This window comes from Paraburkholderia sp. GV068 (assembly GCF_003058125.1).
GTDB lineage: Bacteria > Pseudomonadota > Gammaproteobacteria > Burkholderiales > Burkholderiaceae > Paraburkholderia > Paraburkholderia graminis.
Map to the genome: position 1 here is coordinate 57672 of NZ_QBUB01000020.1, position 43244 is coordinate 100915.

At 63.8% G+C, this 43244-nt stretch carries 36 protein-coding genes (1 of these 36 only partly in view); 25 read left to right on the top strand and 11 right to left on the bottom strand.

Features of this window, described 5'->3' with window-relative positions:
- The 8 genes from C8K18_RS29215 to C8K18_RS29250 all read left to right on the top strand — a co-directional run.
- Positions 1-667, top strand: partial view of a sugar ABC transporter ATP-binding protein gene (locus C8K18_RS29215; RefSeq protein WP_107710691.1) — the end only. 875 nt of this gene lie to the left of the window's left edge; the window shows 667 of its 1542 coding nt (coding positions 876-1542); its start codon lies off the left edge, out of view; its stop codon occupies positions 665-667.
- A complete protein-coding gene (locus C8K18_RS29220; protein ID WP_107710674.1) occupies positions 657-1724 on the top strand; it encodes an ABC transporter permease in 1068 nt (355 codons plus the stop codon). Before C8K18_RS29215 ends, C8K18_RS29220 begins: the two co-directional genes overlap by 11 nt.
- Before the next feature lie 36 nt (positions 1725-1760).
- The gene (locus C8K18_RS29225; RefSeq protein ID WP_006047520.1) at positions 1761-2087 is read left to right on the top strand and encodes a UxaA family hydrolase; all 327 of its coding nucleotides are present in this window, start codon (positions 1761-1763) and stop codon (positions 2085-2087) included.
- 42 nt (positions 2088-2129) lie between these two features.
- Entirely contained in the window at positions 2130-3443 is a 1314-nt protein-coding gene (locus tag C8K18_RS29230) for a UxaA family hydrolase (RefSeq protein WP_107710675.1), read from the top strand.
- A gap of 112 nt (positions 3444-3555) precedes the next feature.
- Complete coding sequence (locus C8K18_RS29235; RefSeq protein WP_053859733.1) at positions 3556-4596, top strand: aldo/keto reductase; 1041 nt, start codon at positions 3556-3558, stop codon at positions 4594-4596.
- Between the two features lie 7 nt (positions 4597-4603).
- Positions 4604-5434: an amidohydrolase gene (locus C8K18_RS29240; protein ID WP_107710676.1), complete on the top strand. Its 831-nt coding sequence runs from the start codon at positions 4604-4606 to the stop codon at positions 5432-5434.
- 55 nt (positions 5435-5489) lie between these two features.
- Complete coding sequence (locus C8K18_RS29245; RefSeq protein ID WP_006047524.1) at positions 5490-6233, top strand: SDR family oxidoreductase; 744 nt, start codon at positions 5490-5492, stop codon at positions 6231-6233.
- A gap of 77 nt (positions 6234-6310) precedes the next feature.
- Positions 6311-7159: an ureidoglycolate lyase gene (locus C8K18_RS29250; protein ID WP_029967367.1), complete on the top strand. Its 849-nt coding sequence runs from the start codon at positions 6311-6313 to the stop codon at positions 7157-7159.
- A gap of 60 nt (positions 7160-7219) precedes the next feature.
- Here C8K18_RS29250 and C8K18_RS29255 read toward each other — a convergent pair whose 3' ends face one another.
- Positions 7220-7654, bottom strand: a complete 435-nt coding sequence (locus tag C8K18_RS29255) for a PaaI family thioesterase (RefSeq protein WP_107710677.1) — start codon at positions 7652-7654, stop codon at positions 7220-7222.
- Positions 7655-7923: 269 nt separating this feature from the next.
- Here C8K18_RS29255 and C8K18_RS29260 point away from each other — a divergent pair, with 269 nt between their 5' ends.
- Positions 7924-9546, top strand: a complete 1623-nt coding sequence (locus C8K18_RS29260) for a methyl-accepting chemotaxis protein (protein ID WP_107710692.1) — start codon at positions 7924-7926, stop codon at positions 9544-9546.
- 111 nt (positions 9547-9657) lie between these two features.
- On the opposite strand, the gene C8K18_RS29265 is transcribed toward C8K18_RS29260, so the two are convergent.
- Both C8K18_RS29265 and C8K18_RS29270 read right to left on the bottom strand, forming a co-directional pair.
- Positions 9658-9861 (bottom strand): cold-shock protein, encoded by a 204-nt coding sequence (locus C8K18_RS29265; RefSeq protein WP_006047528.1) that lies wholly within the window; start codon positions 9859-9861, stop codon positions 9658-9660.
- 241 nt (positions 9862-10102) lie between these two features.
- A complete protein-coding gene (locus C8K18_RS29270; protein WP_107710678.1) occupies positions 10103-11212 on the bottom strand; it encodes an AGE family epimerase/isomerase in 1110 nt (369 codons plus the stop codon).
- 227 nt (positions 11213-11439) lie between these two features.
- Here C8K18_RS29270 and C8K18_RS29275 point away from each other — a divergent pair, with 227 nt between their 5' ends.
- The 7 genes from C8K18_RS29275 to C8K18_RS29300 all read left to right on the top strand — a co-directional run bounded on the left by C8K18_RS29275 (position 11440) and on the right by C8K18_RS29300 (position 17303).
- Positions 11440-12126 (top strand): MgtC/SapB family protein, encoded by a 687-nt coding sequence (locus C8K18_RS29275; protein WP_006047530.1) that lies wholly within the window; start codon positions 11440-11442, stop codon positions 12124-12126.
- 128 nt (positions 12127-12254) lie between these two features.
- Positions 12255-13871, top strand: a complete 1617-nt coding sequence (locus C8K18_RS29280) for a hypothetical protein (RefSeq protein ID WP_258196215.1) — start codon at positions 12255-12257, stop codon at positions 13869-13871.
- A gap of 188 nt (positions 13872-14059) precedes the next feature.
- On the top strand, positions 14060-14368 hold the full coding sequence (locus C8K18_RS29285; protein WP_107710680.1) for a hypothetical protein: 309 nt from the start codon (positions 14060-14062) through the stop codon (positions 14366-14368).
- 195 nt (positions 14369-14563) lie between these two features.
- A complete protein-coding gene (locus tag C8K18_RS33425) occupies positions 14564-14722 on the top strand; it encodes a hypothetical protein (protein WP_006047533.1) in 159 nt (52 codons plus the stop codon).
- Positions 14723-15149: 427 nt separating this feature from the next.
- Positions 15150-15455 carry a hypothetical protein gene (locus C8K18_RS29290; RefSeq protein ID WP_006047534.1) on the top strand — a complete coding sequence of 102 codons (306 nt, stop codon included), beginning with the start codon at positions 15150-15152 and terminating at the stop codon, positions 15453-15455.
- A 113-nt stretch (positions 15456-15568) separates the two neighbouring features.
- On the top strand, positions 15569-16531 hold the full coding sequence (locus tag C8K18_RS29295) for a 3-hydroxyacyl-CoA dehydrogenase family protein (protein ID WP_375135822.1): 963 nt from the start codon (positions 15569-15571) through the stop codon (positions 16529-16531).
- A gap of 160 nt (positions 16532-16691) precedes the next feature.
- On the top strand, positions 16692-17303 hold the full coding sequence (locus C8K18_RS29300) for a flavin reductase family protein (protein WP_006047536.1): 612 nt from the start codon (positions 16692-16694) through the stop codon (positions 17301-17303).
- A 142-nt stretch (positions 17304-17445) separates the two neighbouring features.
- On the opposite strand, the gene C8K18_RS29305 is transcribed toward C8K18_RS29300, so the two are convergent.
- Together C8K18_RS29305 and C8K18_RS29310 are read right to left on the bottom strand one after the other, a co-directional pair.
- The gene (locus C8K18_RS29305; protein WP_107710681.1) at positions 17446-19419 is read right to left on the bottom strand and encodes a methyl-accepting chemotaxis protein; all 1974 of its coding nucleotides are present in this window, start codon (positions 19417-19419) and stop codon (positions 17446-17448) included.
- Between the two features lie 197 nt (positions 19420-19616).
- On the bottom strand, positions 19617-21938 hold the full coding sequence (locus tag C8K18_RS29310) for a cation-translocating P-type ATPase (RefSeq protein WP_258196216.1): 2322 nt from the start codon (positions 21936-21938) through the stop codon (positions 19617-19619).
- A 276-nt stretch (positions 21939-22214) separates the two neighbouring features.
- Here C8K18_RS29310 and C8K18_RS29315 point away from each other — a divergent pair, with 276 nt between their 5' ends.
- Positions 22215-23648 (top strand): DUF1254 domain-containing protein, encoded by a 1434-nt coding sequence (locus tag C8K18_RS29315; RefSeq protein ID WP_107710682.1) that lies wholly within the window; start codon positions 22215-22217, stop codon positions 23646-23648.
- Positions 23649-23859: 211 nt separating this feature from the next.
- A complete protein-coding gene (locus tag C8K18_RS29320) occupies positions 23860-27735 on the top strand; it encodes a DUF748 domain-containing protein (protein ID WP_107710683.1) in 3876 nt (1291 codons plus the stop codon).
- 35 nt (positions 27736-27770) lie between these two features.
- Here C8K18_RS29320 and C8K18_RS29325 read toward each other — a convergent pair whose 3' ends face one another.
- On the bottom strand, positions 27771-29321 hold the full coding sequence (locus C8K18_RS29325; protein ID WP_107710684.1) for a PLP-dependent aminotransferase family protein: 1551 nt from the start codon (positions 29319-29321) through the stop codon (positions 27771-27773).
- Between the two features lie 130 nt (positions 29322-29451).
- Here C8K18_RS29325 and C8K18_RS29330 point away from each other — a divergent pair, with 130 nt between their 5' ends.
- The 6 genes from C8K18_RS29330 to C8K18_RS29355 all read left to right on the top strand — a co-directional run bounded on the left by C8K18_RS29330 (position 29452) and on the right by C8K18_RS29355 (position 35964).
- Positions 29452-30570, top strand: coding sequence for an ABC transporter ATP-binding protein (locus C8K18_RS29330; RefSeq protein WP_107710685.1), 1119 nt, complete (start codon positions 29452-29454; stop codon positions 30568-30570).
- A gap of 105 nt (positions 30571-30675) precedes the next feature.
- Positions 30676-31725, top strand: coding sequence for an ABC transporter substrate-binding protein (locus C8K18_RS29335; protein ID WP_006047543.1), 1050 nt, complete (start codon positions 30676-30678; stop codon positions 31723-31725).
- 116 nt (positions 31726-31841) lie between these two features.
- Positions 31842-33119, top strand: a complete 1278-nt coding sequence (locus C8K18_RS29340; RefSeq protein WP_044020317.1) for an ABC transporter permease — start codon at positions 31842-31844, stop codon at positions 33117-33119.
- A gap of 15 nt (positions 33120-33134) precedes the next feature.
- Positions 33135-33974 carry an ABC transporter permease gene (locus C8K18_RS29345; protein WP_006047545.1) on the top strand — a complete coding sequence of 280 codons (840 nt, stop codon included), beginning with the start codon at positions 33135-33137 and terminating at the stop codon, positions 33972-33974.
- A 154-nt stretch (positions 33975-34128) separates the two neighbouring features.
- Positions 34129-35190, top strand: coding sequence for an OmpA family protein (locus C8K18_RS29350; RefSeq protein WP_107710686.1), 1062 nt, complete (start codon positions 34129-34131; stop codon positions 35188-35190).
- A 138-nt stretch (positions 35191-35328) separates the two neighbouring features.
- On the top strand, positions 35329-35964 hold the full coding sequence (locus C8K18_RS29355) for a response regulator transcription factor (protein WP_006047547.1): 636 nt from the start codon (positions 35329-35331) through the stop codon (positions 35962-35964).
- Here C8K18_RS29355 and C8K18_RS33895 read toward each other — a convergent pair.
- Positions 35961-36302 carry a hypothetical protein gene (locus C8K18_RS33895; protein ID WP_258196217.1) on the bottom strand — a complete coding sequence of 114 codons (342 nt, stop codon included), beginning with the start codon at positions 36300-36302 and terminating at the stop codon, positions 35961-35963. The genes C8K18_RS29355 and C8K18_RS33895 overlap by 4 nt on opposite strands.
- Between C8K18_RS33895 and C8K18_RS34195 the strand changes: the two genes are divergently transcribed.
- Positions 36267-36521 carry an Hpt domain-containing protein gene (locus C8K18_RS34195; protein ID WP_375135823.1) on the top strand — a complete coding sequence of 85 codons (255 nt, stop codon included), beginning with the start codon at positions 36267-36269 and terminating at the stop codon, positions 36519-36521. The two genes, C8K18_RS33895 and C8K18_RS34195, sit on opposite strands and share 36 nt — an antisense overlap.
- A 1151-nt stretch (positions 36522-37672) precedes the next feature.
- Here C8K18_RS34195 and acnA read toward each other — a convergent pair.
- The 4 genes from acnA to C8K18_RS29385 form a co-directional block, all read right to left on the bottom strand.
- Positions 37673-40390 (bottom strand): aconitate hydratase AcnA, encoded by a 2718-nt coding sequence (acnA, locus tag C8K18_RS29370; RefSeq protein WP_029967393.1) that lies wholly within the window; start codon positions 40388-40390, stop codon positions 37673-37675.
- Between the two features lie 45 nt (positions 40391-40435).
- The gene (locus tag C8K18_RS29375; RefSeq protein WP_006047551.1) at positions 40436-41887 is read right to left on the bottom strand and encodes a bifunctional 2-methylcitrate dehydratase/aconitate hydratase; all 1452 of its coding nucleotides are present in this window, start codon (positions 41885-41887) and stop codon (positions 40436-40438) included.
- 25 nt (positions 41888-41912) lie between these two features.
- A complete protein-coding gene (locus C8K18_RS29380) occupies positions 41913-42416 on the bottom strand; it encodes a hypothetical protein (protein ID WP_006047552.1) in 504 nt (167 codons plus the stop codon).
- A 99-nt stretch (positions 42417-42515) separates the two neighbouring features.
- Positions 42516-43244, bottom strand: a 729-nt coding sequence (locus tag C8K18_RS29385) for a citrate/2-methylcitrate synthase (RefSeq protein ID WP_308810924.1), incomplete at its 5' end; no start/stop codon positions are given.

A 43244-nucleotide genomic window follows, 5' to 3' on the forward strand; every position in this document is an offset into this window, starting at 1 on the left:
CAAGCGCGGCGAAGTCGTCGGCTTGACCGGCGCGACGAGTAGCGGCCGCACGAGCGTGGCGGAAGCGATTGCCGGCCTGCGCGCGGCGAAGCGCGGCACGATCAGCGTGGACGGCGTGAGCCTGCCGCCCGGCGATGTGCCCGCGGCGCTCGCGCACGGCATCGGCTGCGTGCCGAAAGACCGCCATCACGAAGGGCTCGTGTTGACGCAATCGATCGCGGAAAACGCGTCGATGACGATCGCGCGGCTCTTCGGCAAGTTCGGCATCGCGACGCCCGCAAAGAAAAACGCGTTCGGCCAGAAGATGATCGACGCGCTCGGCATCGTCGCTCAGGGACCGGAGCACGTCGTATCCGGCCTCTCGGGCGGCAATCAGCAGAAGGTCGTGATGGCGCGCGCACTCGCCACCAATCCCAACGTGCTGGTGCTGATCGACCCCACGGCGGGCGTCGACGTGAAATCGAAAGAAGCGCTGCTCTCCGTCGTGGATCGCGTGCGCGAAGAAGGCAAGGCCGTGCTGGTCGTGTCCGGCGAACTCGACGATCTGCGCACCTGTGACCGTGTTCTCGTCATGTTCCGTGGCCGTATCGCCGCGGAATTTCCCGCGGGCTGGCAGGACCAGGATCTGATTGCATCCGTTGAAGGAGTAAGTCTCCATGAAGAATAGTGTGCCCAGTCCCGCGTTCGGCGCGGCGCAGGCCCAGGTCCACGCGCAAGCGTCCGCATCCGCATCTGCATCGGCTTTGCGCGGCAAACGCGGACGCTCGCAATTTGCCCGCTTGCGTGAACTCGCGCTGTTGCCGGCGCTCGTGCTGCTGATTGTGATCGGCGCGTTCGTGAGCCCGAGCTTTCTCACGCGTGCGAATCTGATCAGCGTGCTCGGCGCGTCGGCGGCGCTCGCGCTTGTCGTGCTCGCCGAATCGCTGATCGTGCTGACGGGCAAATTCGATTTGTCGCTGGAATCGACGGTCGGCATTGCGCCGGCCGTGGGCGCGATGCTCGTGATGCCGGTCGCCTCCGCCGGATTCGGCACGCAATGGCCCGCCGCGGCCGGCTTGCTGGCGATTCTCGCGGTCGGCGCAGTAGTCGGCGCGATCAACGGTTTTCTGGTGGTGCGTTTGCGGCTGAACGCCTTCATCGTCACGCTGGCCATGCTGATCGTGCTGCGCGGCATGCTCGTCGGCGCGACCAAGGGCGGCACGCTGTTCGACATGCCGCCGTCGTTCTTCTCGCTCGCCACCACCATCGTATTGGGCTTGCCGTTGTCGGTGTGGCTCGCAGCGGTGGCCTTCGCGATCGCCGCCTTCATGCTGCGCTATCACCGGCTCGGCCGCGCGCTCTACGCGATCGGCGGCAATCCGGAAGCGGCGCGCGCGGCGGGCATTCGCGTCGAGCGCATCACGTGGGGCGTGTTCATTCTCGGCAGCATGCTGGCTTCGCTTGGCGGCCTGATCGTGACCGGCTATGTCGGCGCGATCAATGCGAACCAGGGCAACGGCATGATCTTTACGGTGTTCGCGGCAGCGGTGATCGGCGGCATTTCGCTCGACGGCGGCAAGGGCACGATGATCGGCGCGCTCTCCGGCGTGCTGCTGCTCGGCGTCGTGCAAAACCTGCTGACTCTGGCGCAAGTGCCGTCGTTCTGGATTCAGGCGATCTACGGCGCGATCATCCTCGGCTCGCTGATGGTGGCGCGCCTCGCGAGCGGCGAAGGCCAGAACTAACACAACGCTCATTCAACGGCCTGACGGAGAACTCATTTGACGAGCCGCCAACAAGAAACCGATCCGCGACTGATCCTGCTCAGTCCGGACGACAACTGCCTGATCGCGGCGGCGCGTCTCGACGCCGGCACGCAGGTGCAGATCGAAGGCGAAAGCGTCACGCTCTCGCGGACCATCGAACTCGGGCACAAGGTGGCGCGCCGCGATCTGGCGAAAGACGACAAGGTGCTGCGCTACGGCGCCGTGATCGGCCACGTCACCGAAGCGGTGCCGCGCGGCGAGCATCTGCATACGCACAACCTCGAAAGCGATTACCTGCCGACGTACACGCACGACGCGGGTCATCAATTCGTCCACCACTGATTTGCGCATCACGAGGCGGCCTCGCGCCGCGCTGGAACGAACATGACTGAGACATCCGTAGCAAGCGCCTCTGCGCAACAGCCGACGCTGCAAGGCTACCTGCGCAGCGACGGCCGCAAGGGCATCCGCAACGTGGTTGCCGTCGCGTATCTGGTCGAGTGCGCGCATCACGTGGCGCGCGAGATCGTCACGCAGTTTCGCGAGCCGCTCGACGCGTTCGGCGACGCGCATGCCGCGCATGAAGCGCCGGTTCATCTGATCGGCTTTCCCGGCTGCTATCCAAACGGCTACGCGGAGAAAATGCTCGAGCGGCTGACCACGCATCCGAACGTCGGCGCGGTGCTGTTCGTGTCGCTGGGATGCGAGAGCATGAACAAGCACTACCTCGTCGATGTCGTGCGCGCGAGCGGCCGTCCCGTCGAAGTGCTGACCATTCAGGAGAAAGGCGGCACGCGCAGCACGATTCAGTATGGCGTGGACTGGGTTCGCGGCGCGCGCGAGCAGCTCGCCGCGCAGCAGAAGGTGCCGATGGCGCTGAGCGAACTCGTGGTCGGCACGATTTGCGGCGGCTCCGACGGCACCAGCGGCATCACCGCGAATCCGGCCGTGGGCCGTGCGTTCGATCATTTGATCGATGCGGGCGCGACCTGCATCTTCGAGGAAACCGGCGAACTCGTGGGCTGCGAGTTTCATATGAAGACGCGCGCGGCGCGGCCCGAACTCGGCGATGCGATCGTCGAGTGTGTGGCCAAGGCGGCGCGCTATTACTCGATTCTCGGGCACGGCAGTTTCGCGGTCGGCAACGCTGACGGCGGCCTCACCACGCAGGAAGAAAAGTCGCTCGGCGCGTATGCGAAAAGCGGCGCGTCGCCGATCGCGGGCATCGTCAAGCCGGGCGATATTCCGCCGACCGGCGGCCTGTATCTGCTCGACGTGGTGCCGGACGGCGAGCCGCGTTTCGGCTTCCCGAACATCAGCGACAATGCGGAAATCGGCGAACTGATTGCGTGCGGCGCGCATGTGATTCTGTTCACGACCGGACGCGGTTCGGTGGTGGGCTCGGCGATCTCGCCGGTCATCAAGGTGTGCGCGAATCCCGCGACATATCGCAATCTGTCCGGCGACATGGACGTCGACGCAGGCCGCATTCTCGAAGGGCGCGGCACGCTCGACGAAGTGGGCCGCGAGGTGTTCGAGCAGACCGTGGCGGTGTCGCAAGGCGCGGCGTCGAAATCGGAAATGCTGGGCCACCAGGAATTCATTCTGACGTACAAGACATTCGAGCCGGTCGGGCCCGCGTGCCTGCCGTCGAGCGTGGCGGCGCCGCGTCGCGTGGTGGCGGTCGAGCCGCAGTAACGCAGCGCAGGAAGGCAGCGCAAGAACCGCAGTGAAGAACCGCACTGAGCGTCGGCTCGCGGTGTGATAAAAAGCTCATTCGACAGAGTGGGACCAGGATGGAGACGGGTACATGACCGCAACGATCGGTTCGAAGGTTCGGCAGCGCCGCCGCGTCGGGCGTAGCGCGCTGGAATTAACCGGCTTGAGCCTCGGCAGCGCGCCGCTTGGCGGCCTCTATCGCGACCTGTCGGATGAAGAAGCGCACGCGACCATCGCGGCCGCGTGGGACGCCGGCGTTCGCTATTTCGACACCGCGCCGCATTACGGGCACACCAAGGCGGAGCATCGTCTGGGCGACGCATTGCGCCGCTATCCGCGTGGCGAGTATGCGCTGTCGACCAAGGTAGGCCGCCGCTTCGTGCCGCGCACGACGCCCTACGACGGCAAGGAAGGCTGGCAAAATCCGCTGCCCTTCGAGGCGATTTACGACTACACGCACGACGGCATTCTGCGTTCGTTCGAAGACAGCCAGCAGCGGCTCGGCATCGTCGACATCGACATTTTGCTGGTGCACGACATTGGCCGCGTCACGCACGGCGACAACAATCCGCATTACTGGCGGCAACTGACCGAAGGCGGCGGCTTTCGGGCGCTCGACGAACTGCGCTCAGCCGGCGCGGTGAAAGCCGTGGGACTCGGCGTGAACGAAAGCGCCGTGATTCTCGACGCGATGGCCGAGTTCGATATCGATTGCGCGTTGCTCGCGGGCCGTTATACGCTCCTCGAACAGACGACGCTCGACGACCTCCTGCCGGCGTGCGAACAGCGCGGCGTCAGCATCCTGTTGGGCGGCGCTTTCAACTCGGGCATTCTGGCGCGCGGCGTCGAAGGCGATCTGAAATTCAACTACGGCGAGGCGCCGCGCGAAGTGATCGAGCGCGTTGCGCGGCTTGAAGCGGTGTGCCGCGCGCACGGCGTGCCGCTCGCCGCCGCGGCCTTGCAGTTTCCGTATGCGCATCCGGCGGTCGCCACCGTGCTGACCGGCGCGCGCAGTGCCGAAGAACTGCGCGAGAACGCGGCGTCGTTCGAGTTGCCCATCCCGGCGGCCTTGTGGTCCGCCTTGCGCGACGAGGGCCTGCTCGACGCCCGCGCGCCCGCGCCAGAGGACTGATCCGAACATGCGTATCGATGCCCACCAGCACTATTGGGACCCCGCCCGCGGCGATTACGAATGGCTCACGCCGGAGCTCGAGATTCTGTACAGGCCGTTCGGCCCGGCGGATCTTGCGCCGTTGCGGGAGCAAACCGGCATCGAGAAAACGGTGGTCGTGCAGGCGGCGCCGACCATCGACGAAACGCGTTATTTGCTGGACATCGCGCGCAACGAGCCGTCGATTGCCGGCGTGGTCGGCTGGGTGCCGCTGCTGCTGCCCACCGCGCCGGCTTTGATCGACGCGCTCGCGGACGAGCCCAAGTTCAAGGGCGTGCGCCCGATGCTGCAAGATCTGCCCGACGACACCTGGATCGCGAATCCCGATCTCGCGCCGGCCATCGACGCGCTGATCGCACACGACCTCGCGTTCGACGCGCTGATTTACGCGCGGCACGTCGAACACGTTGAAACCTTCGCGCGACGCTTTCCGGCGCTGCGCATCGTGGTCGACCACGGCGCGAAGCCGCCGATCCGCTACGGTCAGGCGGGCTGGCAGACCTGGGCCGAGGCAATTACGCGGCTCGCCGCGTTGCCCGGCGTGCACTGCAAGCTGTCCGGACTCGCGACCGAGGCGTCGCCAGGCTGGACCGAAGACACGCTGCGGCCCTACGTCGACCATCTGCTGACCACGTTCGGTCCCGCCCGGCTGATGTGGGGCAGCGACTGGCCGGTGCTCGAACTCAACGGCGATTATCTGCTGTGGCATTCGGTGGCGAACACGCTGCTTTCGTCGCTCGCCGACAGCGAGCGCGAAGCGATTTTCGGCGGCAACGCCGCAGCGTTTTATCGACTGTGATGTGACCCAAGCAAACAGACCAACACAGGTTAAGCCCATTCAACTGGAGTCGTAGATGACGCAAAGACTGGCCGGCAAGACAGCATTGATTACCGCAGCGGGACAAGGCATCGGGCTCGCGACCGCGGAAATGTTCGCACGCGAAGGCGCGCGTGTGATCGCCACGGACATTCGCATCGACGGCCTCGCCGGCAAGCCGGTCGAGGCGCGCAAGCTCGACGTGCTCGACGGCGAGGCGATCAAGGCATTGGCCGCCGAAATCGGTCCGATCGACGTGCTGTTCAACTGCGCGGGCTTCGTGCATGCGGGCTCGATCCTCGAATGCAGCGAGGAAGATTGGGACTTCGCGTTCGACCTGAACGCGAAGGCGATGTACCGGATGATCCGCGCATTCCTGCCAGGCATGCTGGAGCGTGGCGGCGGCTCGATCATCAATATGTCGTCGGCGGCGTCGAGCGTGAAGGGCGTGCCGAATCGCTTCGCGTACAGCGCGTCGAAGGCGGCGGTGGTCGGGCTGACCAAATCGGTCGCCGCGGACTTCATCACGCGTGGTGTACGCTGTAACGCGATTTGCCCGGGCACGGTGTCGTCGCCGTCGCTCGAACAGCGAATCGCGGCGCAGGCCGCGGCGCAAGGCGCGACGCTCGAAGCCGTGCAGGCCGCGTTTGTCGCGCGTCAGCCGATGGGCCGCATCGGCAAGCCGGAAGAGATCGCCGCGCTGGCGCTGTATCTCGCGTCGGACGAGTCGGCGTTCACGACTGGCCATGCGCATGTGATCGACGGCGGCTGGTCGAACTGATTCATGCGCGCCTGCCTGAGCCGGCGCGCGTTGACGTACCAACTGAACACCACTGAAACCCAGAGGAAAGTGCAACGATGAAACTGCTTCGTTACGGGCCGAAAGGCCAGGAAAAGCCGGGCTTGCTCGACGCGCAAGGCAAGATTCGCGATCTGTCCGGCGTGGTTGCCGACATCGACGGCGCGGCGTTGACCGACGCAAACCTCGCCAAACTGCGTGCAGTCGACGCGGCCTCGCTGCCCGTGGTCGAAGGCAATCCGCGCATTGGTCCGTGCGTCGGCAAGATCGGCAAGTTCATCTGCATCGGCTTGAATTACGCGGATCACGCGGCTGAATCGAATCTGCCCGTGCCCGCCGAACCGGTGATCTTCAACAAGTGGACGAGCGCGATTTCCGGTCCCAACGACGACGTGGAAATTCCGCGCGGCTCGAAGAAAACCGATTGGGAAGTGGAGCTCGGCGTGGTGATCGGCAAGCCCGCGAAGTACGTGGACGAAGCGAATGCGCTCGACTACGTCGCCGGCTATTGCGTGATCAACGACGTGTCGGAACGCGAATGGCAGATCGAACGCGGCGGCACGTGGGACAAGGGCAAGGGCTTCGACACGTTTGGCCCGATCGGCCCGTGGATGGTCACGCGCGACGAAGTCGCCGATCCGCAGAACCTGGGCCTGTGGCTCGAAGTGGACGGTCACCGCTATCAGAACGGCAACACGAAGACGATGGTGTTCGGCGTCGCCAAGCTGGTTTCATATGTGTCGCAGTGCATGAGCCTGCAACCCGGCGACGTCATTTCCACTGGCACGCCGCCGGGCGTCGGCATGGGCGTGAAGCCGAATCCGGTGTATCTGAAGCCGGGGCAGACGATTCGCCTCGGCATCGAAGGTCTCGGCGAGCAAACGCAGAAGACCTACGCGGCGGAGTAAAACGCTCGCGGCCGACGCGGGGCGCGGGGCGCGCGGCGCATGAGCTTCGCGCCTGCAACTTCAATTCGCCGGTTCGTGGTCGCCGTTCTCGCCGATCCGGTTGACCGTGCCTTGTGCAACCGCCACGAGTTTCTCGCGGTTGCCGTCCATCACGAAGATGTTGCACTGGCAGGTCGCCTGATGGCGGCCTGCATACACCACTTGCGCCCTCGCAATCAGCGTCCCGTTCACGGCCGGACGCAGATAGTTGATCTTATATTCCCCCGTCACGACCTTCGGCCCCAGGGAGAGCGCGCCGGCAAACGTGAGCGCGTTGTCGGCGAGATAGCTGATCACGCCGCCATGCACGAAGCCGTGCTGCTGCCGCAGCTCGTCGCGGATCGGCAGGCTCAGCGCGAGTTCGCCGGTGCCCGCGTACATCAGCTCGGCGCCTAACAGCATGCTGAACGGCTGGGCGTGCAATGCGCCGCGCGCCCGGTCGAGTAGGTCAGTCATTGTGTTTCCTTCGAGGAAGGCCCGCGGTGGCATCGCGCACGAGGGTGCGCTCGTCGGTCCCTACCCACTCTAGGAAGCGCCGACGCACGCCGTCAAGGTGAATCGGAAATATCTGCGCGGCATGCTTGTGTCGGTCGACAGAAATACAGACGATGGCCGACGTAAACGCACCGTAAGGCGAACTTTGACGAATTTGATCTTCAGCCAGCTTTGATGCTGCCGTTAACCCTGACGTAGCTCCCGTTATTCTTTGCCTTCAGGTGTTCACGATGTTCAGCAAGATCAAGGTCGCATCCGGCCTGTTGTGTGTCCTGGCCGCGTTCTGCGTTTTCCAGCTTGTCACGGTGGGGTTGGGTTTCTGGTCGTTGACGCGTACCCATCACGACGTTGGCGACCTCGCGAATATCGCGTTGAAGCAGGTCGATGCCGTCAACGAAACGACTCAGCATCTGATGGACGCGCGTATCAACCTGTCGCGCGCCGGTACGCGGATGGTGCGCGGCGGCGCGGAGCCGACGGACATCGTCCAGCATGCCCGCGAGCAGCTCACGGCCGCCGAGCGGTCGTTTAACGCGTTCTCGAGCGCGCCGAAAACCAGCGACGAAAACGGCGCACGCGCGGCGGCGCTCGCCGAGCGCTACAAGAAGCTGCATGGCGCGCTCAGCGAGCTCGCGCAGTTTCTCGACGCGAACAACATTCAGGCTTTTCTCGATCAGCCGACGCAGTCGTTCCAGGATGCCTATCTGACCGAGCTCCATAACTTCACGCAGTTCGGTAACGCCGCGAGCCGCGCGTCGCTGGATTCGATCGACGCGCGCATGGCGACTTTCCGCGTCGTCAGCATTGTGATTTTGCTGGCGCTGGTCGGCGGAACGTTCGCCGTGCATCTGGCGTTGCGCCGTGGCGTGGTCGCGCCGCTCGAGGAAGCCGGCCGTCACTTCGAGCGCATCGCTCAAGGGCGCCTCGATCAGCCGATCGCCGCGCGCGGCACGAATGAAATCGGCCGGCTGTTCTCGGGCCTGGCGAAGATGCAAGCAAGCGTCGCTCGCACTGTGCAGACCGTGCGCGAATCCGCCGATTCGATTCACCTTGGCGCCGATGAAATCGCGACCGGCAACGCCGATTTGTCTGCACGCACGGAGAACCAGGCGGCATCGCTGGAAGAAACGGCATCGAGCATGGAGGAACTGACCGCCACCGTGCGTCAGAATGCCGACCACGCGCGTCAGGCCAATGCGCTCGCCGAGACCGCTTTGGAGGCCACCTCGCGCGGCAGTGAAGTGGTCGACAAGGTCGTCGACAAGATGCGCGGCATCGCGCAAAGCTCGGACAAGATTGCCGAGATCATTTCGGTGATTGACGGCATTGCGTTCCAGACCAATATCCTCGCGCTGAATGCGGCCGTCGAGGCGGCGCGCGCGGGCGAGCAGGGCCGCGGCTTCGCGGTCGTGGCCGGCGAAGTGCGCGGGCTCGCGCAGCGCAGCGCGCAATCGGCGAAGGAGATCAAGACGCTGATCAGCGAGTCGGTTGCCGAAATCCAGGGCGGTTCCGCGCTGGTCGAGCACGCCGGCGAGGCGATGAGCAACGTGTCGGCGTCCATTTCCCGCGTCACGCAGATGATGGCGGAAATCAGCGCGTCGTCGCTCGAACAAAGCACGGGCATCGAGCAGGTGAATCAGGCCGTGGTTCAGATGGACGAGATGACGCAGCAGAACGCGGCGCTCGTGGAAGAGGCGGCGGCAGCGGCGGCTTCGCTGCATCAACAGACGCAGCAATTGAAGGAGGCGGTTTCCGTCTTCGAAATTTCTGAAGCTGTGTTGCGGACACAACAGTTCGACGCAATGCCGGTCCAATCTGCGCAATTTGCGTTGTCGCGAATGCGCGCGATTTAAATCGTCTGCGCATAAAAATCAGGCAGCCGCAAAAAGAAAATGGCCCGCAAAAGCGGGCCATTTTTTTGTCAGGCGCAAGCGCCTACGCAAAGCTCAAAGTACCGTGGGTACTTAGGCCGGCGTGATGTTCGCAGCTTGCTTGCCCTTCGGGCCTTGCTTCACTTCGAACGACACCTTTTGGTTTTCTTGCAGGGACTTAAAGCCGCTGCCTTGAACTTCCGAAAAGTGCGCGAACAGGTCTTCGCCGCCGTCGTCCGGCGTAATGAAACCAAAGCCCTTTGCATCGTTAAACCACTTCACAGTACCTGTTGCCATTTTTAATCCAGTAAATGTTGTGTATTGCATTCGCGACCGCTACTTCTCAACCCGAGATCGAGCGCGAAGTACGAGTTGTATCACGTCTTTATGACGGACGCCAATCAACCAGTATTCGGGTATTCCCAGGTTTGGGGGTTTTTCCGGTGTCAACGGCGCAAAAAACGCATTACTCGAACCAGGGTAAACCCTTGGTATTAAGGGTTGCCCCGGCCGTTCCCGCCCCGGAATTTTCGGCGCTTCAGGCCGGTAACGCGTCGAAAGCGGTGGCGAGGTGATAGGGGGTAGTCGACGGCATGTCGGCGCGCGCCACGTCACCGGCCGAGGTTTTGCATTCGAACCAGCCTTGCGGCCGCAGGAAGCGCTGCTGGAACAGTTCGATTTGCCGCGGCAGCGCCGCGCGTACGGCGGCATCGTCGTGGCTCGCGAGTGCGCGCAGATATTCCGTCTGCGCCCAGATGCGCTGGATCGGGTCTTTGACTTGTCCGTCTTCATTCAGCGACGCATACACGCCGCCGGTTTCCTGATCCACGCCATGACGTTGCGCGAAGGCGAACGCGCGCGGCAACGCTTCCGCAAGCCCGGAGCCGTCGAACAGCTCGCGTGCCTGCGTGACCAGCCAGAACCATTCGAACTGATGGCCTGGCTCCAGGCGATTGTCCGGCGCGCCGACCGGCAATTCGGCGATGCAGCCCGACGGCGCATGCACGAAGTGACGAGCGACGGCGCCGGCGAGGCGCCGCAGCGCGGCGTCGAAAGCGTTGTCGCGCGTGGCCTCGCGGGCGGCGAGCCACGCTTCGGTCAAATGCATCAACGGATTCTGGATCGGCGTGCCGGTCACGTTCGCGAAGTCGGCGGTGAGCGCGGCGTTGAAGAGATCGTCGTCGGCGGTAAAGCGCGATTGGATCAGCGCCGACGTTGAATGCACGATCTCGAGCGCGTCGCGATTGCCCGAGCGGCGGCCATATTCCGCGCACGCAAAGACGACGAACGCATGCGTGTACAGGTCTTTGACGGTGTCGAGCGGTGCGCCGTGCGCGTCCACGCTGTAGAACCAACCGCCGTGTTCCGTGTCCTGAAAAGTGCGCGTGAGCGAATCGAACAGGACTTGCGCGTGGGCCGCATCGCCGGCCCGCGAGAACACGAACAGTTGACGCGCGCACGCCATTGCCCGGTAACGCTCGACGGGCGCCGGACGGTGGTCTTCCGCCACGAGCGCCTCGTACGGCAACCTGAGCGCGGGGTTGAAACCGGGCCCGCGCCACATGGGCAGGATGACGCCGTTGAAGTGGTCGCGCAGGCCGGCGGCGAGCGCGATCGTCGAGGCGGCGTCAGAGTGGGTGCTGGGCATAATCAAATTCAAGCGCGGGTTTCAAGGCGCCCGTGAGAGCGGGCCGGGTTCGGCGGCAGCGCGGCTGCGGCGTGCGGCCTGCCTCGCGGGTACGACAGGAGCGGCAGGTGCAGCAGGAGCGGCGGAACCAGCAACGGCACGCGGCTTAGCATAATGCAAACGGATGCGAGCCGGCACCCAAAATCGGCAGCGAAAAGGCTTAATAACTTCAAGAAGGAGAGAAGACGATGCTCGGCAACTTTGATCTCATCTCCCGTCTGGTGCTGGCCGCGGCGCTCGGCAGCGTCATAGGCTTCGAGCGGGAGCGCTTGTCATGGGCCGCGGGCTTGCGCACGCACATGCTCGTGTGCGTGGGCTCGGCGCTGATCATGATCGTGTCGGCCTACGGTTTTGCCGAGGTGCTCACCGGCGAACACGTCGTGCTCGATCCTTCGCGGATGGCGGCCCAGGTCGTCTCCGGAATCGGCTTTCTCGGCGCGGGTTCGATTCTGCTGCGCGGCGAAATCGTGCGCGGGCTGACGACGGCGGCCAGCCTCTGGTCGGTCGCCGCGATCGGTCTTGCGGTCGGCGGCGGGCTCTATACGGCGTCGATTGCGGCGACCGTCATCATTCTGATCATCCTCGCGGGCATCAAGCCGCTTGAGCGGCGCTTCATCACCGTGAAGCAGCGGCGCCAGGTGACGATGCTCGTCGAGCGCGGCACTCTCACGTTTCACTCGCTGCACGACGAGCTGGGCGCGGCGAGCCCGCGCGTGAAGCAATTCGTGATGCAGCAGAGCGACGAAACACCCGAATGCGACGAGGTGATGATCACGCTGCATCGCGTGTCGAGTGTCGAATACGAGGCGATTTGCACGCGCTTGCGTCAGTTGCAGGGCGTGAGGGAGTTCCGTCAGGACGACGCGTCGGGTTAAGCGAAAATCGTCGGCGAATGGCTTCGGCGGCGGTGGGCGCCATGCGACAATGCGGTCTCGAAAAATTCCAATGGCATTTGACGAGCGGTGCCGGCGCCCGCTCCCCGGCGACGGCCGCTTTCTTCTCTATGGCAGATTCCGCAGTAACCAAGCAGTCCCGGCCTGAGCGCGCCGCTTCGAAGAAGCGTCGGCAGGCCACCGTCCCAACCGAAACCGAAAAGAAGCTGGCGCGCGCCGCGCGCTCGGCGCAACGCCTCGCGCAACTGAGCGACGTCGCGCGCGACGACAGCACGCTCGACCTGTTCCCCGACGACCCCACCCGCGCGACGCTGGAAGCGATGAATATCGACATCCGCCAGGGCACGCTGCATGGCTTCGAATTGCCCGATGTGGTGCTCGCGGCGGTGGGCGCTTTTGATGCGTCGGCTGAGGGTGTGTCGATGGATGGTGGTAAGGCGGCGCGGCGGACAGGTCGCGGCGGGAAGAGTGACGAACCCGGTGTGGTGAGCGCGCAATTGACTGGGCTGGAGATCGAGCCGTCGGCGGCCGTTGCGTCGGATGTGGCGCGCGAATCGTCGGCTGTGGATTCGGCTGACGGCGATAAGCTGGCCACTTCGGCGCTTACGCCGGCCATGGCGGCCGCGACGGTCGCGCGCAGCGTGACCGCGCTGCGTCAGGCCGTGGAGCCTGGCGGCGCGAGTGTGGACTCGGCGGCTGGTGACGGCGCAAGACAGGGGAACGCCAAATCCGGGCAGCGGTTGGCTTCGACCGAGCGAACGGAAGCGGCGCTGCCTGGCTTGGCGGATGCGACTGCAGCGAGCCCGCGCGGCGGAGCGCCTGTAGTGCTGGAGTCTGGGCTTGGGTTGGCCGCAGGCGTGGCGTCGTCCAGGGCGGCGGACGCGCAAGCGCGTCGGACGGCCGCGTCGACGGACAGATTTGCGAGCTCATTTGCGGACGAGACGAAGCCATCGGCGATTGGATCGGCGCGCGACGCAACGGAAACTGCAACCGCAGGCATAGAAGCGCCGGAAACCAAACGCATCGGCACCGCGGCCGCGTCGGCGCACGATAAAACGTCAACCGCAACTGCAGCGAAAGAAGCATTCGACACTAAACGCACAGTCACCGCGCCCACCTCGGCGCGCGATACGACACCGACTGCGACCGTGGCCACCGAAGCGCCAGAGACTAAACGCACCGCCACTGCACTGACGTCGGCGCGCGGCGCAACGTCAACCGCGACAGCAGCGACAGAAGCCCAACGCGCCGAACCCGCCGCCGCCGCACCCACCGCACCCGAACTCGACCGCGCGCGTGCAACCGCCTTCGCGGACACCGTCGATGCGTTGTACGGCGTGATCGCCGACCAGCGCCGCGCCGCGACCGACCACTCGCGCCGCATGAAATGGATGCTGTCGATCGTGGTCGGCGCGCTGCTGATGACGGTCGCGATCGGCATCACGCAAACGCTGCTTCTCATGCGCCTGACACGCGAGACGACGGCGCAGCAGCATCGCGTCGAAGAGATGATGCAAAACCAGCAGGCCGCGATGGCCAGTCTGCTCGACACCCAATTGGCGATGGCCAATGCCGCCGCCGCCAAGGCCGCTTCCCCGGCCGTGATGCCGACGGCGGGCGCTGCAGCGGGCGCAGCACCGCAGCAAGCCACCACGACGCCGACAGCGAACGGCAAGCGCGCCGTCCGTACTCAACACGCGCACAAGCCGAAGACCGCCACGCGCTGATCGTCCGCGAGTCCCCGCCGCGCCGGCGCAATGCCGGCCGCGCCGCGATTTCCACAGCCTCGCCCGGATAGACGCCGTAAGGCGGACGCCGCCCGCTGTCCGCCGCAAGCGCAATCGCGCGCTCTACACTCTGCATGCTGCCGCGAAGCCGAATCGGACACGCCAGCGCCTCATTCGACCCGAGCCACATGCCGACGAGCGAACACAAATATTCCATCGACGATCTGATCGCCGCGCTTCTGCGCGATCAGGGCATACACGACGGACACTGGGCCTTGAACATCGAGTTCTCGGCCACCGGCGCCGCCGTGAAGCCGCAAGACCAGCCGACGCGCACGCTGCCGGGGCTGATCGTGTCCGTCAACAGCGCGACGCTGGTGGCGGCTGACCCGTCGGCGGAAGGCTCCGTCGACGCCGCCGCCGTCAACCCGCGCAAAAGCGGGCCGGCGAAGCGGCGAGCGGCCAGCCTGAAAGGAGGGCCGACGACGCTGCAATAAGCGCTGACGCCGACAAACGGAACGCGGGCAAAAAACAGGGACGTTGTAATGTTGCAACGCAATATGTCCGCAGATGCGGCCAGGCGTCGCACCCCCGAATTATTGCTGCGCTGCACTAGCTTTCGCCTAGGGAAAACCCTATAATTCTTCTTAAGGGAAAACCCTAGCAAATGCAGCAATTAACCGGGAGTCGCCATGAGCTTCATCTTTGCACTGTTTCAAAAGGTCAGCGACCTCTTTACGTCGCCCCACCTGCCGCTGGACGCGGACTACTCGTACGCGGCACGCGCCCGCGAAGCCGAGCGTCAGCGCAAGGCGCAAGCCACGCTGTTCGGCATCAAGCTGACCGACTAATAGCAAGCTGTTCGGCCCGCGCGCGTTAAAGCGCCGGGTGCGCACCTCGAGTGCGCGCGCATCATTTCAAGCCACTGCCCGCGAAAGCGTGCCGTGGCTTTTGTTTATTCGGCGCCTGGCGCGCCGCTTCAGCGGGTTCTCTGCCGTCTTATATTTCCCCGCCGAAATGAATGTAACGGCGGCTGACGTGATTGCGCCGCGCAACGCGCGCGCTCGGCCCCGAGAGCCTTATTGCCCGCAGGTCTCAGCCGAGAAGGCGCTAACGCCATCCGTCCCTATCTTTGAAATGTGCGCTTACAAGTGCTCACGTCTTCATGCGGTTTGCGTCGTTAAAGTGGTTTTCAAGCGCACGGCGTCGTGTGCAGGCCCAAAACCCGGCCAAATGCAGCGCGGCGCCGGCTTGATCCGAACTTTACGGGAGAGAACCATGAAAGCCTTCAACAAGACATCGCGGACTATCGTCGCGGCATTGCTGGCCGGCGGCGCCATGCTGGCAGCCGGCGGCGCGTCCGCTCAGGAACGCGTCATCGTCGAACACGGCCCGGCGCCGGTCGTTTATGGTCAGCCGCATATGATGCCGGTCGGCGTGTCGATCGACATCGGCTGGCACGGCGATCGTTATTACGACGGCCATCGCTATTGGCAGCACGACGAGTGGATGCGTCATCACCCGCACGACTATGATCCGCGTCACCACGGCCGCGACGAGCACCGTCCGCCTGCGCGCTACTAATTCGCGCATGAACCTTCGTGCCGCCTGAAACGGCGCGAAGCTGACAAAGCCGGCTCTTCCGCGAGGAAGGCCGGCTTTGTCGCGTTCGGCATGACGCATGCTCGGGCTGCGCTATGCTTCAACGCTTTATGGATTGTCAGCGAGGTAGCGGCGTGAGCAAGGCAGCAAAGGCAGTGATAGGCGTAGTGGGTACCGGGTTGATGGGCGTCGGCATCGCGACGCAAAGCGCGTTGCACGGACACCGGACGGTCGTCCATGACGTCGACGCGGCTCGTCTCGCGAGCGTCGTGCCGAAAGCCGAAGCGGTGCTGGACGAACTGATCGACGCGGGCCGCATCGGGCCGGAGGCGAAGCAGGCGGCGCTCGCGCATATCGAGACGCATGCCGCGCTGGACGTAATGCGCTCCGCCGATTTCGTCATCGAAGCGATTCCAGAAGTGCTGGAACTGAAGCACCGCCTATACGAAAAGCTGTCGACGCTTCTCGCCGACGACGCCATTCTCGCCAGCAACACAAGCGGCTTCCCGCCGGATCAGTTGGTCACGCCGTTGCGCGCAAAAGAGCGCTTTGTCATCGCGCATTTCTGGAATCCGCCGCACATGATTCCGCTCGTCGAAGTGGTGCCGGGAAGCGCGACTGCGCCGGACGTCACCGCAAAGACCGCGGAATTGATGAGCGCGATCGGCATGGAGCCGGTGGTTCTGACGAAGGCGATTCCCGGATTCGTCGGCAACCGTCTGCAGTTCGCGGTATTGCGCGAGGCGCTGAACATCGTGCGCTCGGGCGCGGCAACGCCGGATGTGGTCGACCGCGTCATGAAGGCGTCGCTTGGGCGCCGCTGGGGAATCGTCGGGCCGCTGGAGGCGGCGGACATGGGCGGGCTCGACACTTTCCTCGATATATCCACGCATCTGATGCCCGAGCTCGCGAAAGACGAAGACGTGCTCGATCTGCTGCGTCAGCAGGTGGACGCGGGGCGCGTCGGCGTGCGCAGCGGTGCCGGGTTTTATGACTGGGACGAAGCGCATCTCGCGCAGGTGAAGGAAGGGCGCAAGCGGGTGATCGGGCGGGGGTAGGGTTACGGCGATACGGCTGACTTAAGGCATATAAATCGCAAATACAGGCTTAAGCCTGTATTCGAAAATTACAAGCTAAAACCTGTTAAACGCATGTTGCACCGCCCGCCACGGCTCTGCGCTATAACTACCCATCATCCTTCCAACACGCGCCACACCCATGTCCCACTACTTCTACGACCCTGCCGCCGGCCACAATCTCCCGCACGATCCGTTCAAGGCGATCGTCGCGCCGCGTCTGATTGGATGGATTTCTTCTCGCGACACCGACGGCACGCTGAATCTCGCGCCGTACAGCTTTTTCGGCGCGTTCGCGACTTTTCCGCCGATCATCGGCTTTTGCAGCGAGGGCCGCAAAGACAGCGTTTCCAACATCGAGGCCACCGGCGAATTCGTCTGGAATCTCGCGACGAAACCGCTCGCCGAGCAGATGAACCGTTCGTCCGCGCCGGTTGCGCCGCATGTCGATGAATTCGAGCTCGCGGGGCTCACGCCTGCGCCGGGGCGTAACGTGCAGGTGCCGCACGTCGCGGAATCGCCGGCCGCGCTCGAATGCAAGCTGCTGCAGGTCGTGCGGCTGCATACTCTCGACGGCAAGCCGATGGACAACTACCTGTCGCTCGGGCAGGTGGTCGGCGTGCACATCAACGAGGCTTATCTGAAGGATGGATTGTTCGATACGCACGCCGCGCAACCCATCATGCGCGCCGGTTATCGCGCGGATTACGCGGAGATTGGCAATATGTTCGAGATGTTCAGGCCGACCGCGTAACAGCAGGCCTCTGCAGATGTGGCGCGCTCGCAGCCCGAGCAACGTACAGCCCGAGCAATGCACAGCAGGAGCACGCTTGGACCGATCCTTGGAGCGCGGCTGAGTCCCGCCACGAGCACCTTCAACCGCGCCTCGAACCCACTCAATCCCGCCCACTCTCAAGCTTAAACACGCTAACCACTTGCGCCAAACGCGCCGCATGGTCGCGCAATTCCGCAGCCGCCTCTTCCGCTTCCGCGACAATGGTCGCGTTCTGCTGCGTCGCTTCGCCGATCTGCGTGACGGCGAGATTGACCTGCTCGATGCCGCCCGACTGCTCGCGCGACGCCACGCTGATCTCGCCCATGATCGCGCGCACCTGGCCGACCTGCTGAACGATGCCTTGCATCGTCGAGCTGGCCTGCTCGGCGATCTGGAAGCCGCTTTGCACGGTCGCCGTCGATTCGGCGATCAGACCTTCGATCTCCTTCACCGAAGCCGCGCTGCGCTGCGCGAGCGCCCGCACTTCCGAGGCGACGACCGCGAAGCCCTTGCCGTGCTCGCCAGCGCGCGCCGCCTCGACGGCCGCGTTAAGCGCAAGAATGTTGGTCTGGAAAGCGATGCCTTCGATCACGCTCGTGATCTCGGCGATCTTCTGCGACGAGCGGCTGATGTCGCCCATCGTCGACACCACGCGTTCGACCGCGCGGCCGCCTTCGAGCGCCGCGTCCGCCGCGCGCGTGACCAGCGTATTCGCTTGCGATGCGTGATCGGCGTTCTGCTGCACCGTCGACGTGATCTGCTCCATGCTCGCCGCGGTTTCTTCCAGGCTGCTGGCCTGCGTCGCGATGCGCGAGGCGATGTTGCCGCTGCCCGTGGCGATCTTCTCGGTGCCTTCCGACATATCCGTCGACGCACTGCGCACCTGCGAAACGATGCGCGCGAGACCTTCGCCGATGCCGTCGATCGAGCGCATCAGGCGGCCGATTTCGTCGGCGCGTCCGCTTGCGCCCTGGGCGACGCGCACGCTCAGATCGCCCGACGCGAAGCGCTCGGACGCCTTGACCGCTTCGTCGAGCGGCCGGCTGACGAGGCGGCGCACCGCGAACAGAAACACGACCGCGAACACGCCGACCAGCACGAAGCCAGCGATCAGGAAGTGATTGCGCGTCGCGTTGACTTCGGCCATCACTTCGTCGCGCGGCGCGACGCCGCCCACGAGCCATTGCCATTCCGGCACGGTGATGAACGAAACGAATTTGTCGCGCGCGCCTTGCTCGCCAAGCGTGGCGTCGGCGGAACTGTATTCCAGCCGGCCTTCCTTCATGTCGAGCATTTGCTGATACGGCGCGTTCGCGTTGTCCGCGTTCTGGCCGGCGGCGGCCGGATGCACGACCAGCTTGCCGCGGTCCGCGCCCTTCGACGCGTTGACCACGAAGTAATAGCCGCTGTCGCCGATCTTCAGCTTGCGGATGCCGTCCTGGACCTGCTGGATTTCCGGATCGACGTTCACGCCGACAAACAGCGCGCCGATCACGCGGCCGCTCGCGTCCGTCACCGGCCGGTATTGCGTGATCCAGCGCTTGCCGAACAGCGCGGCGAGCCCGGTATAGGTCTTGTTGGCGACGACGAGCGCATACGCCGGTCCGTTGCGGTCGAGCAGCGTGCCGATTGCGCGCGAGCCGTCCTGTTTCTTCAGCGAGGTCGTCACGCGCACGAAGTCGTCGCCCGTGCGCGCGAAGATCGTGGCGACCGCGCCGCTGCGTTCGAGAAACTGGTCGGGGATAGTGAAGTCCATGTTCAGTACCTTGTCGCCGGCTTTGAACGTGGGCGTGGCGACGCCGTTCACGTCGATCTTCTGCGTTTCGTCGAGCGTATAGGTGCTGGGCAGGAAGCTCGCGAACAGCGACGTCGAGCGGTCCACTTCGGCGGATAGCGCCTTGTCGAACAAGCTGATCATCGCGGCGATCGAGCGATCTTTTTCGGCGATGCGTTCAAGCACCTGGTCGCTGACCTGCTTGCCGGCGCTGCGCGTGAGCGCCCACGTGAACGAGGCGAAAATCAACGCGACCAGCACGCACGAAAGTACGGCGAGCCGCGCGCCGACGCTGGCGCCGCGCAAAGAGAATGATTTCATGGACGTGTGCGGAGTAAGAAGGACAAACGATGCACGGCGGGCGCGCAGGCACCCGCCGGCATCGTGTCTGGTTTACGGCCGCCGATAACGCTTCCTTTAGCGAACTGGAAGCATTTCGTAATACTGCGGCGCTTCAAAGCGCCTGTTTGCACGTCTCAACGCACCGTCTGACAGCGCCTGAACACCCCGTCAGCCTGTCAGCGCTTCGTCGTCCACGTGCGCAGCAACAGCGCGTTTGTGACCACGCTCACGCTCGAGAACGCCATGGCCGCGCCGGCCAGCATCGGATTCAGCAAGCCGAAGGCGGCGAGCGGAATGCCGATCAGGTTGTACACGAATGCCCAGAACAGGTTTTGCTGGATCTTGCGCCACGTCTTGCGCGAAATGTCGATTGCATCGGCCACGAGCGCCGGGTCGCCGCGCATGAGCGTGATGCCGGCCGCGTGCATCGCGACGTCGGTGCCGGTCGCCATCGCGATGCCGATGTCGGCGGCGGCGAGCGCGGGCGCATCGTTGATGCCGTCGCCGGCCATCGCGACGATGCCCGCGCTGCGGATTTTCAGATCGCGGATCACGCGAGCCTTGTCATCCGGCAGCACATGCGCATGAAATTCGTCGATGCCGAGTGCTTGCGCGACGCTCGCCGCGCTGCCGCGATTGTCGCCGGTCACGAGCACGCTTTTCACGCCCATTGCCGCGAGCCGCGCGACGGCCGCGCGCGCGGTCGGTTTGACGGTGTCGCCGAATGCCATGAGCGCGAGCGCGACCGGCGTCGACGGATCGAGCTGCATGAGCCAGGACACGGTATTGCCGGCCGCTTCGAGTTCGTGGGCGCGCGCGGCGACTGGCGGCGGAAGTTCGACGCCCAGTTCTTCCAGCCAACGGGTGCTGCCGAGCGCCAGCTTGCGGCCGCCGACTTCGGCTTCGACACCGCGACCGGCCACGGCGCGCGCGTCGCTCGCAGTCAGCGCGTGCGCGCTGGATTTCGCCGCCTCATACGCGCTGACGACGGCCCGCGCGAGCGGGTGATCGCTTTGGCGCTGCACGGCTGCCGCGAGCGCGAGCGCTTCATCGCGAGCGATCTCGCCGACCGGTTCGAACGCCGTCACCGAAGGCTGCCCGATGGTCAGCGTGCCGGTTTTGTCGAACGCGACAAGATTCACGCGATGCGCGGTTTCGAGCGCCTCGGCGTCCTTGATCAGCACGCCGTGCCGCGCCGCGACGCCGGTTCCGGCCATGATCGCGGCCGGCGTCGCCAGGCCGAGCGCGCACGGGCAGGCGATCACCAGCACCGCGACCGCGTTCAGGATCGCCGTTTCGCCGCCGGCGCCCGCCAGCAGCCAGCCGATCAGCGTGAGCGCCGCAATCGCCAGAATCGCCGGCACGAAGATTTCGCTGACGCGGTCGACGAGCCGCTGGATCGGCGCCTTCTCGGCCTGCGCGCTTTCGACAAGCCGAATGATCCGCGCGAGCGTCGTTTCCGCACCGGTCGCGGTGGTGGACACGGCAATCGCGCCTTCGCCGTTGATTGAGCCGGCGGTCACCGCGTCGCCAGTCTGTTTGGCGACGGGCAGGCTTTCGCCGGTAATCAGCGATTCGTCGATGTGCGTGCGGCCTTCGAGCACCGCTCCGTCGACCGGAACGCGTTCGCCCGGCCGCACGATCACGACGCTGCCGACCGTCACTTCCGCGAGCGGCACTTCGCGCTCGCCCGCGCCGACGCGAATGCGCGCGCGCTCGGGCCGCAGCGCCTGGAGCGCGCGGATTGCGTCGGTGGTTTGGCGCTTCGCGCGCGCTTCGAGCCATTTGCCAAAGCGCACGAGCGTGATGACGACCGCCGACGCTTCGAAGTACAGATGCATCGCGTCGTCTGGATGACGCGCGAGTTGATAAACGCTGATGCCATACGCCGCCGACGTGCCGAGCGCGACCAGCAAGTCCATGTTGCCCGCGCCGGCGCGCACCGCGCGGTAGGCCGCGCGATAGAAGCGCGCGCCGAACACGAACTGCACGACCGACGCGAGGCCGAACTGCAGCCAGACCGGCAGCATCGCCTCTGTGCCGAACCATGCGGCGATCATCGGGACGATGAGCGGCAGCGTCAGCAGAGCGCAGACGAGCACGGCCGCGAGTTCGCGGCGTGCCTCGCTGCGTTTGCGCTCGGCGGCGGACGGCGCGGCGGCGCCGGAAGCGCCGGCAGCGCTGGACGGGCCGGCATCGACTGATTCCGGCGCGGTGTCCGGCGGCGCGACCAGCGCGGCTTCGTAGCCGGCTTTCTTGACGGCGGCGATGAGCGCGTCGGCAGTGACCGCCGCGCCGGTCGCCGCATCGCTCATCAGATTGACGCTCGCGGTCTCGGTCGCCAGATTGACGGACGCCCCGGCGACGCCCGGCACCTTCGCCAGCGCTTTTTCGACGCGCATCGCGCACGACGCGCAGGTCATTCCGCCGATTTCCAGCTCGGCGGTGTGGATCGGATCGGCGTCGGCAGGACGGGCAGCAGCGGCAAGTTCGGTCATGGTGATGAAGGCTCGTGGCGGCATCGGCCGCATGATGAAGCCTAGTATCGACCTTCCCATGATGGGAAGGTCAAGCGCAGTCTCGCCACGCGCCGGGCTTTGCGGCAATCAGCGATTCACGCCTTTGCGCTTGCCTGGTGAGCGCGGATACGATACAACGCGATGTTGTCGGCGATGCAACGCGGACTGGCTGCGCTGGTTTTGGGAGACCGCGCGAGCACTGTTGCCCTCACGCCGGCGTCTCCCTTTGGACAGCACGTTCCGCCCTCTGAACGAATGATAAAAAATCGCCGAGCAGTGTTTACGAATTACTGGACCTGCGCATCGCTCGCAGGCCTCGCATTTTTGGCTGGTTGCGCGTCGACGCCGTCCACGACGCAAAAATCCACCGGCTGGATCAAGGACGAAGTCGCCGATTCCTATGTATTCGGCTATCCACTGGTGCTGATGGGTGTGGCGCGCGACGCGGCCGTCGGCACCGAGCCCGGCCAGGCGCCGCTCAATACACTGCGCCATGCGCAGGCGCTGCCGCCCATCGGCGCGGCGAATCCGATGCAGCCGAGCCTCGACACGCTGGACTCCACCGGCTGGCTCGACGTCGGCAGCGAACCGGTGATCCTCGCGCTGCCCGACTCGCGCGGCCGCTATGTGGACGCCCGCGTGCTCGATATGTGGACCAACGTGGTGTGGTCGACGGCCGACCAGTTCGCGACGCGCGCGAACGGCATCAAGGCGCAGGCCATCGCGTTCGTCGGACCGGGTTGGCAGGGCGATCTGCCGAAAAACGTCAAGCGCGTCGACGTGCCGACCCGCAACGCATGGGTGAGCGTGCGCGTCCAGTCGAACGGCACGCGCGATCTGACGGCGGTTCGCAAACTGCAGCGCGCGATTCGCGTGGCGCCGCTTTCGGTGTACGCGGGCAGCACGCGCTCGGCGTCGATTGCGCCGCCGCGCAGTAATGCCGATGCGCCCACCGGCGCCATTGGCGCCGCGGGTGCATCCGGCACGCCCGCCGCGCAGGTCGCCGCGCTCGACGCAAACGGCTTCTTCAACCGGCTCGCGCAGGCGCTGCCCGACAACCCGCCGACGCCGGCCGATCCGCACGCGCTCAAGTTTCTCTCCGACCTTGGCGTGACGCCGGGCCAGCCGGTGAAGCTGCCGGGCGCATCGGACGCCATTGCAGCGGGTCTTGCCGACGGCCACGAGCGCGTGGTCACGCCGCCGTCCAACCTGCTGACGGGCAACGGCTGGAGCTGGTTCGGCGACGGCGTGGGTAGCTACGGCCCCGACTATGCGCTGCGCGCTTACGCCGCTTTCGCGCAGCCGGGCATCGGCACGAAAGACGATGAAGTGCGCGCGGTCGTCACTCAGGACAGCGACGGTCACGCGCTCAACGGCGCGAATCGCTATGTGATTCACTTCGCGCCGAATCAGTTGCCGCCGGTGCGCGGCTTCTGGTCGATCACCGCTTATACGAAGGACGGCGCGCTCGGCGAAAGCGCGCCGGCGCGTATTGCGGTCGGCGATCGCAACGGCGCGCGCCGCAATCGCGATGGATCGCTTGATGTCACGGTCTCGTCGACGCGCGGCAAGAGCGGCAACTGGCTGCCGGCGCCGCGCGCCGATCTGCAACTCGTGCTGCGCCTTTATGCGCCGAAGCCTCAAGCCACCGACGGCACCTGGCAGCCGCCCGCCGTCGTGCGTCAGTAACTTGCGCTTCGCATAGTCGGCAAGATTCGAAGGCCGGCAGCGCGCGTCCGTCACGACTTCGCGGTCAATGACGGACGCGCGGTTGTAGAGCGCCGGCGATTGTGTAAGCACGGCTTACATTTCTATCCGACGAAAGATTCACGACTTATACTGCCGCTTGCGGGATTTTCGTGTCGCGGCCGGCTTGCCGCCGCATTACCCAAAACCGAGCATGGCAAGCATCAATAAAGCATCACTCGCGTCTTCCATGCAGACCATGCGCGATGTCGCGCAGTCGCGCCGCACACGTCGCGTCATCACCGGTCTGCTGATCTTCATCGTAGTGTTCGGACTGCTGGGCTTTTTCGCGGCGCCGCCGCTGATTCGCCATATCGCCGAACAACAGCTCAGCAAGCAACTCGACCGGCCCGCTACGATTGGCCGCATTGCGCTCAATCCCTATACGCTGAAACTCGAAGCGGACCGCGTGCATATCGGCGAGCGCGGCGGCGCGGGCGATTTCGTGGACATCGAAAGGCTTATTGTTCAGCCGTCGTGGAGTTCGCTGTTTCGCGCGGCGCCGATTGTCGATGAAATACAGCTTGATTCGCCGCGTTTTCATATTGTTCGCTACGACGCGCAGCGCTTTAATTTCACCGATCTGATCGAGAAATTCTCGAAGCAGCCAAGCACGCCCGACAGCAAGCCGACGCTCTTCTCCGTGTCGAACATTCGTCTCGAGAACGGCCAGATTACGTTCGACGACAAACTGCTCGGCGCGACGCATGTGATCGATCAATGGAAGCTCGGCATTCCGTTTATCGCCACGTTGCCGTCGAAAACCGATATCTTCGTCGAGCCGTTGCTGCGCGCGCGCATCGACGGCAGCCCGCTTGCCATCGACGGCAAGACGAAACCGTTCGCCGCGTCGCGCGAGTCGGAAGTGTCGTTGCGCTTCGAAGGGCTCGACGTGCCGCGCCTCATTTCGTATGTGCCGACCAAATTGCCGGTGATCGTGCAGGCGGGCAAGCTCTCGACGGATCTGAAGCTCAACTTCGTGATGTCGAACGACGCGCCCACGCTGCGCGTCGCAGGCACCGTCGATCTGAACGATGTCGATGTGCGGGACGCAAGCAAGGCGCCGTTTTTCGCCGCGCGCGCGGTGCATGTCGCGGCGCGCACGCTCGAGCCGCTGAAGAGCGTCTATCACTTCGACGACATTCGTATCGACGCGCCGATTGCGAATCTCGCGCGCGACAGGAACGGAGCGCTGAGCGTCGAGAAGATGTTCGCCCCCGCGCCGGCGCCTTCGGCTGCCCCCGCGCCTGCGAAGAATGCGGCGCAAGCCGCCAGTTCGCCGGCGCCTGGCTCCGCAGCGGCGGCACCGTCGGCTGCATCTGCGGCAAGCGGCGCGCAGAACAACGCTCAGCACGAAGCGCAAAAAAGCGCGGACAAACCCGCACCGCCGCTCGACCTCTCGATCAAACGCTTCGTACTGAACGACGGCACCGTCAACGCACGCGACGAAGCTACGTCGCGTCCCGTCGACGTCGGTATGGAAAAGCTCGCGGTCACGCTGACCGATTTTTCGACGCTCGCCACCGCGCCCGCGCACTACACGCTCAACACGAACCTCAAACGCAGCGGCGGTTCACTGGGCGTCGCAGGCGCATTGAGCCTGGCCGCCAAAACCGCGAGCGCCAAACTCGATATCAAGTCGCTGAATCTGCCGCTGCTGCAACCTTATCTCGATGCGGCAACCGTGGCGCAAGTTACCGACGGCACGCTTTCGACGACCGCCAACATCGGCGCGAACTGGTCGAAGTCGCCGGCCGCGGTGATGGTCGCGGACTCGCAGCTCGATCTGCAATCGCTGAAATTGACGACGCGCGGCGCGAAGGCTCCTGTGATCTCGCTCGCGCAGGGCAGCGTCAAGGTCAAGCAGGTGGACCTGAACGCGCGCACCGCCGATGTGACGAGCGTCGACACGACCGGCCTCGCCGTCGACGTGCAACGGCTGAAAGACGGCAGCATCAACCTTGCGTCGCTCGCCGGTCCGCATGAGGCGGAGCCGAAACGCACGGCCATTCATGCTGTGAAGAAGGCGCAGGCGGAAGGTCCGGCATGGCACTACAAGATCGGCGAGCTGAACGTGAAGGACGGCACCGCCAATTTCACCGACAACACCACGCCGCAGCCGGTCAAACTCGGCATCGCGCCGCTGCAACTGAAAGTGCAGCAGATCAGCGACGACCTGAGCCGTCCGCTGCCCGTGGAACTGCAAGCCACGCTGAACAAGAAGGGCACGCTTGGCCTGAAGGGCGACGTCACCGCGACGCCGCTCAAGGTTGCGGTCAAGGTGAACGCGAACCGGCTGGACGCGGCGGCGTTCGAACCGTACTTCGGCAGCCAGTTGAATGCGACGATTGCGAGCGCGCTGCTCAACGGCAGCGGCGATCTTGCGTTGACTCAGGCGAAGTCGTTGAAGGCGACTTATCGCGGCGATGTGGCGCTCGTGGACGTGCGCATGCTCGACAAGGCCACCTCCGATCCGTTCGCCGGGTGGCGCTCGCTCGCGCTGACCGGGCTGAAGGCGGATTACGACGAGCGCGGCACGTCGGTGGACGCGGAGCGCGTCACCTTCACGAAGTTCTATGGACGCGTGCTGCTCGACGCGCAAGGCAAGCTCAACCTGAACGATGTCGTCGCGCATCAGAGCGGCGCGGCGCAGTCGCTCACGCGCGACAAGAACGCCAAGGACGGCGCGGAACCCGTGCCGTTGACGCCGCCGACGGCCTCGGCCGTGGTTGCCGCGTCGGCACCGATCGTGGCGTCAGCGTCCGCGCCGGCGTCGTCTACCACGACCGCTGCGCCCACCACGCCCGCCACTGTCACTGCCGCAACACCGCCGCAAAGTCCGGTCAAGCTGCATTTCGGCCAACTGGTCTTGCAGCAAGGCCGCGTGACCTACACTGACAACTTCATCAAGCCGAACTTCACGGCGAACCTGGTTGGCATTCAGGGCACCGTCGGCGCATTCGGCACGCAGTCGACCACGTCCGCGCCCGTCGACATTGCGGCGAAGCTGGCCGCCAATGGCCCGCTGTCGATTCGCGGCACCGTCAATCCGCTGATCGCGAAACCGGCGCTCGATCTGACCGCGAGCGCGCACGACATCGAGCTGACCAATCTCACGCCGTATTCCGCGAAATACGCGGGCTATCCGATCACCAAGGGCAAGCTGAACGTCGATCTTCACTACAAGCTCGAGAACGACCAGTTGAACGCGGACAACCATTTGTTCATTGACCAACTGACGTTCGGCGATCACATCGAGAACGACACGGCGACCAAACTGCCGGTGCGGCTCGCCATCTCGCTCCTGAAAAATTCGCGCGGCGAGATCGACGTCAATCTGCCGGTGTCCGGCTCGTTGTCGAACCCCGAGTTCAGCATTGGCGGCCTGATCTGGCATGCGGTGCTGAATCTGCTGCAAAAGGCGGTGACCGCGCCGTTCTCGCTGATCGCGAACGCGTTCGGCGGCAGCGGCGAGGAACTCGGCTACGTCGAGTTCGAACCGGGCTCCGCGCAACTCACCGACGCCGACACGAAGAAGCTCGAGACGATCGTGAAGGCGCTCGGCGCGAAGCCGTCGATCAAGATGGATCTGATCGGCCGCGTCGACCCGAAGATCGACGAGCCCGCGTTGCGCATGCGCTACGTGGACCGCCTCGTCAAGCAGCAGAAAATCAAGGACGTGGTGGGCAACGGGGAGAGCGTGGACCTGTCGAGCGTCACCGTCGATCCGAAGGAATACGACAAGTATCTGACGAAGGCCTACAAGTCTGCGGACTTCAAGAAGCCGCGCAATTTCGTCGGCCTGACGAAGTCCTTGCCCGACGACGACATGAAGAGCGCGCTCGCAGCAAACGCGCCCATCGACGAGGCCAGCCTGCGGCAGCTTGCGCAGCAGCGGGCGCAAAGCGTGCAGCAGTATCTGGATGGCAAGATCGACAGCAGCCGGGTGTTTGTCGTCGCGCCGAAGCTCGACGCGGACGGCATCAAGGACAAGGGCGCGACTACGCGCGTTGATTTCGGGCTGAAGTGAGTAACGTCACGTGCGCGCCGTCGTAGTCGCGTCGCTCAGGCGGCGCGCGTCGGCGTCTTCAACGCTGTCTGCTCGATGACGCGCGCGAGCGTGTCGAACGCGGGCCCGATCTTCTCGTTCGGCACGCACGCATAGCCGAGCAACAGCCCGCGCCGCGCGGGCGGATCGCTGCTGTAATAGGTCGCGAGCGGCCGCACGATCACGCCGGCGTCGAATGCGGCCGCCGTCACCGCGCGGTCGTCCGCGTGATCCGGCAGACCCAGCACCAGATGCAAGCCCGCTTCGTCGCCCATCACCGGCAATTCGCTGCCGAAACGCGCGGTGATCGCGTCGATCAGAATTTGCCTGCGCTCTCCGTACAGCGCGCGCATGCGCCGAACGTGCGACGTGAGGTGGCCGTCCATGATGAAGTCGGTCATGACGGCTTGCTGCATCAACTGTCCTTCGCGATAAAGCTCCGCGACGCCCATGCGAAACGTATCGACGAGATGCTCCGGCGCGATCATGTAGCCCATGCGCAGACCCGGAAAGAGCATCTTGCCGAGGCTGCCCACGTAAATGACCTGACCGGCGTCGTCGAGACCTTGCAGCGACGCAAGCGGCCGGCTGCCGTAGCGAAACTCGCTGTCGTAATCGTCCTCGATGATCCACACGTTGTGCTGACGCGCGTATTCGAGCAACGTTCGGCGGCGCGCGAGACTCATCACCATGCCGAGAGGGTATTGATGCGACGGCGTCACGAGCGCGAGGCGCGGCGGCTCCCGCAAATCCTCCTCACGCGGATTGAGACCTTCATCGTCCACGGGCACCGGCACCAGCGTGATTCCCGACGACTGCAACACGCTGCGCGCGCCCCAATAGCACGGCTCCTCCACCCAGGCGCGATCGCCGACGTCGGTTAACAGACGCACGGCGAGATCGATGGATTGGTGAATACCCGTAGTGATGATGATCTGATCCGGCGTGCAATTCACCGAGCGCGCGACGCGCAGATAGTCCGACAACGCGCGGCGCAGCGGACGATAGCCGCCGCCGGGCGCATACGTCAGCAGATCCGGATTCGCTTCTTTCCACAAACGCGCTTGCAGGCGGCTCCACGTTCGGGCCGGAAATTCCGCGACGTCCGGCACGCCCGGCATGAAGGCGCCCCATTGTTTCGCCGAGACCCCGGCCTGGCCGATCAGACGCCGCCCCCGATTGGACAGGTCGTTCAGATCGCGCTTCGGCGGTTTGGTTTGCGTGCCGACTGCCGCACCGGCCGTAGCGCCAACCGCCGCCACCGCCGGCTTTCGGCGCGCGTTGACGGCGGCGCTGTCCGGCTGCGTGTCGGCGACATAGGTGCCGCTGCCCGTGGTCGAGATCACGTAGCCTTCGGCGGTCAACTGGTCGTACACATGCAGCACCGTGTTGCGCGCGATGCCCAGGTCTTCGGCGAGCGTGCGCGAACTCGGCAGCTTGGTGCCAGGCGGCAACTGACCGGTGAGAATGGCCTGCTGCATCAGCCGCAACGTCTGCCGGTAGAGCGGTTCCGAGGCCGCGCGATCAAGCCTGGCGGCGAGCCAATCCGACAAGATGATCGTATCCAAGTGGTTCTATCCGGAATAATGAAATGGTTCCATATTGTAGAACCGTAACGGTCTATAGTGGGCCACGCAATTGATGCAAGCCCGCTGCTACGCAAGAGCAGCCGGCTCGACCGCAGAGGAGACTACGGCGATGAAAACGGATGAAGTGATCGTCAGCTTTCGAGGCGTGCGCAAGACGTACGACGGCGAAACGCTGGTCGTCAAGCAACTGGATCTGGACATCTATCAGGGCGAATTCCTGACGCTGCTCGGGCCGTCGGGTTCCGGCAAAACCACCTGTCTGATGATGCTCGCCGGTTTCGAATTTCCCACCGGCGGCGAGATCTGGCTCGACGGCACATTGCTCAATACCGTGCCGCCGCACAAGCGCAACATCGGCATGGTGTTTCAGAACTACGCGCTGTTCCCGCATCTCACGGTCGAGCAGAACGTCGCGTATCCGCTGACCGTGCGCAAGGTTTCCGCCGAAGAGCGCGCGCATCGCACGAATAACGCATTGAAGATGGTGCGCATGGAGAGCTTCGCCAAGCGCTATCCCGCGCAGCTTTCGGGCGGACAGCAGCAGCGCATTGCGCTTGCACGCGCGCTGGTGTTCGAGCCGAAACTCGTGCTGATGGACGAGCCGCTCGGCGCGCTCGACAAGCAATTGCGCGAACACATGCAGTACGAACTGAAGTCGCTGCACGAGAAGCTCGGCGTGACCTTTGTCTACGTCACGCACGATCAGGGCGAGGCGTTGACCATGTCCGATCGCGTCGCCGTCTTCGATAAAGGCATCGTGCAGCAACTCGATACGGTGGACCGTCTGTACGAATCGCCGTGCAACGAATTCGTCGCGAACTTCATCGGCGACAGCAACAAGCTGCGCGGCACGATCGCCAACGTGAACGGCGAATATTGCGAGCTTCATCTGGCCGACGGCACGCGGGTGACGGGCCGCAATATCGGCGGCGCGCGGGCGGGCACGCCGGCCATCGCGTGCATCCGGCCGGAACGCATGAAGCTCTCGGCGGGCGGCAATGGACATGCCAACGGCCCTGCGCGGCCGGGCGCCAACGCGCTTGCCGGCGAAGCGCGCGGACTCATCTATTTCGGCGATCACGTGCGGATGCGCTGCGGTTTGCCGCAGCAGGACGAGTGCTTCGTCAAGGTGCCGCTCGGCACCGACGCGCTCAACGCGTTCGCACCCGGCGCGCCCGTCGCGCTCGAGTTCGCGCCGGAGCATCTGCGGGTATTCGCGGGGGCGTAAGCGCGGCAAACGCGAGCATGATTGCATCAGCGGGGCAGTCAGCAGCACATAAGAACGTCGCATGGACTCATGCTTGAAACCACCACCAAAGGAGAGCAACACACCATGAGCAAGATCGGGAAATCGCGCTGCGCCATCGCTGTCGGTGCTGTGGCGCTCGCGCTGGGCGCGGCGCAGGTGAATGCGGCCGAACTGACGGTCGTCAACTTCGGCGGCGCCAACGGGGACGCGCAAAAGGCAGCGTTCAACCAGCCGTTCGAATCGCAGACCAGCAGCAAGGTGACCGCCGTCGAATACAACGGCGAGCAGGCCAAGGTCAAGGCGATGGTCGAGGCCAAGCATGTCAACTGGGACGTGGTGGAAGTGGAGTCGGGCGACATCGGCCGCGGTTGCGACGAAGGTCTGTATGAAAAGCTCGACTGGTCGAAGATCGGCAAGAAGTCGGATCTGATTCCTGAAGCGCCGCAAACTTGCGGCGTGGGCTTTTTCGTGTGGTCGACGGCGCTCGCGTATAACGCCGACAAGCTGAAGAGCGCGCCGTCCGGCTGGGCCGATTTCTGGGACGTGAAGAAGATTCCGGGCAAGCGTGCGATGCGCAAGGGCGCGCGCTACAACCTCGAGTTCGCGCTGATGGCCGACGGCGTCGCGCCGAAAGACGTCTACAAGGTGCTGGCGACGAAGGAAGGCCAGGACCGCGCGTTCAAGAAGCTCGACGAGCTGAAGCCGAACATCCAGTGGTGGGAAGCGGGCGCGCAGCCGCCGCAGTTTCTCGTGGCGGGCGACGTGGTGATGTCGACGGCGTATAACGGCCGCATCGACGCCGCGCAGAAGGAAGGCAAGAACCTCAAGGTCGTGTGGAACGGCAGCATTTACGACCTCGACTATTGGGCGATTCCGAAGGGCTCGCCGAACAAGGCGCTGGCCGAGAAGTACATCGCGTACACGCTTTCGTCGAAGCCGCAGCAGGACTACGCGCACCACATCGCTTATGGTCCGGTGAACGTGGCGGCGATCAAGGGGCTCGACGCGAAGACGCTCTCGAATCTGCCGAACTCGCCGGCTAACGGCAAGAACGCGGTGCTGCAGAACCTGTCGTTCTGGACCGATCATGGCGACGAGCTGGAGCAGCGTTTCTCGTCGTGGGCTTCGAAGTAAGCCGTGAAGTGATGCGATGACGCGCGCGCGTTGGAGCGATCCGCTGCGCGCGCGGGTGGATGGACTGGAGCCGGACTAACGCTGCTCCGGTCCGCAGCTTTGCAGGGAGACCAGGTGTGACTACGATGACGATCGCCGCCGATTCCACGCCGGAATCAACCGGCCGGCTCAAGCGCGAACTGAAGGCCGCGGAAGCGAAAAAGCGTGCGATGGCGCTGCTGCTCATCGCGCCGCTCGCGATTTTTCTGCTGCTGATCTTCGTCGTGCCGATCGGCGCGTTGCTGACCCGCGCCGCGCAGAATCCCGAAGTCGTGAACGCGTTGCCGCATACGCTCAGCGCACTGCATGCATGGGACCGCAAGACGCCGCCGCCCGATGCCGCATACGCCGCACTGGCGACCGATCTGACCGCCATCGCCGATAGCGACGGCATGGGCGCGCTCGCGCGCCGGCTCAATGTGGAAATTCCTGGTTATCGCTCGCTGGTCGCCAAGTCGGCGCGCGCGATGCCCTTCGTCGACGACAACAGCAAGCCGTTGCAACTGACGCCCGCGCAATTTCACGCGAAGTTCGCCGAGCTCGACGAACGCTGGAACAACATCGCGTACTGGCAAGCCATCGCGAAGAACGGCAGTCCGTATTCGCCGTTCTACGTGCTCGCTTCGCTCGATCACAAGCAGGACGCGTTCGGTCACATCATTCCGACCGATCCCGACCAGCAGATCTATCTCGCCGTGTTCACCCGCACCTTCGTGATCGGCGCTGCCGTTACGTTGTTCGCGCTGCTGCTTGGCTATCCGCTCGCTTACTGGATTTCGACGCTGTCGGAGCGTCGCGCGAATCTCGTGATGATCCTCGTGCTGATTCCTTTCTGGACGTCGATCCTCGTGCGCGTGGCGGCATGGATCGTCATCTTGCAGAGCGAAGGTCTCGTGAACAAGGCGCTGGTCGGCAGCGGCCTGCTGCACGATCCGCTCGCGCTGCTGTTCAACCGCACCGGCGTCTATATTTCGATGACGCACATTTTGCTGCCGTTCATGATCCTGCCGCTCTACAGCGTGATGAAGTCGATTCCGCCGACGTATCAGCGCGCGGCCATTTCGCTCGGCAGCCATCCGTTCGCCGCATTCTGGCGCGTGTATGTGCCGCAGACCTATCCCGGCATCGGCGCGGGCGCGTTGCTCGTCTTCATTCTGGCGATCGGCTACTACATCACGCCGGCGCTGCTCGGCGGCCCGAACGACCAGATGGTCAGCTACTACGTGGCCTACTTCACCAACGTGACGATCAACTGGGGCATGGCGTGTGCGCTCGGCGCGCTGCTGCTTGCGGCGACGCTGGTGCTGTATGTGATCTATGGACGCTTCACGCGTTCATCGCTGAGCCTCGGCTGAACGGAGCCTACCGACATGAAACTTGCCAAGCCCCTGTTCGCGCCGCACACGTCCTGGGTGGAGCGCGCGTGGTATTTCGCGTTGCGTGCGCTTGCCGTGCTCACGCTGCTGTATCTGATCCTGCCCGTGCTCGCGATCGTGCCGCTGTCGTTCTCATCGAGTACGTTCCTCGTCTATCCGATTCCGGGTTGGTCTCTGCGCTGGTATCAGAATCTGATTGCGTCCGATGAATGGCGTATGGCGGCTAAGAATAGCTTTATTGTCGCGCCGTCCGCGACCGTAGTCGCGACTGTGCTTGGCACGCTGGCGGCAATCGGCCTCACGAAAGCCAACTTCCGCGGCAAGGGCTTGCTCATGGCAATCCTGATTTCGCCGATGATCGTGCCGGTGGTTGTTGTCGGCGTCGGCATGTATCTGTTTTTTGCGCCGCTCGGACTCGCCAATACGTATGTCGGGCTGATTCTCGCGCATGCGTCGCTCGGCGTGCCGTTTGTCGTGACGACGGTGGCCGCGACCTTGCAGGGCTTCAACTACAACCTCGTGCGCGCGAGCTTGTCGCTTGGCGCAAATCCGGTGAAGACGTTCTTTCGCATCACATTGCCCGTGATTGCACCAGGCGTGATTTCCGGCGCCTTGTTTGCGTTCGCGACGTCGTTCGATGAAGTCGTCGTCACGCTCTTCCTGGCCGGCGCGGACCAGACGACACTGCCGCGCCAGATGTTCACCGGCATCCGCGAAAATATCAGCCCGACGATTGCAGCGCTCGCCACCATTCTGATTATTTTTTCGACGTGCTTATTGCTGGCGCTGGAATGGCTTCGTGGCCGCAATGCGGCGCGCGCGGTTCGGGCGTAAATGCGGCGCGAGCAAATAGTCGATAACTTCGTTGATGCAACATGAGAATCGACAACTCTTGACACCGTTCTAAGATTCATCCCATTCCGCGGGCTTCTGCGTCTCGTCATACTTTTATCCCTTGATAAAAAGATGCGCGAGGCGCAGATAACCAATGAAAACCCCGCTAACCGTGCTTGTGTGTGCGCTCACACTGACAGCTTGCGCGGATCACGCCGCGCGCGCACGGCTCGGCATTCAAGACCCCACCCTGCTTCAATCCGGCATTGGCGCCTCGCAAGACGAGGCGGCAGGCGCCGCCAACCCGCAATGGATCAACGCATACGCGCCCGCTGCCAGCGGCGGCACGGCGCTCGCGTCATTGCAAGCGCGGCTGAACCGCTTGCCGCCTGAACAGAACGGCTATTTCCGCGCGAAGGCGCAGTGCTGGATCAGCGCGGGCCAGGAGGCGCGGCAAGCCGGCGACCACTGGGGTTTCGTCGAGGAGGCCATCGGTCAGGCGGCGGTCATCACCCTGGGCCTTGAAAATGGCACGTCGTTATCGGCTGCCAATCCGGCGCTGCGCACCGTCTCCGTGGTGCGTCCCGATCTGTGGAAGATCGTCAATACCATCAAGTCGGACCCGGTCACGGCTTCGTGTCGCGAAGCGCAGCAGCCGCTCGCATGCGCTGAAGTCCAGCTCATGCAAGCGGGCCATGATGCATGGGTACGCAACTTCGCTCATGCCGAAAAGCGTCTGCCGGACATTCAGGATAACTTGCGTAAATCGGCCGAGAGCGCGCTGCAATGCAAGCAGGCCGTGCCCGCGAGCGCTGCGGCGCAGAGTCCGGCAATGCCACGAACGGTCACGCTGCGCGCCGACTCGCTGTTCCGTTTCGACGGCGGCAACGATGCCGCGATGCTGGCCGCCGGCAGACGCGAACTCGACAAAGTGGCGCGAAGCATGAAGACAACGGCCACGCTTCGCGAACTCAGGATCACCGGCTACACCGACCGTCTCGGCGACAACGCCCATAACCAGAGCCTGTCGCTGCAACGCGCGCAAACGGTAGCAGCGTATCTGCGCGCTCGCGGCGTCACCGTGCCAATCGCTATTCGCGGGCTTGGCAGTGCGAAACCGGTGGCGCAATGCCGGCAAACCAGGCGCGATGAACTGGTGCGATGTCTCGCACCGAACCGGAGGGTGGAGATCGAGTTCGTCGTCGCGCCTTCCTGATCTGCTCAGGTTGCGCACACGAACGTCGTACCCCGCGGACGCCAACGGCTTATGGCTGCCGGGAGGTCACGAGAGGGCCGTCAGAAGTCCATGATCGCCCCAACCGGAAATGGAAGTTTTTCAGGAGAAATGCAACACATGTCGACTATTCTGATTATCGATGACCACCCAGCGTTCCGGATGATTGTCCGGTTGCAGCTCATGCAACTGCTTAGCGTCGAACAAGTGGTCGAGGCGGACAACGGCCAGACCGCTGTCGAGATGGCTCGCCAATACAAGCCCGACCTCGCGATACTCGACCTGGACATTCCGCGCATCAGCGGACTCGATGTGATTCCGCGTCTGAAGCTCGTGCATCCTTCGATTCGCCTGATGGTGCTGTCGGGCCACGACGCGGCGACCTTCGCGCCGCGCGCAATGCGTTCGGGCGTTCACGGCTTCGTCGGCAAGTCGCAGGACATGAAGGAAATCTTGCGCGGCGTCGAAGCGGTGCTCGCGGGCTATACGGTTTTTCCGGTCGGACCCAACGGCGCGAGCATTGCGCCGGGCATGGCGCCGAGCGGCGAGGAAGGCCGGATCATGCTGCTGTCCGACAAGGAACTCGTCATTTTGCAGATGCTCTCGCGGGGCATGTCGAACAAGGCGATCGGCGACGCGCTCTTCATGAGCGACAAGACGGTGAGTACCTACAAGAGCCGTATCCAGGAGAAGCTCGGGGTGTCGTCGCTCGCAGCGTTGATCGAATTTGCTTCGTTGCACAAGCTGATCAGCTAGTTCCAGCCGCTATGAACAAGACCAGTCTGCATTGCGGCGAAGGCGCCGATTGTCACCAGCCGGCGCAGCGCGCTGTTGAGCTGGACGGCGCGCACGCAACGCAGCAGGTCACCCTTCCCGCTGTTGGGAGAAACACGTCGCGGGCTGACGCTAACGCGCGGCCGTCCGACTCGCGCGAGCAGGCTCGTGATTCCGGCAAAGGCGTGAGTCCTTCTTTCGAGCCATTCGATCGCCGCTATCTTGATGCACTGATCCACGAAGGGATCGATCTCGGCGCATTTCTCGAAGGATGGTGCGTGGCGATGCGCAACGATCTCGACCGTCTCGGCAATCTGCAAAGCGAAGGCGACTTCGACGATTTACGGCCTCTGTTGCACAGGCTCAGCGGGGCGCTAGGACTTGTCGGCGCGCACAGTTTGATGGACGCATTGCGGCGCGTACCCACCACGCGATCGGAGCACACTTGCAGACTAATTGATGCGCTTGCCGCACGCATGCGAGCGCTGATCGAGCAACTCGAAGGCGGGCGTGACGAACACCGGAGCGCACGACCATGAACAGGCCGTTGGCCTTGATCGAGGGCGCGCTTGCGCTTCCCAGCTCGCGTCCGCTGTCCGGTTTGCCGCCGCCTTTCGGCTCGTGGCGACGGTCGGCGTCGTACACGCAGGAGCGCGTCCCGCAACCGGCAATGCCGGGCGTGCCGCAATACACGCCAAGGTCGCAACCTCGCCGACGGAATCCACCGAACAACAGATTCCGATTCTTCTACAAGTTGCCGCAGCGGCCCAATTCTGACAGCCGTTTCGACGAGCAATTGGCAGAAGCGCGGCATTACCTCCAGGCGGACTACGTGCGTCCGCATTCGTCGCGTTCGGATCGGATGCTTGGCGCCGCGATCTTCGTGGGCTGCAGCATTGCGCTCGCGTGGCTCCTGGCGACCTGTTCCACGCACGACGTCGCCGATCAATTCGCAACAGCGGCAAAGCCGTCTGCAACGTCGACGCGTACTGGCCGCGTGACAGTTCAGCCATTAGCAGACGTCCAACCAGACGCACCCAAGCCGATGCCACGCGTGGCAGAAGCGCCTCAACGTACTGCGCAGGCGCAGGCGCAGGCGTCATCGTCAGTGACGGCTCGGTCACCGCAAGCCGCACATCGCGTCGACACAGCGAGTTCGCCGCAACAACGTGCCGACTCGCAGCGTAACGCCGGTACGTCACGCCATATCGCCGCAGACAACCGCTCGGCAAAAGCGTATCGCACTGCGACAACTACAGCGGCACTGGCGGATCGCGTGGAAATTGAAAGACTGCGTCGCGGATCGAATCATTCGGTTGATTCGCTGGCGAACTCTTCGGTATCGAGGGGACAGGGGCAACCCGAGCGGCCCACACCGCGAACTCTCGCAAACGACTCAACCGAGAGCGCGGCATTGTTCGATTGGGCCGCTCAACAGCGGCGCGCAAACGCCAACACACGTGCAACGTCGCCGGCATCTTCGCAAGCCGACTCCGACTGGAATGCTCACATGACGCAGCGCCGGATTACCGACAATCCCGCCGCTTTCCAGGCCGACCGCGCGCAGCCATAAGCGCTAAAACCATCGACGAAAAAAAAGCCCGACCAAGGTCGGGCTTCAAAAGTCGGCTGCGCCCTCCACAGGACGCAGCCCCTGCAAAACAGCAAGCTGTTTGCGTCGTCGCGAGCCTTAAGCAGCCAGCAGCGAACGCAGCACGAACGGCAGAATACCGCCGTGCTTGTAGTAGTCGACTTCGATCGGCGTGTCGATACGCAGCAGCACCGGCACGCGCTTCTCCTGGCCGTCCTTGCTGCGAATCACGAGCGTCACTTCCTGCTGCGGCTTGAAGTCCGCGCCGAGCCCTTCGATGTCGTACGTTTCTTCGCCGGTAATGCCGAGCGATTGCACGCTGTCCGAGCCCTTGAATTGCAGCGGCAGAACGCCCATGCCGACCAGGTTCGAACGGTGAATCCGCTCGAAGCTGCGTGCGACCACAGCCTTCACGCCCAGCAGTTGCGTGCCCTTCGCCGCCCAGTCGCGCGACGAGCCCGTGCCGTACTCTTCGCCCGCGAACACGATGGTCGGCGTGCCGGCGTCGATGTACTTCATCGCTGCATCATAGATGGACAGTTGTTCGCCGCTCGGCTGGTGAATCGTCAGGCCGCCTTCCACGCGCGAACCGTCTGCCTTCGCCGGGATCATCAGGTTCTTGATCCGGACGTTCGCGAACGTGCCGCGCATCATCACGTCGTGGTTGCCGCGGCGCGAGCCGTAGCTGTTGAAGTCGGCCTTCTGCACGCCGTTTGCCTTCAGCCACTTGCCTGCCGGCGAGTCTTCCTTGATCGAGCCAGCCGGGCTGATGTGGTCGGTCGTGACCGAGTCACCGAAAATGCCCAGCGCGCGCGCGTTCTTCACGGCGGCGATGCTGTCGGCCGGCGTCATCGAGAAGTCGTCGCCGAAGAACGGCGGCTCTGCAATGTACGTCGACTTCGGCCAGTCGTAGACCTGACCTTCCTCGCCTTCGATCTTGCTCCACAGGTCGCCCTTCTTGGTCAGCGACGAGTAGTTCTTGCGGAACGCTTCGGCGTCGAGCGCGAACTTGAGCAGGTCGTTGACTTCGTCGCTGGTCGGCCAGATGTCGCCGAGGTAGACGTCCTTGCCGCCCTTGCCCTTGCCGACCGGTTCGGTCATCAGGTCGCGCGTGATGTTGCCGGCGATCGCGTAAGCCACGACCAGCGGCGGCGAAGCCAGGAAGTTCGCGCGGATGTTCGGGTGAATACGCGCTTCGAAGTTACGGTTGCCCGACAGCACGGCAGCCGCGACGATGTCGTTCTTCGTGATCGCTTCGTTCAGTTCCGGCGTCAGGTCGCCCGCGTTGCCGATACAGGTCGTGCAACCGTAAGCGGCCAGCGTGAAGCCGAGCTTGTCGAGGTACGGCAGCAGGCCGGTCTTCGTCAGATACTCGGTGACGATACGCGATCCCGGAGCCAGCGACGTCTTGATGTGCGGAGCGACCGTCAGGCCAGCTTCGACCGCCTTCTTCGCGAGCAGGCCGGCAGCCAGCAGCACGCTCGGGTTCGACGTGTTCGTGCACGACGTGATCGCGGCGATCAGCACGTCGCCGTTCTTCACGTTGACGCCGTTGGTCGTCGTGTATTGCGCGTTCAGATCGTCGGGCTTCTTCGCAAAGCCGTTTTCGGCAACCGGCTTCGAGAACAGGTCGCTGAACGTCGACTTCACATGACCGATTTCGATGCGGTCTTGCGGACGCTTCGGGCCTGCCAGCGACGGCGCGACGGTGCCGAGATCCAGCGTGACGACCTTCGTGTAGTCGATGTCGCCGTCCTTCGGAATGCCGAACAGGTTCTGAGCCTTGAAGTAGTTCTGGAACGCCGAGATTTCTGCGTCCGTGCGGCCCGTGCCCTTGAAGTAGTCGATGGTTTTTTCGTCGACCGGGAAAAAGCCCATGGTCGCGCCGTATTCCGGCGCCATGTTGCCGATCGTCGCGCGGTCCGGCAGCGACAGCGAGCGCGTGCCTTCGCCGAAGAACTCGACGAACTTGCCGACAACCTTCTCTTTACGCAGCAGTTCGGTGATGGTCAGCACCAGGTCGGTTGCCGTCACGCCTTCGCGCAGCTTGCCCTTCAGGTGCACGCCGACCACGTCCGGCGTCAGGAAGTACACCGGCTGGCCGAGCATGCCGGCTTCAGCTTCGATACCGCCCACGCCCCAGCCGACCACGCCGATGCCGTTGATCATCGTCGTGTGGCTGTCCGTGCCGACCAGCGAATCCGGGTAGTACACGGTGTCCGTGCCGTCGGCCTTCTTGTGCACGCCGCGTGCGAGGTACTCGAGGTTCACCTGGTGAACGATGCCGACGCCCGGCGGCACGACCTTGAACGTGTCGAATGCCTGCATGCCCCACTTCATGAACTGGTAGCGCTCGTTATTGCGCTGGAATTCCAGTTTCATGTTCAGGTCGAGCGCGTTCTTTTCGCGGAAGTGGTCAATCTGCACCGAGTGATCGACGACCAGATCGACCGGCACCAGCGGCTCGATCGACTTCGGATTCTTGCCCACGCGCTTCGCGACGCCGCGCATTGCAGCGATGTCGGCGAGCAGCGGCACGCCGGTGAAGTCCTGCAGCACCACGCGCGACACGACGAACGGGATTTCGTCGACGCGTGCCGCCGTCGGCTTCCAGTTCGCCAGTTGCGTGATGTGTTCTTCGGCGATTTTCTTGCCGTCGTAGTTACGCAGCACCGATTCCAGCACGATTCGGATCGAAACCGGCAGGCGGTCGATCTTGATGTTCAGTGCCTTGCCGAGTTGCGGCAGGGAGTAGAACTTGCCTTTGCCGGAACCGCTGTCGAATTCCTTGAGCGTTTTGTGGAGGTTGTGGGCCATGGTGTTTTCCTTGGTTTGATCGCGGAACTACAGTACTTAACTTGACTAGATGACGTACAAATCGACGTACTCATTGACCGGCATGGCTTCGAGCCGCGCCTGATCCAGCGACACGTCGAGGATCGCCAGTTGTTGCTTGACCGGGAAGCGGCGCGCGAGGTTGGTCCTGAACTTCTCGACCAGCAACGGAATTCCGTCTTCGCGACGACGCTTATGACCGATCGGGTATTCGACTACGACTTCGTCGAACCGCGATCCGTCGTTGAATTCGATCGTCAGTGCATTGGCGATCGAACGCTTCTCGGGATCGTGGTAATCCTTCGTGAACTGCGCGTCTTCGACGCATTGCATTTTGGCGCGCAGCACATCGATACGCGCGTCTTGCGCGACCGAATCTTCGTAATCGGCAGCCGTCACGCGGCCGAAGATCAGCGGCACCGCGATCATGTACTGAATGCAATGATCGCGGTCGGCCGGATTATTGAGCGGACCTTTTTTATCGATGATGCGAATCGCGGCTTCGTGCGTGCGGATCGTGATCTTGCGGATGTCGTCCACATGCTTGCCGTGCGCGACGAGCTGCGCCTGCAACGTCATGGCCGCTTCGACGGCGGTCTGCGCGTGGAACTCGGCCGGAAACGAGATCTTGAAGAGCACGTTTTCCATCACATAGGAGCCGTACGGGCGCTGGAATTTGAACGCGTTGCTCTTGAAGAGCACATCGTAAAAGCCCCACGTCTTCGCCGTCAGCACCGACGGATAGCCCATCTCGCCAGTTTTCGAAATGAGCGCGAGACGTACGGCGCGCGAGGTCGCGTCGCCGGCGGCCCATGATTTGCGCGAGCCGGTGTTCGGCGCATGGCGGTACGTGCGCAGCGCTTGCCCGTCGACGAGCGCCTGCGAGACCGCGTTGATGAGCTCGTCGCGCGTGAGGCCGATCAACTGACCGACGACCGCCGTGGACGCGAGCTTCACCAGCAATACATGATCGAGCCCGACCTTGTTAAAGGAGTTTTCGAGCGCGATACAGCCTTGAATTTCGTGCGCCTTGATCATCGCGATCAACACGTCTTTCATCGTCAGCGGCGCTTTGCCCGCTGCGATGGCCGTACGCGAGAGCCAGTCGGCTGTCGCGAGAATTCCGCCGAGGTTATCCGATGGATGACCCCATTCGGCGGCAAGCCAGGTGTCGTTGAAGTCGAGCCAGCGGATCATCGCGCCGATGTTGAAGGCGGCCTGAACCGGGTCGAGCTGGAACGACGTGCCCGGCACCTTGGCGCCGTTGGGGACGATCGTGCCCGGCACGATGGGTCCCAACAGCTTGGTGCAGGCAGGGTAGGTGAGCGCCTCGAGTCCGCAGCCGAGCGTATCGATCAGGCAATGACGCGCGGTTTCCAGCGCGAGCGCGCTGTCGATCGGATAGTCCAGAACGTAGTCGACGATATCGACCAGGACTTTGTCCGGGTCGGGTCGCACGTTGGAAATCGGAGCGGACATCGAGAGCTCTTCCTGATGACGACAGTTAGTTCGTCTTGTTGATCGCGTTCGATTGCGTCGGAGCCGGCGCGCCTTGCACCATGGCTGCCGTCTTGCACTCGTCGGCGAGACGCGAGCTGTCCTTGTCCGAGAACAGCATGGCCTTCGTCGGGATCACGACGAGGTCCATGCCGGTGGCGGCGTCGTGGAAACGGTCTGCGCCCGTGGTCGTGGACTGACGCGGCAGATTGTAGTTCTTGTTCGCCCAGTGAACCGTGACGATCTGGTCACGCTTCATGTCGCCTTTCAGATCGAACGACAGGCCTTCGTTGCACGACCATTTTTCCGCGCCTTCCGGGATCGGATCGAGCTTCGCTTCCTTCACCGGGTTTGCCTTGCGCTTGATCAGACGGCGCGGCTGCGGCTTCTTGGCCACGGCCTTGGCGGCGGGCTTCGTGGTGGTCGCCGTTTGCGCGGCGGCGTCAGTCGCGACGGTCAGCATCGTCGTGGACAGGGCGCCAATCACGGCGGCGATCATCAACTTGTTCATGGAGAACCTTTCTATCTAATTTCAGTTAAACGGTACGCGGTCTACCGGTCCTGGCGGCCGCGGGGTTGAACTGCAGCGCCTTGAAGCGCACAGCGACCGCTATTTTCGCTTATTTAGCGGCACGTACTTCAAATTCTCAGGTCCGGTGTAATTAGCGCTCGGACGGATGATCTTGTTGTCGATCCGCTGCTCGATGATGTGCGCACTCCAGCCTGCAGTGCGTGCGATCACGAAGAGCGGTGTGAACATGGCCGTCGGCACGCCCATCATGTGGTACGAAACCGCGCTGAACCAGTCGAGATTCGGAAACATCTTTTTCACTTCAGCCATAACTGTTTCAAGACGCTCGGCGATATTGAACAGCTTGTTGTTGCCCGCTTCTTTCGACAGCTTCTTCGCGACTTCCTTGATGACCTTGTTGCGCGGGTCCGAGATCGTATACACCGGATGACCGAAGCCGATCACCACTTCCTTGTTCTCGACGCGTCTACGAATGTCGGCTTCCGCTTCGTCGGGCGTCTGATAGCGCGACTGGATTTCGAACGCGACTTCATTGGCGCCGCCGTGTTTCGGTCCACGCAATGCGCCGATTGCGCCGGTAATTGCCGAGTAAATGTCGGAACCCGTGCCCGCGATCACGCGCCCGGTGAACGTCGACGCGTTGAACTCGTGTTCGGCATACAGATTGAGCGACACATGCATCGCATCGACCCACGACTTCGGCGGCTCGACACCATGCAGCAGATGCAGGAAGTGGCCGCCGATCGAATCGTCGTCGGTTTCGACTTCGATGCGCTTGCCGTTGTGCGAGTAGTGATACCAGTAGAG

Coding starts and splice junctions, on each gene's coding strand:
- C8K18_RS29220 (WP_107710674.1), top strand. CDS start 657: ATGAAGAATAGTGTGCCCAGTCCCGCGTTCGGCGCGGCGCAGGCCCAG.
- C8K18_RS29230 (WP_107710675.1), top strand. CDS start 2,130: ATGACTGAGACATCCGTAGCAAGCGCCTCTGCGCAACAGCCGACGCTG.
- C8K18_RS29235 (WP_053859733.1), top strand. CDS start 3,556: ATGACCGCAACGATCGGTTCGAAGGTTCGGCAGCGCCGCCGCGTCGGG.
- C8K18_RS29240 (WP_107710676.1), top strand. CDS start 4,604: ATGCGTATCGATGCCCACCAGCACTATTGGGACCCCGCCCGCGGCGAT.
- C8K18_RS29245 (WP_006047524.1), top strand. CDS start 5,490: ATGACGCAAAGACTGGCCGGCAAGACAGCATTGATTACCGCAGCGGGA.
- C8K18_RS29250 (WP_029967367.1), top strand. CDS start 6,311: ATGAAACTGCTTCGTTACGGGCCGAAAGGCCAGGAAAAGCCGGGCTTG.
- C8K18_RS29255 (WP_107710677.1), bottom strand. CDS start 7,654: ATGACTGACCTACTCGACCGGGCGCGCGGCGCATTGCACGCCCAGCCG.
- C8K18_RS29260 (WP_107710692.1), top strand. CDS start 7,924: ATGTTCAGCAAGATCAAGGTCGCATCCGGCCTGTTGTGTGTCCTGGCC.
- C8K18_RS29265 (WP_006047528.1), bottom strand. CDS start 9,861: ATGGCAACAGGTACTGTGAAGTGGTTTAACGATGCAAAGGGCTTTGGT.
- C8K18_RS29270 (WP_107710678.1), bottom strand. CDS start 11,212: ATGCCCAGCACCCACTCTGACGCCGCCTCGACGATCGCGCTCGCCGCC.
- C8K18_RS29275 (WP_006047530.1), top strand. CDS start 11,440: ATGCTCGGCAACTTTGATCTCATCTCCCGTCTGGTGCTGGCCGCGGCG.
- C8K18_RS29280 (WP_258196215.1), top strand. CDS start 12,255: ATGGCAGATTCCGCAGTAACCAAGCAGTCCCGGCCTGAGCGCGCCGCT.
- C8K18_RS29285 (WP_107710680.1), top strand. CDS start 14,060: ATGCCGACGAGCGAACACAAATATTCCATCGACGATCTGATCGCCGCG.
- C8K18_RS33425 (WP_006047533.1), top strand. CDS start 14,564: ATGAGCTTCATCTTTGCACTGTTTCAAAAGGTCAGCGACCTCTTTACG.
- C8K18_RS29290 (WP_006047534.1), top strand. CDS start 15,150: ATGAAAGCCTTCAACAAGACATCGCGGACTATCGTCGCGGCATTGCTG.
- C8K18_RS29295 (WP_375135822.1), top strand. CDS start 15,569: ATGCTTCAACGCTTTATGGATTGTCAGCGAGGTAGCGGCGTGAGCAAG.
- C8K18_RS29300 (WP_006047536.1), top strand. CDS start 16,692: ATGTCCCACTACTTCTACGACCCTGCCGCCGGCCACAATCTCCCGCAC.
- C8K18_RS29305 (WP_107710681.1), bottom strand. CDS start 19,419: ATGAAATCATTCTCTTTGCGCGGCGCCAGCGTCGGCGCGCGGCTCGCC.
- C8K18_RS29310 (WP_258196216.1), bottom strand. CDS start 21,938: ATGACCGAACTTGCCGCTGCTGCCCGTCCTGCCGACGCCGATCCGATC.
- C8K18_RS29315 (WP_107710682.1), top strand. CDS start 22,215: ATGATAAAAAATCGCCGAGCAGTGTTTACGAATTACTGGACCTGCGCA.
- C8K18_RS29320 (WP_107710683.1), top strand. CDS start 23,860: ATGGCAAGCATCAATAAAGCATCACTCGCGTCTTCCATGCAGACCATG.
- C8K18_RS29330 (WP_107710685.1), top strand. CDS start 29,452: ATGAAAACGGATGAAGTGATCGTCAGCTTTCGAGGCGTGCGCAAGACG.
- C8K18_RS29335 (WP_006047543.1), top strand. CDS start 30,676: ATGAGCAAGATCGGGAAATCGCGCTGCGCCATCGCTGTCGGTGCTGTG.
- C8K18_RS29345 (WP_006047545.1), top strand. CDS start 33,135: ATGAAACTTGCCAAGCCCCTGTTCGCGCCGCACACGTCCTGGGTGGAG.
- C8K18_RS29350 (WP_107710686.1), top strand. CDS start 34,129: ATGAAAACCCCGCTAACCGTGCTTGTGTGTGCGCTCACACTGACAGCT.
- C8K18_RS29355 (WP_006047547.1), top strand. CDS start 35,329: ATGTCGACTATTCTGATTATCGATGACCACCCAGCGTTCCGGATGATT.
- C8K18_RS34195 (WP_375135823.1), top strand. CDS start 36,267: ATGCGCAACGATCTCGACCGTCTCGGCAATCTGCAAAGCGAAGGCGAC.
- acnA (WP_029967393.1), bottom strand. CDS start 40,390: ATGGCCCACAACCTCCACAAAACGCTCAAGGAATTCGACAGCGGTTCC.
- C8K18_RS29375 (WP_006047551.1), bottom strand. CDS start 41,887: ATGTCCGCTCCGATTTCCAACGTGCGACCCGACCCGGACAAAGTCCTG.
- C8K18_RS29380 (WP_006047552.1), bottom strand. CDS start 42,416: ATGAACAAGTTGATGATCGCCGCCGTGATTGGCGCCCTGTCCACGACG.